At 71.6% G+C, this 49,417-nt stretch carries 35 protein-coding genes and 1 pseudogene; 20 read left to right on the top strand and 16 right to left on the bottom strand.

From position 1 onward, the window contains the following. Positions 1-68: 68 nt before the first annotated feature. Positions 69-956 carry an alkaline phosphatase family protein gene (locus tag KIK05_RS43385; protein WP_214416760.1) on the bottom strand — a complete coding sequence of 296 codons (888 nt, stop codon included), beginning with the start codon at positions 954-956 and terminating at the stop codon, positions 69-71. Positions 957-1,077: 121 nt separating this feature from the next. Between KIK05_RS43385 and KIK05_RS43390 the strand changes: the two genes are divergently transcribed. The 3 genes and pseudogenes from KIK05_RS43390 (at position 1,078) to KIK05_RS47750 (ending at position 3,609) form a co-directional block, all read left to right on the top strand. Then, positions 1,078-1,275, top strand: coding sequence for a hypothetical protein (locus KIK05_RS43390; RefSeq protein WP_214416761.1), 198 nt, complete (start codon positions 1,078-1,080; stop codon positions 1,273-1,275). 154 nt (positions 1,276-1,429) lie between these two features. Beyond that, positions 1,430-3,183: pseudogene (locus tag KIK05_RS43395) on the top strand (polysaccharide lyase 8 family protein); the annotation flags it as partial. Positions 3,184-3,207: 24 nt separating this feature from the next. Next, on the top strand, positions 3,208-3,609 hold the full coding sequence (locus KIK05_RS47750) for a polysaccharide lyase beta-sandwich domain-containing protein (RefSeq protein WP_250564431.1): 402 nt from the start codon (positions 3,208-3,210) through the stop codon (positions 3,607-3,609). 55 nt (positions 3,610-3,664) lie between these two features. Here the strand turns inward: KIK05_RS47750 and KIK05_RS48570 are convergent, their stop codons facing one another. Then, positions 3,665-3,799, bottom strand: a complete 135-nt coding sequence (locus KIK05_RS48570; RefSeq protein ID WP_284681608.1) for a hypothetical protein — start codon at positions 3,797-3,799, stop codon at positions 3,665-3,667. A gap of 392 nt (positions 3,800-4,191) precedes the next feature. On the opposite strand from KIK05_RS48570, the gene KIK05_RS43400 reads away from it, so the two are divergent. Then, a complete protein-coding gene (locus KIK05_RS43400) occupies positions 4,192-4,848 on the top strand; it encodes a DUF2975 domain-containing protein (protein WP_214416762.1) in 657 nt (218 codons plus the stop codon). Continuing rightward, positions 4,849-5,088 carry a helix-turn-helix domain-containing protein gene (locus KIK05_RS43405; RefSeq protein WP_214416763.1) on the top strand — a complete coding sequence of 80 codons (240 nt, stop codon included), beginning with the start codon at positions 4,849-4,851 and terminating at the stop codon, positions 5,086-5,088. A 175-nt stretch (positions 5,089-5,263) separates the two neighbouring features. Here KIK05_RS43405 and KIK05_RS43410 read toward each other — a convergent pair whose 3' ends face one another. Beyond that, positions 5,264-6,214 (bottom strand): PfkB family carbohydrate kinase, encoded by a 951-nt coding sequence (locus KIK05_RS43410; RefSeq protein WP_214416764.1) that lies wholly within the window; start codon positions 6,212-6,214, stop codon positions 5,264-5,266. A 332-nt stretch (positions 6,215-6,546) separates the two neighbouring features. Between KIK05_RS43410 and KIK05_RS43415 the strand changes: the two genes are divergently transcribed. From KIK05_RS43415 to KIK05_RS49300, 6 genes are all read left to right on the top strand, one after another. Continuing rightward, a complete protein-coding gene (locus KIK05_RS43415) occupies positions 6,547-7,449 on the top strand; it encodes an alpha/beta fold hydrolase (RefSeq protein WP_214416765.1) in 903 nt (300 codons plus the stop codon). A gap of 252 nt (positions 7,450-7,701) precedes the next feature. After that, on the top strand, positions 7,702-8,142 hold the full coding sequence (locus KIK05_RS49295) for an Lrp/AsnC family transcriptional regulator (RefSeq protein WP_214416766.1): 441 nt from the start codon (positions 7,702-7,704) through the stop codon (positions 8,140-8,142). Between the two features lie 124 nt (positions 8,143-8,266). Then, positions 8,267-11,242, top strand: a complete 2,976-nt coding sequence (locus KIK05_RS43425) for an aminotransferase (protein ID WP_214416767.1) — start codon at positions 8,267-8,269, stop codon at positions 11,240-11,242. Positions 11,243-11,355: 113 nt separating this feature from the next. Continuing rightward, complete coding sequence (locus tag KIK05_RS43430; protein WP_214416768.1) at positions 11,356-12,048, top strand: hypothetical protein; 693 nt, start codon at positions 11,356-11,358, stop codon at positions 12,046-12,048. Positions 12,049-12,224: 176 nt separating this feature from the next. Then, on the top strand, positions 12,225-12,347 hold the full coding sequence (locus tag KIK05_RS48585; RefSeq protein ID WP_284681609.1) for a hypothetical protein: 123 nt from the start codon (positions 12,225-12,227) through the stop codon (positions 12,345-12,347). A gap of 381 nt (positions 12,348-12,728) precedes the next feature. Further along, entirely contained in the window at positions 12,729-13,307 is a 579-nt protein-coding gene (locus KIK05_RS49300) for an HAD family hydrolase (protein WP_214416769.1), read from the top strand. A gap of 27 nt (positions 13,308-13,334) precedes the next feature. On the opposite strand, the gene KIK05_RS43440 is transcribed toward KIK05_RS49300, so the two are convergent. Then, positions 13,335-14,543, bottom strand: coding sequence for an MFS transporter (locus KIK05_RS43440; protein WP_214416770.1), 1,209 nt, complete (start codon positions 14,541-14,543; stop codon positions 13,335-13,337). 113 nt (positions 14,544-14,656) lie between these two features. Between KIK05_RS43440 and KIK05_RS43445 the strand changes: the two genes are divergently transcribed. Next, positions 14,657-15,706, top strand: a complete 1,050-nt coding sequence (locus KIK05_RS43445; protein WP_214416771.1) for a transcriptional regulator — start codon at positions 14,657-14,659, stop codon at positions 15,704-15,706. Here the strand turns inward: KIK05_RS43445 and KIK05_RS43450 are convergent. The 4 genes from KIK05_RS43450 to KIK05_RS43470 all read right to left on the bottom strand — a co-directional run bounded on the left by KIK05_RS43450 (position 15,672) and on the right by KIK05_RS43470 (position 21,759). Further along, entirely contained in the window at positions 15,672-16,301 is a 630-nt protein-coding gene (locus KIK05_RS43450; RefSeq protein WP_214416772.1) for an alpha-ketoglutarate-dependent dioxygenase AlkB, read from the bottom strand. The genes KIK05_RS43445 and KIK05_RS43450 overlap by 35 nt on opposite strands. A gap of 82 nt (positions 16,302-16,383) precedes the next feature. After that, a complete protein-coding gene (locus KIK05_RS43455) occupies positions 16,384-17,112 on the bottom strand; it encodes a 4'-phosphopantetheinyl transferase family protein (RefSeq protein WP_214416773.1) in 729 nt (242 codons plus the stop codon). A 979-nt stretch (positions 17,113-18,091) separates the two neighbouring features. Next, positions 18,092-18,550 carry an RNA polymerase sigma factor gene (locus KIK05_RS43465; RefSeq protein ID WP_308250385.1) on the bottom strand — a complete coding sequence of 153 codons (459 nt, stop codon included), beginning with the start codon at positions 18,548-18,550 and terminating at the stop codon, positions 18,092-18,094. Between the two features lie 218 nt (positions 18,551-18,768). After that, positions 18,769-21,759, bottom strand: a complete 2,991-nt coding sequence (locus KIK05_RS43470; protein ID WP_214416774.1) for an AfsR/SARP family transcriptional regulator — start codon at positions 21,757-21,759, stop codon at positions 18,769-18,771. Between the two features lie 1,076 nt (positions 21,760-22,835). Here KIK05_RS43470 and metK point away from each other — a divergent pair. The 3 genes from metK to KIK05_RS43485 are packed head-to-tail and all read left to right on the top strand — an operon-like array spanning position 22,836 to position 28,821. Beyond that, positions 22,836-24,017, top strand: coding sequence for a methionine adenosyltransferase (gene metK, locus KIK05_RS43475; RefSeq protein WP_214416775.1), 1,182 nt, complete (start codon positions 22,836-22,838; stop codon positions 24,015-24,017). Positions 24,018-24,027: 10 nt separating this feature from the next. Continuing rightward, on the top strand, positions 24,028-27,483 hold the full coding sequence (metH, locus tag KIK05_RS43480) for a methionine synthase (RefSeq protein WP_308250386.1): 3,456 nt from the start codon (positions 24,028-24,030) through the stop codon (positions 27,481-27,483). 54 nt (positions 27,484-27,537) lie between these two features. Beyond that, the gene (locus tag KIK05_RS43485; protein WP_308250387.1) at positions 27,538-28,821 is read left to right on the top strand and encodes a phosphotransferase; all 1,284 of its coding nucleotides are present in this window, start codon (positions 27,538-27,540) and stop codon (positions 28,819-28,821) included. Between the two features lie 75 nt (positions 28,822-28,896). Here the strand turns inward: KIK05_RS43485 and KIK05_RS48590 are convergent, their stop codons facing one another. The 3 genes from KIK05_RS48590 to KIK05_RS43500 all read right to left on the bottom strand — a co-directional run bounded on the left by KIK05_RS48590 (position 28,897) and on the right by KIK05_RS43500 (position 31,637). Continuing rightward, positions 28,897-29,487, bottom strand: coding sequence for a hypothetical protein (locus tag KIK05_RS48590; RefSeq protein ID WP_214416777.1), 591 nt, complete (start codon positions 29,485-29,487; stop codon positions 28,897-28,899). 163 nt (positions 29,488-29,650) lie between these two features. Then, positions 29,651-30,982 (bottom strand): lipase family protein, encoded by a 1,332-nt coding sequence (locus KIK05_RS49305; RefSeq protein WP_214416778.1) that lies wholly within the window; start codon positions 30,980-30,982, stop codon positions 29,651-29,653. A gap of 160 nt (positions 30,983-31,142) precedes the next feature. After that, positions 31,143-31,637: a MarR family winged helix-turn-helix transcriptional regulator gene (locus KIK05_RS43500; protein ID WP_214416779.1), complete on the bottom strand. Its 495-nt coding sequence runs from the start codon at positions 31,635-31,637 to the stop codon at positions 31,143-31,145. Positions 31,638-31,720: 83 nt separating this feature from the next. Here KIK05_RS43500 and KIK05_RS43505 point away from each other — a divergent pair, with 83 nt between their 5' ends. Continuing rightward, positions 31,721-32,152 carry a DoxX family protein gene (locus tag KIK05_RS43505; protein ID WP_214416780.1) on the top strand — a complete coding sequence of 144 codons (432 nt, stop codon included), beginning with the start codon at positions 31,721-31,723 and terminating at the stop codon, positions 32,150-32,152. A gap of 51 nt (positions 32,153-32,203) precedes the next feature. On the opposite strand, the gene KIK05_RS43510 is transcribed toward KIK05_RS43505, so the two are convergent. From KIK05_RS43510 to KIK05_RS43520, 3 genes are all read right to left on the bottom strand, one after another. Next, complete coding sequence (locus KIK05_RS43510; RefSeq protein WP_214416781.1) at positions 32,204-33,682, bottom strand: sensor histidine kinase; 1,479 nt, start codon at positions 33,680-33,682, stop codon at positions 32,204-32,206. A gap of 369 nt (positions 33,683-34,051) precedes the next feature. Then, positions 34,052-35,419 (bottom strand): sensor histidine kinase, encoded by a 1,368-nt coding sequence (locus KIK05_RS43515; protein ID WP_250564429.1) that lies wholly within the window; start codon positions 35,417-35,419, stop codon positions 34,052-34,054. Between the two features lie 342 nt (positions 35,420-35,761). Continuing rightward, a complete protein-coding gene (locus tag KIK05_RS43520) occupies positions 35,762-36,781 on the bottom strand; it encodes a LacI family DNA-binding transcriptional regulator (protein ID WP_250564430.1) in 1,020 nt (339 codons plus the stop codon). Between the two features lie 157 nt (positions 36,782-36,938). On the opposite strand from KIK05_RS43520, the gene KIK05_RS43525 reads away from it, so the two are divergent. The 4 genes from KIK05_RS43525 to KIK05_RS43540 are packed head-to-tail and all read left to right on the top strand — an operon-like array spanning position 36,939 to position 46,257. Then, the gene (locus KIK05_RS43525) at positions 36,939-38,843 is read left to right on the top strand and encodes a glycoside hydrolase family 127 protein (RefSeq protein ID WP_214416783.1); all 1,905 of its coding nucleotides are present in this window, start codon (positions 36,939-36,941) and stop codon (positions 38,841-38,843) included. 13 nt (positions 38,844-38,856) lie between these two features. Beyond that, complete coding sequence (locus tag KIK05_RS43530; protein WP_214416784.1) at positions 38,857-40,953, top strand: extracellular solute-binding protein; 2,097 nt, start codon at positions 38,857-38,859, stop codon at positions 40,951-40,953. 10 nt (positions 40,954-40,963) lie between these two features. After that, on the top strand, positions 40,964-42,910 hold the full coding sequence (locus KIK05_RS43535; protein ID WP_214416785.1) for an Ig domain-containing protein: 1,947 nt from the start codon (positions 40,964-40,966) through the stop codon (positions 42,908-42,910). Positions 42,911-42,966: 56 nt separating this feature from the next. Then, on the top strand, positions 42,967-46,257 hold the full coding sequence (locus KIK05_RS43540; protein ID WP_214416786.1) for a discoidin domain-containing protein: 3,291 nt from the start codon (positions 42,967-42,969) through the stop codon (positions 46,255-46,257). A gap of 66 nt (positions 46,258-46,323) precedes the next feature. Here the strand turns inward: KIK05_RS43540 and KIK05_RS43545 are convergent, their stop codons facing one another. Continuing rightward, positions 46,324-47,418, bottom strand: a complete 1,095-nt coding sequence (locus KIK05_RS43545) for an NAD(P)/FAD-dependent oxidoreductase (RefSeq protein WP_214416787.1) — start codon at positions 47,416-47,418, stop codon at positions 46,324-46,326. A 202-nt stretch (positions 47,419-47,620) separates the two neighbouring features. Beyond that, positions 47,621-49,417 (bottom strand): flavin monoamine oxidase family protein (locus tag KIK05_RS43550; RefSeq protein ID WP_214416788.1); only part of this gene is annotated, 1,797 nt, incomplete at its 5' end.

Below are 49,417 nucleotides of genomic sequence, written 5' to 3' on the forward strand. Positions count from 1 at the left end.
GCCGCGTCCGGAGGGTCATCGGCCCTCCGGACGGCGGGACGGTCCGGGCGCGCCGGCCTGGTGCGGGCTCAGCTCCAGATCCCGGTGATGTCGGACGCCGAGGCCGCCTTCCCGGCGTGAGTGGTCAGCCCGGCCATGTCCTCCAAGGTGCGCAGCAGGTCGTAGTGGTTGTAGGTGGTGGAGGACGAGCTGCCCGGGGCCACCGGCTGGCCGTACAGGACGGTCGCGATGCGGTTGCCCGCCAGCCGGTTGTCCTCGTCGAAGGTGACGACCAGCAGGCTGTTGTTGGACTTCGCCCAGGTCGCGTAGGCGCCGAGCCTGTTCTTCAGCCACGTGTCACCGGTGGAGACCGAGCAGTCGTGCATGTCGTCGCACAGGTCGGGGATCACGAAGGAGACGGCCGGCAGCCTGGTGAAGTCGGCCGGGAACTGCGCCATGGTGTACGCCTTGGAGGCCGGGACGTTGCTGAACCCGAACCAGGGGTTGTGCTTCTGGGCGTACCGCGTGGCGCTGTTGGTGCAGACCGTGGAGCCCTGGCCGGGCAGGCCCTCGTTGTAGCTGCCCCACGTCTTGCCGGCCGCGATGAGCTCCGAGCCGAGGTTCGCGGCCGAGCTGAAGCCGACGGTGACGCAGGCGTCGCCGGTGATGCCCTGCGTGCCGCCGGAGAACAGGGCGTAGTAGTTCGGCTGGCTCGGGTGGGTCTCGGCGTAGAACTGGGTGAGCTTCGCGCCTCCGGCGGCCAGCGAGTTGATGTACGGCGCGCTGGAACCGCCGATGATCTGCGAGTAGGAGTGGTTCTCCAGGACCACCACCACGACGTGGGCCGGCGCGGGAACGGTGGCGGCCGAGCCGGTCTCGGTCGCGGCCCACACGCCGAGCGCGGTGGTGAGGCCGAAGGCGGATGCGATCGCGAGGAAAGCTCTGCGGGGCCGTCTACTTCCAGCGAACACGACCATGACCGTCCTTCTTCCGAGGATGACAAGCGGCGTCAGAATATGCTCACGCACCGATCTTCTCCGTGACACGGGGTGAATGGCAACCGAACAGTAGCCTTCACCTCTTTCCGGACACGTTCCCGTGCCCGCGTCCGACTCCTCCCTGCCGCCCCCGGCCGTCCCCCGGGAGGAGCAGGCACTCGACCTCATCGCCCAGGCCGCCACCCGCATGGGCGTCAGTCGAGCTGGGCGTCCCGCTGCCGGCGCCGTGACGGACACCGCGAGGGGTGGCGCGAGGTGGGGCGGTACGGCGGTCCCGGTGGCGGAGGGCCGGGCGTAGGGCGCGGCGGGCACGGGCGGGGTGGGCCGCGACGCGCGAGGACCGGGACAACCGCCATAATCCTGGCGTGCGTGGTCATTCCAGGCGGTCGTTCCTGAGACTCAGCGGCATCGCCGTGGCCGGCGGCCCGCTGATCCCCGCGCCCACCGGGCCGATGGAGGACCGTTCGTTCCCCGCCGCGTTCGCCCTGCTGCGCCGCCGGTGGCGGGAGGTGACGGCGGGGGCCGGCTTCGATCCCGGCGCGGAGCCGTACCGCACCCGGCTGGCCGAGCTCGGGACGGCCGCGGCCGCCCACCGGGACGCGATGGCCCCGGCCGCCACGTCGCTCTGGCCCGACCTGCCGTTCCCCTCCTTCGACCGCACCCCGGAGCGGCTGCGGGCCATGGCCCGCGCCTACGCCCTGCCGGGCACCGGCCTGACCGGCGACGCGCGCCTCGCCGCCGCCGTCGCGACCGGCCTCGACCACTACCGCCGGCGCGTGTACGCCGCGGGGGCCGAACCGGCCGGCAACTGGTGGCGCTGGCAGATCGGCGTCCCCAGAACGCTCCTCGACGCGGCGGTGCTGATCGGTGCCCACCTGACGGAACGCCAGAGCCGGGGACTGCGGGACGCGGTGGACCACTTCGTCCCCGAATGCCGCCTGGAGGACTACAGCGGCACCAGCACCGCGGCGAACCGGGTGGACCTGTGCCTGGTGATGCTGCTGCGGGCCATCCTGAGATCCGACGCCCGCAAGGCCGCGCTGGCCGTCGCGGCGCTCGCCCCGGCCTTCCCGTACGTGCACGACGGGGACGGGTTCTACCGGGACGGATCGTTCGTCCAGCACACCTCCGTCCCCTATCAGGGGGGCTACGGCGTGGTGGCCTTGTCGGGGCTCGCGACACTGTTCGCGGTACTGCGCGGCACGCCCTGGGAGATCACCGACCCCGGCCGGCAGGTCGTGTTCGACGCCGTCGAGCGGTCGTTCGCGCCGTTCGTCCACGACGGCTTCTGCATGGACCTGGTCCGGGGCCGCGCCGTCGGCCGCAGGTCGTACGGCGACCACGAGAAGGGACGCGAGATCGCCGCGTCGGTCCTGCTGCTCGGGGAGGCGGCCACCGCGGCCGAACGGAACCGGTGGCGGGGCATGGTGAAGGGATGGGCGGTGCGCGACACGGTCAAGCCCATGCTCGCGGCGGCCGAGAGCAGGGACCTGGCGTTCCACGCCCGCCTGGCCGCGATCCTGCGCGACGGGTCGGTCCCCGCGGCGCCGGAGCCCAGCGGGCACCGGCTGTTCGCGATGAGCGCCCGCGCCGTCCACCGCAGGCCCGGCTGGTGCGCGGCGCTCAGCATGGCGTCGGACCGGATCGGCCACTACGAGCACGGCAACGGCGAGAACCTCCGCGGCTGGCACACCGGCTCGGGATGCTCTACTGGTGGGGCGAGGGCCACGGCGACCAGTACTCCGACTCCTTCTGGCCCACCGTGGATCCCTATCGGCTGCCGGGCACCACCGTCTCCACCCGCAGGCTCGCCGACGGCGCCGGCGAGGGGTGGGGCGACACCCGTCCGCCGGGCCGGTGGGTGGGCGGCGCCACCGACGGCCTGTACGCCACCGTCGGCCAGCACCTGAACGGCTTCCAGAGCACTATGGAGGCCTTCAAGTCGTGGTTCTTCCTCGACGACGCGGTCGTCTGCCTGGGCGCCGGGATCACCGGCCGCGACGGCGTGCCGGTGGAGACCGTCGTGGACAACCGCAGGACCGGCGCGCCGCTCACCGCGGGGACGGGCTGGGCCCACATCCGAGGGCACGGCGGGTACGTCCTGCCCGGCGGCGCGCCACTGCGCACGCTCCGCGAGGAACGCGGCCCCGCGGGCTCGACCAGGAGCTATGTGACCCTGTGGCTCGACCACGGCGTCGACCCCCGTTCGGCCGGCTACGTCTACCTGCTGATGCCCGGCGCGAGCCCGGACGCGACCCGGGCCCGCGCCGCCGACCCCGGCTGGGTGCGCGTCCTCGCCAACACCTCGCGCCAGCAGGGCGTCCACGTCCCGTCGCTCGGGATCACCGCGGTCAACTTCTGGAACGACGGCACCGCCGGCACCCTGGCCGCGTCCGCGCCGTGCGCCGTCCTGGTCCGTGAGCGCGGTGACGGGACGGCCACCCTGACCGTCTCCGACCCGCGCCGCGAGCTGGGCGGGCTGAGCGTGACACGGGACCGGCCGGTGGCCGAGGTGCTCCATGGCCACCCCCTCCTGGCGGACGCCTCGACCGGTGCGCGGCTCGGCCTCGCCTTCGAACCGCTGGCGGACCGGGAGGGCGCCTCGCACACCGTCACCGTGCGGCTCGGCTGAGCGCGCCGCCGCCGGCGAGGTCCTGAGGACCACGCCGGCCGCGGATGCCCCGGTGTCAGGCGCAGACCTTCTGGCCCTTGCTGATCTGGTCGTGGTACCCGGTGGTGCAGCCGAGGTGGTACAGGTGACGCGGCCGCGCGCTCTGCCCGCCGTACACCCCGCCGGCGGCGGTGAGCTTGGCGTTGTACACCAGCGAGAAGTGCAGCCGGACGGTGCCTGCCCGGCGTACTTCACGGTGCCGGCGCCGCCCGGGGCGAGGACGGGTCGCCCTGGTTCATGCCGAGGTCCAGGGCGTAGTACTGGTTCATCTTGCTCGCCGAGTTGCAGTTCACGTGGAAGCCCTCGTTGTAGTAGCTCCCGTTCTGCCAGGCGTACCCCGCGCCGTCAGCGTGGATGACACCATCGGGAGCGTCCCTTCGAAGGTCGGAGGTTGACGCTGCCGACTCTCCGGCTCACCGGCACCCCTGTCACGTCGGCCGATCCCCGTCCCCCGAACGCTCCACGCCCACCGTCTTGCTTTATCGATTTTCGATATGTAGCTTGAGAAGCGTGTTATCGAAGAACGATAAGGGGGCAGATGTCATGAGCATCCCGTCAGGGCAGGATGCCGCGATCCCGCCGGCGGCGTCGGGGGGCCGCTGGTTCGCCCGGCTGCACACGCTGCTCGTCCTCATGCTCGTGCTCGGATGCGTCGGGGCGTCCGCGAAGCTGCTCTCGACCGTCATCATGGGGGTACCGGGGCAGGCCGCCTTCGGCTTCGAGGGCCTGCGGCTGCCTCGGGCGCAGATCGGTCTCGATCACGTCCTGACCAGCGGGACCCGGGTCGTCAGGGTCGCGGTCGAGGCCGAGATCAGGAACTCCGGCCACGCGCCCGTCGTCGCCCTGCTGCACCTGTTCACCTGGCTGCCGGGTGCCCTGACCTTCCTCCTGGCGCTGTTCTGGCTGACCCGGATCACCCTTCCGAGCGCCTGGAGCGACGCCGCTCTGTTCTCCGTCACGACCCTGATCCATCTGCGCCGCATCGGGAAGGTGCTCATCCTGGGCTCCGTCGCGGCGTTCGTGCTCGACCTGGTCGCCAAGAGCATCGCGGCCCGTATCCTGATCGAGGGCGCCTACGTCCTCCCCGGCGACCTGGCCTGGCCGTTCATGCCTGTGCTGACCGGCATCGGGGCCTATGTCCTGGCCGAAGTGGTGCGGCGGGGACATGTCATGTCCGACGAACTGCAAGGAACGATTTGAGTGCCGCCGGGTGAGACGACAGGTGGTATCGACGTACGGCTGGACGAGTTGCTGGCCGAGCGCGGCATGACGCTCACCGAGCTCTCCCATCGCGTCCAGGTCACCATCGCCAACCTTTCGATCCTCAAGACCGGCAAGGGCAAGGCCATCCGGTTCTCCACCCTCGCCCGCCTGTGCGAGGTGCTCGAATGCCAACCGGGCGACCTGCTGCGCTACAGCTCCGAGGAGGGGCGGGGCTGAACATGGCGAAGCGGCGCCCCTCCTCGGCCGGGATGCCGCTGGAGGCCTGCCGCTCCACCCAGATGGCGTAGTGGCCGTTCTCGCTGACGGTGAAGCGGGCCCAGACCGGATCGACCATCCCGCCGTCCTCCGATGCCGTCATGTCGGCCGATGTCCGTAGGCTTCTGTCCATCCCTCACAAGTTCCACATCCGGTGGGTGGCGGCCGGGCGGGACCGGCCCATCCAGGCGCGGGTGCCGAAGGAGCGGCAGGCCGTCGAGGCGATGGGGATCGCGTAGTCGAGCGCGGAGGTGAAGGATTCCCTGGTCAGGGCACGCCCGGGGGCCTCGGCCAGGATGCGGGCGAGGGCGAAGGTCAGTGCCCCGTGCAGCACGTCGCCGGCGCCCAGGGTGTCCACCACGTCGGTGGCCGGGACGGGACGCGCCCGCACCGGGGACGCGCCGCCCGTCACCGCGGGGGACACCTGCCACAGCACCGGTCCGGAGCCGCGGGTGACCGCGGTGAAGGGGACGCCCGCCGCCTGGAGGTGAGCCAGCGCGTGCTCCGGCGTGCCGGTGCCCGGCGGGTGGAAGGCGGCCGACGCCACGGCGACGTCGACGTACGGCAGCAGCGCGGCGGTGCCGGGCTTCCAGCTTCCGCCGTCGAGCACGGTGAGACGTCCCAGCTCGCGGGCCGTGCGCGCCGCGGCGAGGGCGAGCGCGGGGTGATGGCCGTCCAGATGGACGACCCGGCTCGCCGCCACCCGTTCGGCCAGGTCGGGTGGCGGCTGGACGCGCTGGTGCGCGGCGTTGACCGACACCACGGCCCGGTCGCCGCTGCCGCGGGTCACCATGATCGTGGACACCGCGGGAGGCGCCGCGGCCTCGGGCGTGAGGTCGGCCAGCCGTACGCCGTGGTCGGCCAGGTCGGCGCGGATCCCGGCCGCCAGCGGGTGGCGGCCCACGGCGGTGAGCAGCGTCGCGGTCCCGCCGAGGAACGCGAACGTGACGGCCGCGTTGGTCGCGGGCCCGCCCGCGGCCACCTCCTGTGTCAGCGCCGTGACCTTCTCGTCGGCCGCGGGCATCCGCTCGACCGCCTGGACGACGTCGAGCGTGCACAGCCCCACGAACAGCGCGCCTGGAGTCATGCCCCAGCCTACACCGGCACGTGTCACGGGGCCTGGGCGCCGACGGCTCACCGCCGAGGGGTCCCACCGCCTCGCCCTCGCCCTGCTCGACCTCTACTCGCATCCCTGCTCGCGCTGACGGCGATCCTCGTCTGTGGCGGGCTCCTCGCCCTCCGCCGGCGCGACTTCGGATGAGTCCGGCCTGGTGGAGCGGCCGGTTTCCCGGCCCGTCGCGGCCGTGGACGGTGTCCGGGATGCGATCTCCTTATTGCGTAAGCTATTGTCTCTCCCGGCGATACTTTACGGCATAAGGAATTGGTCGCCGATGCGATCAGCACCGGAGAGGAAGACACGTGCCCGAGGCGAAACTGCACGACGGAGCGACGATCGAGCTGGAGATCCACGGCTCCGGCCCGACCGTGCTGCTGCCGGTCGACCCCAAGCCGGTCGAGGGGCCCCAGGCCGACGAGATGCGCAAGTGGGGGGTGGACCCGGCCCTCGGCCGGTCCCTGATCGAGGGCCTGCGGGACGACTTCCGCGTGGTGGCGTTCCACTACGAGGGGCATGTGCTGGCCGACCCCAAGCCGGACACCCTCACGGCGGCCAACGTGGCGGCCGACATGCTCGCCGTGGCGGACGCCGCCGGAGCGGAGCGGTTCGCCTACTACGGATATTCCTGGCTGGCGCTGAGCGGCCTGCAGCTCGCGCTCCGCACCGACCGGCTGTCGGCCCTGGTGATGGGCGGCTACCCGCCCCTCGGAGGGCCGTACGCCGAGATGCTGAAGGTCACCATGGCCACCTACGAGATGTCCGTCTCGCCGGACAAGCCCGCGGAGGAGGCCGGGAAGGCCGGTGACGCGGCAGGCCAGGGGGCGGAGTGGTCCTGGACCGCCTCCGAGGACGGGACGGAGCCGGGCGCGCCGGACTGGGACGCCGTCGAGGTGACCATGAGCGAATCGCAGACCAAGCAGTTCGTCACGCTGTACCGGTCGCTGGAAGGGTTCGACGACCGGGCCGTACAGGACCGGCTGACGTGCCCGCGCCTGTGCTTCGCCGGGTCCGCCGACGAGATCGAGTACAGCGAGCGGTGGGGCGGGGTCACCGTGCGCATCGCCGGGCCGCTCGTCGAGCACCGCGAGGAGCTCGAAGCCCTCGGCTGGGACGTGCGGGTGCTCGACGGCCTCGACCACACCACCGCCATGCAGGCCGCCAACGTCCTGCCCGTCCTGCGTCCCTGGCTCGCCGCCAAGCTGTGACGCGGCGCCTCGCCGTCCGGCCCGCGGACGGCGCTCCGGCCGCCGCCCGCGTCGCCCGATGGCGGCGCGGGCGGCGGGCGGGCCCTCGGCCGGCCTCTGCCATCGCGAGGGCGCCCTGCGCTCTCCATCGGCCCGCCATCAGCGGGGACGCCCGAATCGTTCGGATGATCAATCGATTCGGGCGTATTCCTATACCATTGCGCACGATGCGATCGCATGGTTAGCTGGTCGCGCACCTAGGAGGTGAACGTCGTGGACGACATCGACCGGGCCATCCTGCGGGAGCTGCAGGTGGACGGCCGGATCCCGTACGCCGATCTCGGACCGAAGGTCGGGCTGTCGCCCTCGGCCGCCCGTCAGCGGCTGCAGCGGCTGATCGACGCCAAAGTGGTGCAGGTCGTCGGAGTGACCGACCCGATGGCCATGGGCGGGCAGAGCATGGCCCTGCTCGGTCTGCGCGTGACCGGCGACCCCCGTGCCGTGGCCGACGAACTCTCACGCCACGACGAGGTCGTCTACGCCGTGCTCACCTCCGGCACGTTCGACCTGTTCGCCGAGGTCGTCTGCCGCCGTCCGCATGACCTGCTGGACTTCGTCAACGACGTCGTACGCCCCATCGAGGGCGTCGCGGCGGTGGAGAACTTCCCTTACTTCGGGATACACACCCACCGCTTCCTGTGGGACGTCGACTGAGCGTCCCAGGCTGAGATCACGGAGGACCAGCCGCCTCGCCGGGCACTCCTCCGGTCGCCGCCGCACCCACCGTCCGCCTTCCGGCGGCCCATCCCTCCCCATCCGAGCAGTCGAGGAATCCGGCATGGCGCAGGACCACTTCCCCACCGTCGACTTCTTCACCCACCAGGCCCTGCCCGCCCCGCGGGTGACGGTCGAGCAGGCCTGCCGGATCGCCGCCGAGCACTTCGGGCTCGCGGTCCGGGCCGAGCCGCTCGGCAGTCAGCAGGACGCCAACTTCCTGCTGACCGGCGACGACGGCACCCCCGTGGCCGTCCTCAAGATCGCGAACCCGGCGTTCACCCCGACCGAGATCGACGCCCAGGACGGCGCCGCCGAGCTGATCGCCGGCACACAGCCCGGCCTGCGCGTGGCGACCGTCGTGCGCGACGCCGGCGGCGACCGCCGGACGGCCACTGTGCCCACCGCCGACGGCCCGGTCACCGTCCGCCTGCTGAGGCACCTGCCCGGCGGGACGCTCTCGGGCCCGCGCCACCTCCCGCCCCGGACGGTCGCCGCCATGGGCCGCATCGCCGGCCAGGTCAGCACCGCCCTGCGGTCCTTCGAACACCCGGGGCTGGCACGAGTCCTGCAGTGGGATCCCCGCCACGCCGACCGCGTGGTCGCGCGGCTCCTGGAGCACACCCCGGAAGCGGAGCGCCGCACCGCCGTGCTGGCCGCGACCACGGACGCCTGGGCCGCTGTGGCGAAGATCGCCGGCAGACTCCCGCGCCAGGCCGTGCACCTGGACCTGACCGACGACAACCTGGTCCGCTCACCCGGCGGCCCTCTTCCGCAGCCTGACGGGATCATCGACTTCGGCGACCTGACGGACAGCTGGGCGGTGTGCGAGCTCGCCATCCCGCTGTCCTCGATGCTCCACCACGACGGCATGGAACCGCACCACGTCCTGCCCGCCATCCGCGCCTTCCACGAGGTCCGGCCGCTGTCGGCGGACGAGGTGGCGGCCCTGTGGCCACTGGTCGTGCTCCGCGCCGCCGTCCTGGTGGTCAGCGGACGGCACCAGGCCGCCGTCGACGGCGACAACGTCTACGTGAACACCGCCCTGGACCACGAGTGGCGCATCTTCGAGCAGGCGACCAGCGTACCGGCCGCGGTCATGACCCACCTGATCACCGAGAGCCTCGGCCTGGCCCAGCCGAGGGACACCGTCCCCGTACCCGCGCAGCCCCTGGTCGCCGGACTGGACCCCGCCGGCGTCGCCGTGCTCGACCTGTCCGTCGAGAGCGACACCGTGGACCACGGCGCCTGGCTGGAGGAAGCGGCCGACGACCGTCTCGCGGCCACCCTGCTCGCCGAGGGGGCCGCCGCCGTCGCCACCCGCTACGGACACGTGCGGCTCACCGCGGCCCCCGCCCTGTCCGCCACCTCGCCGGCCACCGTCGCCACCGGGATCGACCTGTGGTTCGACGGGCCCGCCGTCCTGCGGGCGCCCGGCGACGGCGAGGTGCTGGCCGCGGCCCCCGGGCACGCGGCCGTCACCTGCGGCCCTCACCTGCTGCGCCTGACGTTCCCCGGCACCGCCCGCCCCGCCCTGCCCGCGGCCACGCCCCTGCGTGCCGGCGACCACCTGGTCGCCCTGCCCGCGGGCTCCCGCGTCCACGTCTCGCTCCAGCAGCCCGGCGCACCCGCCGTCCCGCCGCTGGTGCGGCCCGAGTACGCCGCCGGCTGGCTCGCGCTCACCGTCGATCCCGCCCCGCTGATCGGCCTGCCCGCCGCCGGTGCCCCCCTCGCGGGCGACCTGCTCGCGCGGCGCGACGCCGCCTTCGCCACCGTCCAGGAGCACTACTACGACGACCCGCCCCGCATCGAACGCGGCTGGCGCCACCACATGGTCTCCACCGAAGGCCGCTCCTACCTGGACATGGTCAACAACGTCACGCCGCTCGGCCACGCCCACCCCCGAGTCGAACAGGCGATCTCGCGGCAACTGCGCAGGCTCAACACCAACTCCCGCTTCCACTACGCCGCCGTCGTGGAGTTCACCGAACGCCTCGCCGCCCTGCTGCCCCACCCCCTGGACACCGTCTTCCTGGTCAACTCCGGCTCCGAAGCGGTCGACCTGGCGATCCGCCTCGCCATCGGCGCCACCGGACAGCACGACGTCGTCGCCCTGCGCGAGGCCTACCACGGCTGGACCTACGCCTCCGACGCCGTCTCCACCTCCCTTCAGGACAACCCCAACGCGCTCGCCACCCGCCCCGCGTGGGTCCACACCGTCGACTCGCCCAACTCCTACCGCGGGAAGTGGCGCGGGCCCGAGGCGCGCAACTACGCCCCCGAAGCCGTCCGCGCCATCGACGACCTGGCCGCCTCCGGCCGCCCCGCGGGCGCCTTCCTCAGCGAGTCCTACTACGGCAACGCCGGCGGGGTCGCCCTGCCCGACGGCTACCTCCGGCAGGTCTACGCGGCGGTCCGCCGCCACGGCGGCCTGGCCATCGCCGACGAGATCCAGGTCGGCTACGGCCGCCTCGGCACCTGGTTCTGGGGCTTCGAACAGCAGCAGGTCGTCCCCGACATCGTCTGCGTCGCCAAGGCCATGGGCAACGGCCACCCCCTGGGCGCCGTCATCACCACCCGCGCCATCGCCGGCCGCTACCGCGACCAGGGCTACTTCTTCTCCTCCACCGGCGGCAGCCCCGTCTCCAGCGTCGCCGGCCTCACCGTCCTCGACACCCTCCGCGACGAGGACCTCCAGGGCAACGCCGTCCGGACCGGCGCCCGCCTCAAGACCGCCCTGCAGGCCCTCGCCGGACACCACCCGCTCATCGGCGCCGTCCACGGCTGCGGCCTCTATCTCGGCCTCGAACTCGTCCGCGACCACAGCACCCTGGAACCCGCCACCGAGGAGACCGCCGAGATCTGCGACCGCATGCTCGACCTCGGCGTCATCGTCCAGCCCACCGGCGACCACCTCAACATCCTCAAGATCAAGCCTCCGTTGTGCATCGACGCCGCCGCCGTCGACTTCTTCGCCCACACCCTCGACCGCGTCCTCACCGAACTCGGCCACCACGGCGCGGGTGAGCGCACCCACTGAGCGACGACCGCTCCTCGCCTCTCTCGGGGCGGCGGCCGTGACCTGCGGAGAGTTGGAGCGGCGGGTGGCGTGGACGCTTGGAAGGCCGGGGGCGCGTGCAGGACAGTGGGATCGTGATGCGTCGAGTCGCCCCGCTCGTGGCCCTCGGCGGCGCCTGCCTCACCGGCTGCGGCGCCGGCGCCGCGCTGAACCCGGCGCGGCTCGACGACCTGCGCTCCCAGGGGGTCGCCTCCGACCTGGTCTACGTCGTCGACCTCCCCGGCTACCGGCTGGCCGAGGACACCGCGAGCCTGTACGACGAGGTGGGCTTCCAGGCGTACTACGTCTCGCCGCGCGGGCGCCTGGTGTGGCTGGCGGCCGACCGGGGTGCGTTCGGGGACGGTCTGTGCGCCGAGACGCCGGTCCTGGATGCCGGCATCTCCGGCTGGGAGGGTGCCGGCGGGCCGGTGCAGGAGGCCGATGACGTGCCCGGGGCTCCGCCGTCCTCGGTCGCCTGTGAGCGTGATGATGTCGGGTGGTATCGCAGGAGCGGCCGCCGTCATGAGTATGTCGTCCTGGACGGCGACCGTGTGATCCGGCTGGGTGGCCGCCGGGTGGATGTCGATCGGGCGGCGCTGAAGGAGGCCATGTCCGGCCTGCGCCCGGTGACCGGGGGCGGCACCGGGATGGGGGATCCGCGGTACCGGCCCCGGCCGCGTTCGACCGGGCCGGCGGGTGGAGGGGTGATGCCGGTCGCGGCCCCCGCGCCGCGCTGGGAGGACGGCCCGGACGCACACCCTGGGGTGATCTCCCCTCGAGGGTTTTGACCTGCGTGGACGTCCTTGCGGGGCGGTGCGGGGGGCGGGCTTGCTCGTGGGTGGCAGGAAGTGGTCAGGGGCGGGCAGCTTGCTGCCGCCTATTTGTCTGGTTCGAGGGCTTTGGGTGCCGCACAGTTGATTGTGCAAGGACGAATTGAAAAGCCCTCAAGAAAAGAGACGAAGAAATGACGAACACCACTATCTCCCCGGTTTCCGCCACCCGTTCCGCCGGCACCACCTGGGACTCGTTCTCCCGCACCGCGGGCACCACCTGGGACGGCCGCTCCCGCGCCGCCGGCACCACCTAGGACTGACATAACCCCTACCAGCAGCCCCGGCCCGACTCCAGCCCCCTATGATCGCCAACCACCACCAGACCCGCATCGCGGCCGCCGGCCGACCGGCCGCCCCGGCGAAGGACCACGCCCTCACCCCCTGACGGAAAAGCATCGAAACCGCGAAAACCCCCGACATCCCAAACGCCGGAAAACCAGGTCGCACAATTACCGGCGACACAATGTCGAAGCCGAAATTCCGGCACAAATCCCGGCCCCCGCCAATTCCACCGCAGGGCCGGCTTAGGACCGGCACGCAACGACCCTGACCAGCACCGACCGCCCCTTCCCTCACCACGACCAAGCCACCCGGCATGCCCGGTACACCCGGACGGCGCGGCACAATGGGCGGCTGTGAACTCCTTCGACGCGGTGCTCTGCGATTTCGACGGCGTGCTCCGCCACTACGACCACACCGCCCAGGCCGACATCGAGGCCCGCTACGGCCTGCCGCTGACGCGGACCGCCTTCGACCCCGCCCTCATCGGTCCCGCCACGCTCGGTCACGTCACCGAGCGGGAGTGGGCCGAGTCCATCGCCGTCGCGCTGGGCGGCGGCGAGCGGGCCAGGCAGGCCGTCGCCGAGTTCATGGAGGTGCCGTTCTGGGTGGACGAGGAGGTCAGGGCGCTGCTGGCGAAGGCACAGGAGCGGATGCCCGTGGTGCTGGTCACCAATGCCACCGACACCTTGGAGGAGCACCTCGACCGGCTCGGGCTCACCTACTTCGCCGACCACGTGGTCAGCAGCGCCCGGGTCGGGGTGGCCAAGCCCGACCCCCGTATCTACCGGATCGCCGTGGACTTGGCCGAGGTGACGCCCGAGCGCTGCCTGTTCGTCGACGACCGCCTGGAGAACGTCGAGGCCGCCAGGGCACTGGGCATGACAGGCCTTCACTTCCGCGCGGCCGCGGACCTCGCCGAGGCGCTGGGCTGACCTCCGCAGGGGCCCGGGCGCCCGCGCCTAGGGAACCTCGGCGACGGGAAGGCCCACGCCGGGAGGGCTGGGCCTGCGACGGCGGGGCCGTAGCCCGGGGGCCAGGGCGAGGGTGACGGCCACCGAGGCGGTGGCCAGCAGCACCATGCCGGTCGAAGGCGAGGTCCACTGGGCCGCCAGCCCGGCCAGGACGGCGCCGACGCCCTGCATGGCCACCATGCCGGAGGAGTGCAGTCCGAGCGCCTGCCCGCTGAGCCGCCGTGGAGTCAGCGACATCAGCCGTTCCTGGAACAGCAGACTGCCCGAATACCCCGCCGAGGCGAGGGTGACGGCGGCGACGGCGACGGGCGCGGACGGGTGCAGCGCGAAGACCAGGTAGGGGACGGCGAGCAGCAGATACAGCGGGACGCCCAGCCGATCTCGCCACTGGGGCGAGGTGAACCGGGCCGCGGCGAGATCACCGGCGAGCATGCCGAACGCGGCGCAGGCGAACAGCAGCCCCGCGTGCCGGGGAGCGTAGGGGACGTAGAGGGATTCGCAGCCGACGACCAGCCCGTTGGGCAGCCACAGGGCCAGGTAGGTGTGGCGGCGGGGCCGGGAGGACCACAGGCGCGCGTTGTCGCGCCACGTGGCGGCGGCGGACGGCCGTCCGGCGGCGCGCGGGACGCGACGGGTCAGCCCCCAGCGGGCCGTGGCCGCCGCCGCGAGGTAGGCGGCGGCGCCGGTCAGCAGCGCCCCGCGCGGTGTGAGGAACGACAGGAGCAGGCCGCCGGTCGCGAACCCGCAGACCTGCATGACGCCAGTGGACATGTTGAGCGCCGAACGGCCCAGCAGGTAGCCCTCCTTCGCCAGGATCTCGGTGAGGAGCCCGTACCGGACGCCTCCGCCCAGGGACGCGAACAGCCCTTGGCCGAGAAGGACGGCGAACCCGGCCCACAGGGGCAGCCCGGGAAGGGCCTGCACGGCGGTTCCGGCGGCGAACAGCAGCGCCAGGGCGGCCAGCGCGGTGCGGGGCGGGAGCCGGTCGGCCGCCGACAGCAGGGTCGCCGCGCCGACCAGTTGGGCCAGGCTGGGGCCGAACATGGCCAGGGCGGACAGCAAGGCGGAGCCGGTCCTGGTGTAGACGAGGGTGCCCAGGGCCAGACCGCTCACCGTCTGGGCCGCCACCTGGAGGGAGGCGGTCAGGAAGAGGGGAGTGAACTCCGGCGTGCGGAACAGTTCCCGGTAGGTGCGCATGGCGGGAGTGTCCGAGGAGGCCTCAGGCAGGCGTTATTGTTTCGCGGGCAGGCGAAACGTGGCGCGGCCGCGGGCCCGTCCTCGAAGCGGTCCACCGACGGGAGCACACGGACATGGGATGGTGGCAGGTCAGCGCGGACACGCTGGCGGGCAGCCGATTCGTCGTCTCCCCCCTGGCCGAGGCCATCGCCGCCCTGAAGACCCTGGAACGCGGCACGGCGGCCCACCCCGGCGAGCGGGCATGGCTCGCGGCCCACCTGCCCGCCTACCGCGAGCGGCAGGCCGGTGACCCGGTGACCGCGCTGCTCATCCGGGCGGCGCTGGGACGCTACTGGAACGCCGACTTCATCACCCCCACACCCACCGGCGAGGGCGAGCCGTCGTTCGCCGAGGAACTGGCGCGGATCAGTGAGACCCCGCCGGAGAGCGCCCGCGCCCACCTGACGGTGTCGCTCGGCGGCCCCCTCCCGGCCGTCCTGCACCGCGACGACCTGCCGGAGCGTGCGGCCGGGTGGGTCCGGTGGGTGTGGACGGAGTCGGTCCTGCCCTACTGGCCGCGGCGGCGGCGCGTCCTGGAGGCCGACGTGATCGCCCGGACGGCGCGGCTGAGCCAGGGCGGCTGGGCGGCGGCGCTGGGCGACATGCGGCCGGGGATGCGCTGGCTGGGGGCCAGCCGGCTGCAGGTCAACACGCGGGACTATCCGCCCAGGGAGCTGTCGGGGGCCCGGTTGATGTTCGTCCCGATCACGCCGAGGCAGGGCTGGGTCTCGTGGGACGCCTGCCACCGGTACGCGGTGGTCTATCCATGTTCGGGGGCGCTGGCGGAGCCGGGCCGCGCGGCGGTGCCGGAGGCGCTGGGGCGGCTGCTCGGCCCGGGGCGTGCGGCGGTGCTCATGCTTCTCGACACGCCAAAGAGCACCACACAGCTGGTGGCCCTGACCGGGCAGGGCCTGGGTTCGGTGGGCCGCCACCTGAAGGTCCTGCTGGACGCCCGCCTGGCGGCGCGGCGGCGTGCGGGCCGGTCGGTGCTCTACTACCGGACCGATGCCGGCGACGTACTGGTCCACGCCCAGGCCGACGGCGACGCGCGGGTCCACGCCCAGGCCGATGGCGACGCGCGGGTTCCGGTCAGCGGACGCCGTGGGGACGGAACTGGATGCTGATGCGCGGGCCCGTGGGGCGGGCGGTCTTGGGGATGGCGTGCTCCCAGGTGCGCTGGCAGCTGCCGCCCATCACGATCAGGTCGCCGTGCCCCAGGTCGTGGCGCAGCGCGTGGCCGCCGCCGCGCGGGCGCAGCAGGAGGCTGCGCGGCGTGCCGACCGAGACGATGGCCACCATGGTGTCCTCGGTGCTGCCGCGCCCGATGCGGTCGCCGTGCCAGGCGACGCTGTCGCGGCCGTCGCGGTACAGGCAGAGCCCGGCGGTGCGGAAGGGCTCGCCGAGCTCCTCGATGTAGTGGTCGTCGAGCGCCTGCCTGGCCTGGACGAGGACCGGGTCGGGGAGCTCCTCGTCCTCCTCGTAGAACTTCAGCAGCCGGGGGACGTCGACCGTGCGGTCGTACATCTTGCGCCGCTCGGCGTGCCACGGGACGACGCGCATCAGCCGCTCGAACAGCTCGTCGGCGCCGGCGATCCAGCCCGGCCGCACGTCGATCCATGCCCCCTGGCCGAGGATGGTGCGCTTCACCGTGGAGCCGAGCGGCCCCGGGCCTGTCTCCTCGCACAGATCGAGCAATGAGCCCTGGAATGGAGCGGTCATATGCCCAGTTTATGCGAGCCATTCGTACAAAGATTCGATCAAGGGGACGGTGTCGTCCCCTTGATCGGAACCGGGGCGGACGCTAGCGGCGGACAGGGGTGGCCGGGCGGGCGCCCTGGCGGGGGGCGGCCGGCCTGACCGGCGCGGAGCGGCGCGGCACCGGGACGACGATCGCGGTGAGGATCAGCCCCGCGTCGACCATCCAGCGTCCGGAGAAGGCGGTGAGCCGCTGACCGCGCACCCTCGGCCCGGTCACCCTCAGCCAGGCCGAGAACTGGCCGTTCGACGGGTCGATGTTCACCAGGATGTCCTCGAAGTCGATCCAGCGCTTGGTCAGCGGGAACCACGCCTTGTACACCGACTCCTTGGCGCTGAAGAGCAGGCGGTCCCAGTGGACGCGGGGGTGCCTGGCGGCGAGCCTGCTCAGGCTCTCGCGCTCCTCGGGCAGGGAGATGGCGTCGAGGACGCCGTGGACGAGGGGGTCGTTCGGCTCGGCGTCGATGCCGATGGTGGTCACCTTGGAGGAGACGCCGAGGACGGCTCCCCGGTAGCCGGCGCAGTGGGTGATGCTGCCGACGACGCCCGGCGGCCACTGCGGCTCCCCGCGCAGGCCCGGGAGCACCGGGCCCGGCCGCATGCCGAGCTTGCGGAGCGCGTCGTGGGCGCAGGCGCGGGTCGTGCTGAACTCCTGACGCCGCTTCTCGTCGGCGTGGCTGATCGCCGACTCCTCTTCCGGGAAGAGGGTGGTCTCGGGTGGATCGGTGAAGACGTCGACGGCCACCACGAACTCGGGCAGAATGGTTTTGATCACGGCCGCTCGATCTCCAGGCCGGAAGCGGCGGAATTCCCGAGGCGCGCTTCCAGGTGCCTTTCGTTGCTCTGTCGCGTGGCGGTCACGTCCCCAGCGTATCGACGGCACTGTTCGACCGTGAGTCAACGCGGATCTTTCTCGGGACCGGCCCCCGCCGGGCTAGGGCGAAGCCCCCGTGCGAGTAAGGGTGCCCGCAGGGGAGGAGAGCGATATCCAAGGCTATCCGGAAGATGCGATGTCATCGCTTTCACGGTATTTCCACGTTACCCAAAGCATGGGCATTCAGCTAACGGGACATTATGCCCAGTAACTCCAATAACTCGCAGAAACCCCGACTAGTCCGTCGTCTGGACGTACAGGCGTGCCCCAGTACGGCGACGTCGTCCTCGCCGCCCCGGTGCAGGAGGGGCGGCAGGGTGAGCGAGGAGAGTGACCAGGCCGAGGGGCGGGTTGTCCGATCCGCGCCCCGGTCCACCGCCGGGCGGGGCGGTCGTCCCGGCGGTGGGGGGTCCAGGCGCGGCGGCCGAGGCCACGTACCGTGATGAGGGTGCCGGCGAGGTCGAAGTAGGCGTTGATCACCTTGATGTGGCGTTCGCGGCAGCGCGCGAGGCGCCTCGACACCGTCGCCGTCGAAACCCGTCGCCAGAGCACGCGAGACGCTCGACCGGGACGGACCGGCCGAGCGCCTCGCCATGGTTCACGGAGCGAATCCGGGCCATCGCAGATCTATGATCATTCGGTCGCCACGAGTGGCGTGCTGACGTTATGGACGCTCGCCGGCTGGTGTACGCCTGCGAAGGACTGCCGGGTGGGCCTGACCGCTGGGCTTCCTTGACATAGATGAACTGATCATCGCGTGCGACGGGATCGGGCCTGGTGCGTGCCGCGTCGGCGGCCCTGTCAAGGACGGTGGCCGCCGCGATGGCGGCTGACCGCTGAGGGGCTTCCCCCGATACGTTCACGGCGATCACCGTGGCGGTCAGTGCGACGGCCAGCGTGCCGGTGGCGGCGACACGAGGCCACAGGCGACGTGCTCTCGTGGCGTCGGTGCCTGTGACGGTGGCGAGCACTCTGGCACGACCCGCGGCCAGCGCACGAGGAGAGGCGGGTGCCACGTCGGCGTACATGCGATCGCCCGGAAGAATCGCACCTCCGCCCGCCGATGTTTGCCGATCAGGTTCGTCGCGATGCCGTACAGCCAGGGGCGTGCGTCGTCACAAGTCAGGTCGTAGCGGTCACGGCGGCGAAAAGCGGCGACGAAAACCTCTGCGGTGATGTCGTCCGCCGCTTGGGGCCCCAGCCGGCGTGCGGCATAGCGGTGTATCTCCATGGCATGCCGGTCGTACAGGGCAGCGAACCGGGCAGGATCGGGATGAGACCGCTCGATGATGACGGCATCGGAAATGCGCTCGACTTCCGTCTCATATCGTGACTTCACCTGGGGTCCTGCTCATTCATACGCTTCTCCTCGGGGGACTGCGGGATAGGCCTCACCTCTGTCTCACCCGTTCGCCCGATCACGTTCCCGGCCGCTCCAGCAGGATTGGAGGTCGCGCGGTCAGGTGACGTAGAACGCGCCGGCGGCAGGACGGGCACACGATCTCGCACGCGGCGGCGGGGAGGCCGTCCTCGTGCAGGCTTGCGGCGGGAGGGAGGTCAGCCCACCAGTTCGCCGGACTCGCCCATGCGGCCGTCGCCGGCGAGCATGGTCTGGGCCTCCGTCAGCATGACGAACGCGCGGGCCTCGTACGTCGGGGTGCTCATCGACTGGAACAGGTTGAGCGCCTGTTCGAAGTGGACGGCGGCGTGTTCCGGATCGCCGCAGGCCACCGCCAGCTCGCCGAACCCGAGGAGGGAGCGCGCCTCGGCGAGCCGGTCCTCGGTGGCCCGCGAGAGCCGCAGGGCCTGGCGCAGGCTCTCCTGGGCGCCGGGCCTGTCGCCCACGCGCAGCCGCGCGAGGCCGAGCCCGCTGAGGATGTACGCCTCGCCGACGGGGTCGCCGAGATCGCGGACCAGCTCCAGGGCCGTCTCGAAGATCTCGGCCGCGAGGGAGGGCTCGTCCCACGCCAGGTAGGTGTCACCCATCCGGTGGAGCACCTGCGACTCCACCCGCCTGCTGCCCCCTTCGCGGCTGAGCGCCAGCGCGTCCGACAGCAGCCCGCTCGCGCCCTCGGGGTCGCCGTTCTCCAGCCTGAGCTGGGCGAGGTTGTGCAGGACGTGCGCGGCGGCCACCTGGTCGCCCATCCGCGTGAAGATCTCCAGGGCGCGTTCGTAGCTGGTGGCCGACTCCTCGGCGCGGCCGCTCATCCTGTCCAGGAAGGCGATGCTGCGCAGCACCAGCGCCATGCCCTGGTCGTCCCCCACGCGGGCGAACAGCTCGAGCGCCTCGTCGAAGTCGCGTCGTGCCTCCGGGAACCGCTTCTCGGTGATGTGCAGGGTACCCCGCGACTCGAGCATCGCGGCCTGCCCCCGGATGTCGCCCGCCTGGCGGGTGGCGGTCAGCGCCGTCTCGTGGGTCTCACGCCAGTCGTCGAGATACGCCCGTGTCTCGTAGAGCGTCACGGCACTGATCGCCAGGTCCCACGACAGCTCGACGAAACCGGCCTGCGCCGCCTGCCGGATCCCCGACAGCAACAGCGGCCGCGCCCGCTCGTACCAGGACATCGGGTCGGCGACCAGGCGCGCCGTCAGCTTGTCGGGAAGCGGCCTGCGGGTGGCACCGCTGTGGATCTGCACGTAGTCGCCGCCGTACTCACGCCGGTGCGCGGCCTCGGCGAGGAACAGCAGGCCGCCGAGCACGCTCTCCAGCGCCGCCTTGCGCTCGGCCGGGCTCTCCTCGGCCGCCAGGCACTCGCGGGCGAACACCCGGATGAGGTCGTGGAAGCGGTACATGCTGTGCAGGCCGTTCCCGCCGTCCGCCTCGATGAGGTGGGCGTCGGCCAGCTCGTCGAGCAGATCGCCGGCGTCGGCGAAGGGAATGTCGAGCAGGGCCGCCCCCACCCAGGCCGAGAAGTGGCCGGCGTCGAGGATCGCCAGCCGCCGGAACAGGCGCCTGGCGTCCTCGCCCACGCTCTCGTACGTCAGCGAGATGCTGGCCCTGATGCCCATGTCGCCGTGGTTGAGCTCGTCGAGACGGCGGGCCTCGTCCAGCAGGCGGCTGACCAGTTGTTCGACCTGCCAGTGGGGGCGGGCCGACAGGCGCGCGCCGGCGATGCGCAGCGCCAGCGGCAGCTGCCCGCACAGCTCCGCCAGCTGCTTGGCGGCCTCCGGCTCGGCCCGCACCCGGGCGCTCCCGGCGATGCGCCCCAGCAACTCGATCGACTGGTCGAGGTCGAAGGTGTCCATGTCGATGTGGACGGCGCCGGCGAGCCCGGCCAGGCGGCTGCGGCTGGTGATGATGACCGCCGACATGCGCGTGCCGGGCAGCAGCGGCATCACCTGGCTCTCGGTCGCGGCGTCGTCGAGCACCACCAGCACCCTGCGGTCGGCGAGCAGCGCGCGGTACATCTCCGCGCGTTCCTCGAGCCCTTCGGGCATGGCCTGGCCCGGCACGCCGAGGGCCCTCAGGAACCGCTCCAGCACCTGCATCGGGCTGACCTGCCGGGACGCCCCGCCGTGCAGGTCGGCGTAGAGCTGGCCGTCGGGGAACCGGGAGGCGACCGAGTGGGCGGTGTGCACGGCGACGGTGGTCTTGCCGATGCCGCCCTTGCCGGCCACGATGACGAGCGGCACGGCGAAGCGCACCGGGTCCTCGGCGGCGAGGGCGAGCTCGCGCTCGATGGCGTCCACCTGCTTGGTGCGGCCGGTGAAGTCGGCGATCGCGCTCGGCAGCAGGAACGGCACGACGGCGGGCGCGGGCTGCTCGGCGGGGACGCTGGTGGTCTTGGCGGCGGGCCCCTCGAGGCTGTCGTCGGCGGTGAGGATGGCGCGTTCGAGGCGCTGGAGCCGCTCGTTCGGCTCGATGCCCAGTTCCTCGATCATGGTCTCGCGGGCGAGCCGGTACACCTGGAGGGCCTCGGCCCTGCGGCCGCAGCGGTAGAGCGCCAGCATGAGCTGCCCGCGTAAGCGCTCGCGCAGCGGATACTCCTCGACCAGGCGGGTCAGCTCGCCGACCAGCTTGTCGGGACGGCCGAGGTCGAGCTCCAGCTGCACGCAGTCCTCGTTGGTGGTGATCCGCTCCTCGGTCAGCCTGGCCGCCGCCGACTGGACGAGCCTGCTGTCGATGCCCTCCAGGGCCTCGAGCCCCCGCCACAGCGCCAGGGCCTCGCGGTAGCCCTTGACGGCCTGCTCCAGGTCGCCGGAGTCGCGCACGCGGCGTGCCCGCGCGGCGAGCGTCTCGAACCGCTGGGCGTCGAGCGCGCCCTCGGGGACGCGGATGATGTAGCCGTGGGAATGGGTGGCGATGAGATCGGCGTGGCCGTGCGCGGCGAACAGCCGTCGCAGCGAGGAGATGCAGATCTGGACCTGGGCGCGCGCGGTGGGAGGCAGCTCCTCGCCGTACACGGCCTCGGCGAGGCGCTCGACGGTGACCACCCGGTTGGGATCCAGCAGGAGCATGGCAAGAGTGGTGCGCTGCCGCGTTCCCCCGATGTCCAGCCGCTCGGTGCCCACCGTCACCTCAAGCGGTCCTAGAATGCGGAACTCCACCCGTTACTCCTTGCCAGAAAACCCGCGAACCTGCTCGAAGTCTTTCGCCCAGACGTCTGAGCCAAGTATCAGGTACGCCACCTCAGGCGAGTCGGGTTCCGGCCCACGGCGATGGTTCGCCTGGTGAGACGCGCAGCGAGCGAAGCGATAGCGGTGCTGATCGTCCTCTCCCTGTGCCCCTCTTACCGCTTTCCCGGTATGGTACAACCGCATGGCTACCGAGGCCAGATGATTATTTACGTGGCGAAAAGTCTGTTGTGTGATCCATTATAGCCCGGAAAATCATCACCCTAGGTCATGAAATAGGGGGATTAGGGGGTCCTTAGCCGCCGGGATCTCCTCGCCACAGCCCGGCGCCGTAGGGGCAGGTCACCGGTGCGCCACGGGACCCCGCCGGTGAGGCGGCCGCGGGGCCGGGCGGTGGCCCACCGTGACGAAGCCGATCACGCTCGGGGTACGCGGAGCGGGAATCCCCGGTCCGAGTGACCCGGCCGTCGCCGCGTCCCCGCCCCGCCGAGGTGCGACCGGGGGCCGATTCCCGGCGGGGAAACGGTCAGGGGAATGGCGTCCTCGCGCCACTATTTCCCCGGCTATCGCCGGCCCGGGGCAACGCGCACGCCCTGGCCCGGCGCGCCGCACGACAGATAACCACGCAATTCAAACGCCTCCGGCTGTAGGGGTTCCGCTGGGGTTTCTGGCCGATTCCGCGCCGGTCTAGCATCGAATCAGTCGAGCTTGCAACGGTTTTTGAACGGCAAGATGAGGTGGTGTCTCTGGTCGGTGGTTTCCTTCGCTGTAAGTCCCCACGCGGGCAAGGGCCGTCGTGTGAGCGTCACTCGCACGATGGCCCTTGCTTTTCACGGCGCCTGACCGGTTCTCCACCAGAATTCCGGCCGGTTCCGAGCCCGTGAGGCAAGCATCCGGAAGAGACGGGACGACGCGTGGATCGGCGGGAGGTGTCGCGGCCCTGTCGCGTCTCCGGCCGATCCGTGAGCGTGGTCACCCGCAGCCGCCCGCCGCCCGAAGCCCCCGACGCGAGGATCGACGCTCGCCCCCCACGAATCCGAGGAGTCTAGATGTCCCGCCGCCTGTTCACCTCCGAGTCGGTCACCGAGGGCCACCCGGACAAGATCGCCGATCAGATCAGCGACGCCATCCTCGACGCCATGCTCAAGGGCGACCCGAAGAGCCGGGTGGCCGTCGAGACGATGATCACCACAGGTCAGGTACACGTCGCCGGCGAGGTGACGACGGAGACCTACGTCGACATCCCCGGCCTCATCCGCGACAAGATTCTCGAGATCGGTTACGACGCCTCCCACAAGGGCTTCGACGGCGCCTCCTGCGGCGTGTCGGTGTCCATCGGCGCGCAGTCGCCCGACATCGCCCAGGGCGTCGACGACGCCTACGAGCACCGCGAGGAGGACGCCGGCGACGAGCTCGACCGTCAGGGCGCAGGCGACCAGGGCCTGATGTTCGGGTACGCCTGCAGCGAGACCCCCGAGCTGATGCCGCTGCCGATCACGCTGGCCCACCGGATGGCGCAGCGCCTGGCGGAGGTGCGCAAGAACGGGAGCGTCGCCTACCTCCGTCCCGACGGCAAGACCCAGGTCACCATCGAGTACGACGGCGACCGTCCGGTCCGCCTCGACACCGTGGTGGTCTCCACCCAGCACGCCGCGGGCATCGACCTGGGCGACATGCTGACTCCCGACATCAAGGAGCAGGTGGTCGAGCCCGTGCTCGCCGGCCTCGGCATCGAGACCGAGGGCTACCGGCTGCTGGTCAACCCGACCGGGCGGTTCGAGATCGGCGGCCCGATGGGCGACGCGGGCCTGACCGGCCGCAAGATCATCGTGGACACCTACGGCGGCATGGCCCGCCACGGCGGCGGCGCGTTCTCCGGCAAGGACCCCTCCAAGGTCGACCGGTCGGCGGCGTACGCCATGCGGTGGGTCGCCAAGAACGTCGTGGCCGCGGGGCTGGCCGACCGCGCCGAGGTGCAGGTGGCGTACGCCATCGGCAAGGCGCAGCCGGTGGGTGTGTTCGTGGAGACCTTCGGCACCGAGAAGGTCGAGGTGAGCCGGATCCAGGAGGCGATCCTGCGGGTGTTCGACCTGCGCCCGGCCGCGATCATCCGCGACCTCGACCTGCTGCGCCCGATCTACTCGCCGACGGCCGCCTACGGCCACTTCGGCCGTGAAGGCTTCCCCTGGGAGTCCACCGACCGGGCCGACGCCCTGCGCCGCGCCGTCTAGGAGAGACGCCGTGACCACCTTCCGTGAGCTTCTGGGCCGGCGCGTCCTGGTCGCCGACGGGGCGATGGGCACCATGCTGCAGGCCTGCCAGCCGACGCTGGACGACTTCGAGAACCACGAGGGCTGCAACGAGGTGCTCAATGTCAGCCGCCCCGACATCGTGCGGAGCGTGCACGACGCCTACTTCGAGGTGGGGGTCGACTGCGTCGAGACCAACACCTTCGGCGCCAACCTCGCCGCCCTCGGCGAGTACGACATCGCCGATCGGGTCTACGAGTACTCGGAGGCCGGCGCGCGGCTGGCGAGGGAGACGGCGGACCGGTGGTCCACACCCGAACGCCCCCGTTTCGTGCTCGGCTCCATGGGACCGGGCACGAAACTGCCCACGCTCGGCCACCGGTCGTACGCCTCGCTCCGCGACGGCTACCGCGACAACGCGGCGGGCTTGATCGCGGGCGGCGCGGACGCGCTGATCATCGAGACGTGCCAGGACCTGTTGCAGGTGAAGGCCGCGGTGGTCGGGGCGCGGCGGGCGATCGAGGCCGCCGGGCGCGACGTGCCGGTGATCGCCCAGGTGACGATCGAGACCAACGGGGCGATGCTGCTGGGCTCGGAGATCGGCGCGGCGCTGACGGCGATCGAGCCCCTCGGGGTCGACGTGATCGGGCTCAACTGCGCGACCGGCCCCGCCGAGATGAGCGAGCACCTGCGGTATCTCGCCCGGCACTGCCGGCTGCCGTTGTCGTGCATGCCCAACGCGGGCCTGCCGGAGCTGACGGCCGACGGGGCGCGCTACCCGCTGACCCCTGGGGAACTGGCCGACGCCCACGAGCTGTTCACCCGCGAGTACGGGCTGGCGCTGGTGGGCGGATGCTGCGGCACGACGCCCGAGCATCTGCGGCACGTGGTGGAGCGGGTGGGCGGCCGGCCGGTCGCGGCGCGGCGGGTACGCCCGGAGGCCGGCGCCTCGTCGCTGTACCAGCACGTGCCGTTCCGGCAGGACACCTCGTATCTGGCGGTGGGGGAGCGGACCAACGCCAACGGCTCCAAGGCCTTCCGCGAGGCGATGCTGGCGGGCGACTGGGAGGAGTGCGTCGACATCGCGCGCGCCCAGTCCCGCGACGGCGCCCACATGCTCGATCTGTGCGTGGACTACGTCGGGCGCGACGGGGTCGCGGACATGCGGGAGCTGGCGTTCCGGTTCGCCACCGCCTCCACCCTGCCGATCATGCTGGACTCCACCGAGCCCGAGGTGCTGGCGGCGGGCCTGGAGATGCTGGGCGGACGGGCGATCGTCAACTCGGTGAACTACGAGGACGGCGACGGCCCGGACTCCCGCTTCCAGAAGATCATGCGCCTGGTCGCCGAGCACGGCGCGGCCGTGGTGGCGCTGACGATCGACGAGGAGGGGCAGGCCCGCACGGCCGAGTGGAAGGTACGGGTGGCCTCGCGGCTGATCGAGGACCTGACCGCCAACTGGGGGATGCGGGTCGAGGACGTCATCGTCGACTGCCTGACCTTCCCGATCGCCACCGGCCAGGAGGAGACCCGCCGCGACGGCATCGAGACGATCGAGGCCATCCGGGAGCTGAAGCGGCGGTACCCCACGGTGCAGACCACGCTCGGCCTGTCGAACATCAGCTTCGGGTTGAACCCGGCCGCGCGGATGGTGCTCAACTCGGTCTTCCTGCACGAGTGCGTCGACGCGGGGCTGGACTCGGCGATCGTGCACGCGTCCAAGATCCTCCCCATGGCGCGGATCCCCGACGAGCAGCGCCAGGTCGCCCTCGACCTGGTCCACGACCGCCGCCGCGACGACTACGACCCCCTGCAGCGGTTCATGGAGCTGTTCGAGGGGGTGGACGCCGCCTCCCTGCGCGCCGGCAAGGCCGCCGAACTGGCCGCCCTGCCGTTGTGGGAGCGGCTGAAGGCGCGCATCGTCGACGGCGAGCGCAAGGGCCTGGAAGCCGACCTCGACGACGCCCTCGGCCGGCGGCCGGCGTTGGAGATCATCAACGACGTGCTGCTGGAGGGGATGAAGAAGGTCGGGGAGCTGTTCGGGTCGGGAGAGATGCAGCTGCCGTTCGTGCTCCAGTCCGCCGAGGTGATGAAGGCCGCGGTGGCCTACCTCGAGCCCCACATGGAGAAGGTCGAGGGGGCGGCCAAGGGGCGGATCGTGCTGGCCACGGTCAAGGGCGACGTGCACGACATCGGCAAGAACCTGGTGGACATCATCCTGTCGAACAACGGCTACGAAGTGATCAACCTGGGGATCAAGCAGCCGGTGTCGACGATCCTCGAGGCGGCCCAGGAGAAGGGCGCCGACGTGATCGGCATGTCGGGGCTGCTGGTCAAGTCCACGGTGGTGATGAAGGAGAACCTGGAGGAGATGAACGCCCGCGGCCTCTCCTCCCGCTACCCGGTCCTGCTCGGCGGAGCGGCCCTGACCAGGGCTTATGTGGAGCAGGATCTGGCCGGGCTGTTCGACGGCGAGGTCCGCTACGCCCGCGACGCCTTCGAGGGGCTGCGGCTCATGGACGCCTTCATGGCCGTCAAGCGCGGCGTGGACGGCGCCGCGCTGCCGCCGCTGCGGCAGCGCAAGGTCACCACCGGCGCCACCTTGGTCCGGACTCCGCGGGAGGAGTTGCCCGCCCGTTCCGACGTCGCCGCCGACAACCCCGTCCCCGCCCCGCCGTTCCTCGGCGAGCGGCTGGTCAAGGGGATCCCGCTGGCCGAGTACGCGGCGTTCCTCGACGAGCGGGCCACGTTCATGGGGCAGTGGGGGCTGAAGGCCGGCCGCGGCGAGCAGGGGCCCTCGTACGAGGAGCTGGTGGAGAGCGAGGGGCGGCCGCGGCTGCGGATGTGGCTGGAGCGGTTGCAGACCGAGAACCTGCTGCGGGCGGCGGTGGTCTACGGCTACTTCCCGTGCGTGTCGGAGGGGGACGATCTGGTCATCCTGGACGAGCACGGCGCCGAGCGGACCCGGTTCACCTTTCCCCGGCAGCGGCGGGACCGGCACCTGTGCCTTTCGGACTTCTTCCGCCCCCGATCCTCCGGCGAGGTCGACGTGGTGGGGTTGCAGGTGGTCACGATGGGGTCCAGGATCGCCGAGGCGACCGGGGAGTTGTTCGCCAAGGACGCCTACCGCGACTATCTGGAGCTGCACGGGCTGTCGGTGCAGCTCACCGAGGCGCTGGCGGAGTACTGGCACGCGCGGGTGCGCTCGGAGCTGGGGATCGGCGGGGACGAGTCGCTGGCGCAGATGTTGAAGGTGGACATCACCGGGTGCCGGTACTCGTTCGGATACCCGGCCTGCCCCCATCTGGAGGATCAGCGGCAGTTGTTCGAATTGTTGCGGCCCGAGCGGATCGGGGTGCGGCTGTCGGAGGAGTTCCAGCTGCACCCCGAGCAGTCGACCTCGGCGTTGATCGCCCACCACCCCGAGGCCAAGTACTTCAACGTCTGAGGCCGGGCTAAAACCAGTGGCGGGCGGGCTTGCGGCGCCGGGAGACTTCCGGGTGTGGACGAACCCGTGGGACGGCTGGTCGAGGCCGTCGTGACCCTGGACGGCGAGCGTCTCGGCACCGTCGGGCCCTTCCCGGTCCAGAGCCCCCACTGGGCGCAGGTGGAGCCGGTCGTGTCACGGATCGAGGCGCTGCTGGACGTGCCGGTGATGGTGCTGCGGCTGCTCGGCGTGGAGGGCGGCGAGGGCGGCAGGGACGGGCGGGTCACCTACCACGTCGAAGCCTCCACCCGCCCCGACCCGGCCCTGCTGGCGGCCGCCGTCCACGGCTCCGGCCGATCGCCGGAGAGTATTCCCGGCTCGGCCTCGACGGGACTTCCCGACGCCGCCCTTCAGGGGCCGGCGGCGCGGCGGGCCGCGTGGGCGACGGCCGGTGGGCTGCGGGAGGCCTTCGCCTGGGCCGAAGCCGAGCTGCGTGCGGCGGGAAGGCCGCCGGCCGGGCGTGTCCAGCAGGTGAAGACGTGGAACCTGGCCGGGCTCTTCCGGCTGCCCACCTCCACGGGGGTGGCGTGGCTGAAGACCACCCCGCCGTTCGCGGTCTGCGAGGCCGTCGTGATCGAGGCGTTCGGCCGGGCCGACCCCGGCCTCGTCCCCGCCGTCATCGCCGCCGACCCCGCCCACGGCAGGGTGCTGCTCGAGGAGATCCCCGGCGTCGACTGCTGGGGCGCCTCGGAGGAGGTCATCGCCGTCGCCGTGAGCCGGACGGCCACCGCGCAGGCGGCGCTCGCCGGTGGTGCGGCGGTTCCCGGGGTGCCCGAGCGGACGCCGCGGGTGCTGATCGGCCAGGTCGAGGAACTGCTGGACGGCGAGACGGCCGGCGACCTGAGCCATGAGGAGCTCTCCCGCGCGCGCCGTCTCGCCGAGCGGCTGCCGGAGCTGGTGACCGAGCTGGAGGGCTGCGGGCTGCCGAACACCCTCGTGCACGGCGACTTCCACCCCGGCAACTGGAGGTCCGACGGGCGGGACACCGTGGTGCTCGACTTCGCCGACGCCTTCCACGGGAACCCCGTCGCCGACGGCCTGCGGCCCCGCGACTTCCTCCCGGACCACAAGTGGGCGCGTGCCCGGCAGGTCTGGGTGGAGACATGGTCACGGCTGGTGCCCGGCTCCGATCCGGCCCGGGCGCTCGAGATCGCCGCGCCTCTCGTGCATCTGATGTACGCGGTGCGGTACCAGGAGTTCCTCGACGGCATCGAACGGAGCGAGCGCGTCTACCACGAGGGCGACCCCGCCACCGAGGTGCGCGCGGCCCTGGACGCCTGGGCGGTCCCCGCCTCGTGACGAACGGCAGGGGCCGGGGACCACGCGCCGTCGGTGAAGGGTGACGCGTGGCCCGGCCGGTGCGGGAGGGCGCGGTCAGGGGGCTTCGACCCGGATGCTCTGGGCGCCGGTGAGGATGCGCTCCACGCCGGTCCCCGGGGGCACGCGCGTCGGCGAGTGCAGGATGCCGGGCTTGCAGCCCAGTCCGAAGTACATGATGACGCCGGTGTTGGTGCCGTTGGTCACGGTCACCCGGTCCAGGAGCGGGAACGGCGCGAGCGCGTAGCAGCCCGGCGCCGGGTCCACCAGGCGGGTGCGCGGAGATTTCTCCCCCTGGATCACGAGCGTTCCCGTGACGCCCCGAGCGGCGGGTGTCCCGGTGGTGCTCTTGGTGGCGGGGTTCCCCGTCACGTCCGCGGTCGCCGAGGTCCCGGTGACGTCCACGGTCACGGGCTGTGGCTGGCGGGGGTCCGTGGCGGTGCCGGCGGTCACGGGCTGTGGCTGGCGGGGGTCCGTGGCGGTGCCGGCGGTCACGGGCTGTGGCTCGCGGGGGTCCGTGGCGGGGCCGGCGGTGACGGGCTGTGGCGGGCGGGGGTCCGTGGCGGCGTCGGCGGGGCAGGATGTGGTCATCAGCGTCAGCGGCGCACTGGCGAGCAGGGCGCTGAGGGCGGACAGAGCTCGTCGCAAGGCATTCTCCTCACCTGTCGATCTTTGTCGGCAATCATCGTAACTGAGAGTGACGATCTGATCGCTGAGGTGAGCAGGCTCGGAGCCGTACCGAGGTCGGGCCTTTACCGCTACGGGACGGCGCGCGGCCGGGCCCGCCGGCCCCGCCGCGCGCCGAGCTGGCTCAGTCGCCGAACTCGCTCTGCACCCCGGGCGGGGTGAGGGCGGTGATGTAGTGCTGCGGAAGGTGGTCGTCGATCGAGTAGGTGGCGGGCAGCGAGCGGGTCGCCTCGAACTTCCGGGCGACGAACGCCAGCGCCGCGAGCGGCAGGCCGAGCAGGCCGCTCATCTGTCCGGCCGGACGCCGCCTGGGCTCCCAGCGGCCCCTCCTCGACTGCGATCCCTGCCGGAAAGGCGAAATGATCGCCAGCGCGCTGTTGCGCAGGTGGGGGACGCTGTAGTGGTACTCGCGGCCGAAGTGCTGGAAGTGGCCCGACGAGGTCGACGGGAGGTGCGGGACGACGTCGCTGTCGTAGACGTAGCGGATGACGTTCTCGCGCAGGAACGGGTCGCTCTCGCAGGCGGCGGCGAAGGCGGGGTCACCGATCATCGGCTGGCCGAAGGTGTAGACGGCCTTGAGCCGGTCACCGAACGCCTCCCGGTACTTGCGCTCGTGCCGCATCATCACGCTCATGAGCGCGGCCATCGCCCCGCCCTGGCTGTGCCCGACGATGTAGAGCGCCTCCAGCTCGCTCTCCACCTGCCCAGGCTCGGAGGCGAGGCCGTCGCCGCGCTGGGCGTCCGGCCGGTCGGTCTGGACCGCCATGACGGACCTGCGGGCGCACGCCTGCCGCAGGGCGTTCATGACCTCGTAGCGGGTGGCCCGCACGTTGCGGTACAGGCCCGCATGCACGGTCGCGCACGGGTCGCCGACCTGGTAGCCGATCCGCTCGGGCTCGATGTCGACGGTGCTGAGCCAGTTGATGAAGTTCACCGGTTCGGTGCCCCGGTAACACAGGATCCCGACCCGGCCGCTCTTGCTCTGGATGAGGAAGGCCGTCGAACAGATCAGCATGGCGTCGACCGACGACTGGATCATGCGGCACCGATTGTCCTCCAGCCCCATCCTCGCCATGATCATGGAGAGGGTCTTCGGGTCGGAGTAGGCGTATCCCGCGCAGGTCGCCATGACGTGCGCGATTTCCGGGTCCGGATGTTCGGTGGCGTTCAGCAGCCGCTTTTCGAGGTCCTTGTAGACGGGGAATCCCGCCGTTTCACGCTCGCCGTACGGGCGGAGCTCGTCGTAGGTCGGGGCCGTGGCGTCGCGCTTCCATACGCCGCCGATTTCGAGGACGTCGCGAAGCTTCTTCTCCACCTCTCCGGTGAGAGCGCCTCCCGCGGCCGCGTCGGGCCGCCTGGCCCCGCTCACCGACTTTCCGGCGCCGGTCGTACCCACCTGGGCCGCTATCGTTTTCTCGGACTGGCGATTGTTCCTGGTCGTATCCACGCTTGCCACGCCGTACACCTTCCGCTCAGCGAGGGTGCTTTCGTTGATTCGCGTCTCCGTGACGAGCGGGACGGCATTGCCGCCGGCATTCGACGCCCCCCGGATCCGCCTGACCTTGACAATTTCCGGGGTGTGCGGGAGCGAATCCCATGGGGGCGCAAACTCATCGCTAGGAGGGGCGGCGCCAGGGGCCGTCGCCGGCCTGGTCGGGCCGTTGCAGGGCGCGGCGCACCTTGCCGAGGGCCTGCGCGATCGCGTCGAGTTCCCCGGGCTCCAGGAGGTCGATCAGGGTCTCGCGCACGACGTGCACGTGGCCGGGGGCCGCGTCCTCCAGGCAGCGCATGCCCTGGTCGGTGAGGACGGCGAGGATGCCGCGCTCGTCGGAGGGGCACGGCCGGCGCTCCACCAGCCCGCGCTTCTCCAGTTGCCCGATCTGGTAGGTCAGGCCGCTCTTGGTGACCACCAGGCGCCGGGCCAGCTGGGTCATGCGGATCTGCCGGTCGGGGGCGCCGGCGAGGTGGACCAGGATCTCGTACTGGGCGTGGGTGAGACCCGAGGCGTCCTTGAGCTGTTCTTCGATGTGCCGCTCGACCAGGTGGGCGGCCACGAGGAACTCCCGCCAGGCGGCCATCTCCCTTTCGTCCAGCCAGCGTGCGTCCGTCACGTCGCCAGCATATTTGTTCGAAGCTGAAGCACCACGCTAGGCTGGCGCCACTTGGTTCAAATTCGAACGACAGGGGAGTCTCCGTGATCGAGAAGGCACGGCCAATCGCGCTGCTGCTCGCCCGCGTCGCCGTGGGGGTGATCTTCATCGCGCACGGCTGGCAGAAGTTCGCCACGATGGGCATCGGCGGCACCACCAAGTTCTTCGAGTCGATCGGCGCGCCCCTGCCCGGGATCACCGCGCCGCTGGTCGCGGCGCTCGAGCTCGCCGGCGGCGTCGCGCTGGTCCTCGGGCTGCTCCTGCCGGTGTTCGGCACGCTCCTCGCGCTCGACATGATCGGCGCGATCGCGCTGGTCCACGGCGCCAACGGACTCTTCGCCGACAAGGGCGGCTTCGAGCTCGTCCTGGCCCTCGCGGCGCTCGCGCTGGCCGTCGGTTTCAGCGGCGGCGGCCTGCTCGCGGCTGACGCCCTGTGGCGGCGCCGCTCGCCGGAGTCCCTCGCCGAAGCCCGCTGACGGCGTCGCGCCGCCGCCCCGGCGGGGGCGGCGGCGCGAAGAGGCGGGACGTCAGCGGGCGGAGAAGGACGCCAGGGCCAGGCGCCCGCGCGGAGCCGGGGACTCCTCCGCCGCGTCGTCGGCGAGGGGGAGCCGCAGCGAGAACCTCGCGCCGCCCCACTCCGAGCTGCCCACCCCGATGGTGCCGCGGTGGGCGTGGGCGATGTCGCGGACGATGGCGAGGCCGAGGCCCGTGCCTCCCCGGTCCCGGCAGCGGGAGGCGTCCAGCCGGGTGAAGCGCTCGAAGATGCGCTCCCTGTCGGCCTCGGCGATCCCGTCGCCGTCGTCCGACACGATCAGCTCCGCCGCGTCCCCGTCGCGGCGCACCTCCACCAGCACCGTGCTCTTGGCGTGCCGCTGGGCGTTGTCCAGCAGGTTGGTCAGGACCCGGGTGATCTGCGTCTCCACGGCGTTCACGACCACCCCCGGGGCCAGGTGCAGCCGTACGGGCAGGCGGTCGATCCGCCGGGAGACCTCCGCGCGGGCCGCCTCGGCGAGGTCGACCTTCTTCAGCTTGGTGGGCGCGCCGCCGTCGAGCCGGGCGAGGAGGAGCAGGTCGGTGATGATGTTCTGGAGCCGGTCGACGTCGGCGAGCGTCCTGTCGAGAAGGACGTCCTGGTCGATCTCCTCCGGATACATGCGGGCCTCTTCCAGCTTCGCGCGCAGCCCCGCGATCGGGGTGCGCAGCTCGTGGGAGGCGTCGGAGGCGAACTGCCGCTGCTGCGCGAGCACCCGCTCCATCCGCTCCTTGGCGTTCTCCAGGCGTTCGAGCGTGCTGTTCACCGTGCGGGCCAGCCGGGCGACCTCGTCGTCGCCCGGCGGCTCGGGGACGCGGCTGCTGAGGTCGTTGACGTTGGTCGCGGCGAGTTCGGCGCGGATGGCGTCCACCGGGCGCAGAGTGCGGCCCGTGACCTGCCACGCCGCCCAGACGGCCAGGGAGACCAGGACCACCACCTGGACCGCGAAGAGCGCGTCGAACGCACTCGGGGAGATCGTCCGCGGCGCCTGCCCGCCCGCGTAGACGATGTCGGAGTCCGGCGAGGAGCTCACCCGGTAGGCCGCGATCCGCAGGCAGCCGAGGCCCAGGATGGAGCAGTTCTGCACGTCCTGCTGCCGATCCTTGGCCGACGGCACCACCGTGGCGAGCGGCGCCAGGCCCTCGGCCTTGAAGGAGGACGCCACGACCCGGCGGTCGGGGCCCACGATCTGGACCAGGTCGACACCGGGGACGCTGCTGGTCAGCAGCGGGCTCTCCAGCCGCCCGGCCCGCGCCTCGGCCGCGACGAGGGCGGCCGCGTGCCGTGCGTCCATCCAGCCGGCGTTGGTCAGTTGCTGACGTGCGAGCATCCCGGCGAGCACGCCCGAGGGGACGAGCAGCAGCACCGCCAGCAGGGCGACCAGGGCGGTGACCCGCCCGCGGATCGACCGGGGACGGAGCAGCGCGACGGCACGCCTCAGCAGCGGGGGAGGGGTCGGGAGTCTGTTGCGCACGCGGGGTCCTCCTGGTGGCGTGATCATTCGCGGGCTGATCACAAGGGCTTCGGGCCGGGAGCGGAGCCACGCGGTGTGGTGGACGGCCGGTGCGGTCACCCGCGGGTGGACCGGTACCTCCACCGGAACCGGGAGCTCGGAGCGTCCCTCACCCATGGCGGCGGCGTCCGTCCGGGCACGAGTGCCCGGCGGAGCCGGAGGGGAGGTACGGCGCGCGGCCGGACGTGCTCCTGCCGCCGTCGGCAATGGGATCCATGACCTGTGGCGGACTTCTACTACGCAGCGAACATACCAAACGACCCCAAAAGGGTGCAAATCAGACAAAACAGTAGTGGGGTCAGGTAACGGAGAGGTCAAGAGCGGGAAGCGTCAGGGAGACGATGGGGCCAACGGAAGGCGCACGACGAAGCGCGCGCCGCCGCAGGGCGAGCCGTTCGCCTCGATCGTCCCCCCGTGCGCGAGGACGATGTCCCTGGCGATGGCCAGCCCGAGGCCCGTCCCTCCCCGGTCGCGGCTGCGGGCCGAGTCCAGCCGGGTGAAGCGCTCGAAGACGCGTTCCCGGTCGGCCGGGGCGATGCCGTCACCGTCGTCGTCCACGACCAGCTCGGCCTCGCGCCCGTTGCGGCGCACCTCGACGAGCACCTTCTGCCGCGCGTGCCGCTCGGCGTTGTCCAGCAGGTTGGTCACCACCCGGTTCATCTGGGTGTGGATCGCGTAGACCGTCACGCCGGAGGCCAGCCGGAGCCGGATCCTGTCCGGGTCGGGACGCTGGGCGACCTCCGCCCGGACGATCGCGGCCAGGTCGTCCTTCTGCCCGGGCTGCGGGGCGATCCCCCGGACCCGCTCCAGGAGGAGCAGGTCGGTGATGATCGCCTGCAGCCGGTCGACGTCCCGCAGGGTGTGGTCGAGGAGCTCCTTCAGGTCGGTCTGGTCGGGATGCAACTGGGCCTCCTCCAGCTGCGCGCGCAGCCCCGCGACGGGTGTGCGCAGCTCGTGGGAGGCGTCGGCGGCGAACTGCCGCTGCTGGTCCAGCGCCCGCTCCATCGCGTCCTTGGCGTGCTCCAGCCGGGCCAGCGTGGCGTTGATGGTGCGGGCGAGACCGGCGATCTCGTCGTCGCCCGGCGGTTCGGGAACCCGGCTGCCCAGCTCGTTGACGTTGATCGCGGCCAGCTCCGAGCGGATCGCCTCGACGGGCCGCAGTGTGCGCCCGGTGATCCGCCAGGTCGCCGCGACCGCGAGCAGGATCAGCACGACGCCCTGGGCGGCGAAGATGGAGTCGAGGAGGCCGGTGGCGCTCTGCCTGGGGGCGCGGGTGCCGGCGTAGACCACGGGCGAGTCCGGCGTCGTGTCGACGCGAAGGGCGGAGATGTGGACGCAGCCGAGCCGTGGCTGGGCGCAGGTCTGCACGTCCTCCTGGGGATCCTGCGGTGAGGGCCGCGCCGTGCTCAGCGCCGGCAGGCCTCTCACGGCCTCGGACGAGGCGATCACGTGGCCGTCGTGCGCCACGACCTGGATCAGGTCGATCCCCGGGGTGCCCGGCTTGACCGGGTCGCCCAGGTGACCGAGGCGATAGGCGGCGGCGACCTTGGTCGCCTCCCCCCGGGCCTCGAGCCAGGTGGAGTTGGTCACGCTCTGGTGCGCGACCATGCTGGCCACCACACCGGTGGGCACCAGGAGCAGCATCGCGAGGAGGGTGACCAGGGCGGTCACCTGTCCGCGGATGGATCGCGGGTGCATCCGCTCAAGTGGGCGGCGCCAGCTCGAGATTCGTTCCTCCTTGAACATCACTCATCTTCCCGGGCGCGACGTGAGCGGGGCGCGATGAAACGACGGTTGCGTCGCCGCGCGGGCTCGCGGCGGATCGTGCCGCGAGTGAAGCCAGGCGTGTTGCCTGCAAGCGAAGCTATCCCCCTGAGCTGGGACAATTCAAGATCATCAGGAAGGTCTTTGGGCAAAGCTAACCGGATGCAGACGTCCGCCGTGAGTGGCGGGGCGTTCGCGTGGGTATGGCGGGACATCCGCTTCCATTACGCCCCGCGCTGGGTGGACCTGCGTCCCCGCGGCGGCGCGCGTGGGCCGTCAGAGCGGGTTCGCCCGGGTGGACTCGCGCAGGACGAGCCGGCAGGGGACGGTCAGTACGCCCCGGGCCGGGGGAGCGCCGCCGATGGCGGCCAGCAGGTGCTCGGCGGCGACCCGCCCGATCTCGCCGAGGTTCATGTCGACCGTGGTCAGCGGCGGCCTGCACCCGCGCGCCATCGGTTCCCAGTTGTCGAACCCCACCAGCGCCACGTCGTCGGGGATCACCTTGCCGCGCTCCCGGAGCGTCTCGGCGACCCCCCGCGCGATCTGGTCGCTGCCGCAGAAGACCGCCTCGACGTCTGGGTGGGCGCGGAGAAGGATGTCGGCCCCCTGGCGGCCCCACTCCTCGGTCCACTCGCCGAACAGCGGCTCGCCGGTCGTGCGCAGCCCCGCCTCGGCCAGCGCGTCGGTCAGGCCGCGCGCCCGCCGCCGGGCCGCCTCGAAGCGCTGGGGGCCCGTCACATGCCCTATGCGGGAGCGCCCGGTGGCGAGCAGGTGCCGCGCCGCCAGCGCACCGCCTCCCACGTCGTCGGGGATGACGGAGAAGTCGGACTCGTCGGTCGACTGGGTCATGGCGTAGACCACGGGGACCGGCAGGCCGGTGCCGATGCTCTGCCTCGGCTCGGTGCGTCGGCCGGTGACGATGATGCCCTCGACCCGGCGCGCGAGCAGCCGCTCGATGTAGTGCCGCTCGCGGATCGGGTCGTCGCGGGTGTCGCACATGAAGACGGAGATCTGGCCGGCCCCCAGCGCGTCCTCGGCGCCGAGCATCACCGGGATGCTGAACCGGCCGAAGCTGTCGCAGGTCACCAGCCCGACCGTGTACGTGCGCCCCGCCAGCAGGCCCTGCGCCAGGGTGTTGGGCCGGAACCCCAGCCGTTCCGCCGCCGCCGTCACCCGCGCCCTGGTCTCATCGCGCAGCTTGCCCCGGCCGTTCAGCGCCTTGGAGGCGGTGCCGATGGAGACGCCGGCGGCCGCGGCCACCTCGCGGATCGTGACGGCTCGCGACGGATCAGACAAAGCTTTTCCCTCCCTGTGGCCCGGTGAGCCTCGCAGGCCGTCGCTCCGGCGCTGCGCCCCTTTCCGATGCTAGCCCCTCACCCCTTGACGCTGATCGCGGTGCGATCTAGCTTCGAGCGAGGAAAACCTATTCCTTATTTGCCTCGAGGGTGGCCCCATGACGGAATCCCCGCAGGTCGTCGGCCCCGCAGTCCCCACAGAGAAGTCCAAGGCCGTCCGGCGCCCGCTCGGCGTCCCCGACGTCGAGATCACCGGCGGGCCGCTCGGCCGCTGGCAGCGGATCAACCGGGAGGCCAGCCTCCCCCTCGCGTTCGCCCAGATGGAACGGTCGGGCAGCGTGCCCAACCTGCGGATCGCCGCGGGCGAGGCCGAAGGCGTCTTCCAGGGGTACCGCTTCCAGGACTCCGACCTGTACAAGACCCTGGAGGCCGTCGCCTGGGAGCACGCCCGCCGCCCGGCCGGCGAGTACCTCGGCTACATCCGCGACCACGCCGGGCTGCTCGCCCGCGCCCAGCGCCCGGACGGCTACCTCAACTCGCACTACCAGGTCGTCAAGCCGGACAGGATCTACACCGAGCTGGAGTACAGCCACGAGATGTACTGCGCCGGCCACCTGTTCCAGGCCGCGGTGGCGGGCGCCCGCGCCGGCGGTGACCCCGAACTGCTCGCCGTCGCGCGCCGGTTCGCCGACCACCTGGCCGAGGTGTTCCTCGACGGCGGCGACGACGGCATCGACGGGCACGCCGAGGTGGAGACCGCGCTGGTCGAGCTCCACCGCCTGACCGGGGGGCGGCCCTACCTCGACCTGGCGAAGAAGCTGATCGACAACCGCGGCAAGGGCCTGATCCGCGACAGCGGCATGGGCCCCCTCTACGCCCAGGACCACCTGCCCGTCAGGGACGCCGCCACCCCCGTCGGGCACGCCGTGCGCCAGCTGTACCTCGAGGCCGGGATCGTCGACGTCTACCTCGAGACCGGCGACGAGTCGCTGCTGGAGTGCTCGGTACGCCGCTGGGAGGACATGGTCGCCACCAAGATGTACCTCACGGGCGGCCTCGGCTCCCGGCACGACGGCGAGGCGTTCGGCGAACGGTACGAGCTGCCGCCCGACCGCGCCTACAACGAGAGCTGCGCGGCGATCGCGAGCATCCACTGGAACTGGCGGCTGCTGCTGGCCACCGGAGAGGCGCGCTACGCCGACCTGATCGAGCGCACGCTCTACAACGCCTTCGCCGCCTCGACCTCCGCCGACGGGACCCGCTTCTTCTACGTCAACCCCCTCCAGCGCAGGGACGACCACGCCGAGGACGCCTGCTTCGAGCGGCGCCGCGAGTGGTTCGCCTGCGCCTGCTGCCCGCCCAACATCATGCGGACCGTCGCCTCCCTCGGCCACTACGTCGCCACCGCCGGCGAGCGCCGCCTCGACGTCCACCAGTACGCTCCCGGCACGATCAGGTCGGGCGAGCTGGACCTCGCCGTCGCCACCGGCTTCCCCTGGGACGGGAAGGTCGCCCTCAGCGTCGAGCGGGCGCCGGAGGGCCCGTGGGCGCTGGCGCTGCGCGTCCCCGCCTGGAGCGCCGCCACGACGGTGACCGTCGGGGGCGAGCGGGCGCCCGCGGTCCCCGGGGAGAACGGCTACCTCGTCCTGGAGCGGGTCTGGCGGCAGGGCGACACCGTCGTGCTCGACCTCGACATGACCCCCCGCGTCGTCCACCCCCATCCCAGGATCGACGCCGTGCGGGGCTGCGCCGCCGTCGAGCGCGGCCCCCTCGTCTACTGCTTCGAGCAGGCCGACCAGACCGCCGACCTGGACGACCTGCTGCTCGACCCGGCGGCCGGACCCCGGGTGCTTCCCCTGGAGGACCTCGAGGGCGTCGGCCCGACCGTCCTGATCGAGGCCGGAGCCCTGGCCGTCCGGCGGCCCCGGGACGGCATGCCGTACACCACGACCCCCACGGCCGGATCCGCGACCGGCACCCGCGTCACCGCCACGGCGATCCCGTACTTCCAGTGGGACAACCGTGAGGGCGGGGCCATGCGGGTCTGGCTCCCCCTGGCGTGAAGGACGGAGCGCGATGAACGGTGCACCACTCGGACGGCGCGCCCTGATCTGCATGGGCGGGCTGGCCGCCCTCGGAGCGGCCGCGGCGGCCTGCGGCGGCTCCGGCGCGGAGACGGGCACGCGGCTGCAGTTCATGTACTGGGGCTCGACGTTCGAGCGGCAGGCCGTGGAGAGGATGCTCAAGTCCTTCGAGGCCGGGCACCGCGGGGTCCAGGTCCGCCCGCTCTACACCCCCGACGAGTACGACGCGAAGCTCAACACGCTCGTCGCCGGAGGCCGGACGCCGGACGTCGGCTACGTGCCCATGACGATGTCGTTCCGCCTGGCCGAACAGGGCAGGCTGGTCGACCTCTTCCCGTACCTGAAGAAGTATCCGCAGCTGGCGGGCTATCTCCCGGACGCCTACCTGTGGTACGGCAGGGACCGCCTGCACGGGGTGGCGACGGCCAACGAGGTGATGCTGCTCTGGTACAGCAGGCCGGCGGCCGCCGAGGCCGGCGTGACCCCACCCGCCACGGCCGAGCAGGCGTGGACCTGGGACCGGCTGGTCGAGAACGCCTACAAGCTCACCGTCGACCAGAACGGCAGGCATCCCGACGAGTCCGGCTTCGACCCCAAGAGGGTCAGGCAGTTCGGGATCTCCTGCAGCTTCACCTACGGCGCCGCCTGGTACGGCTTCCTGCGCGGCAACGGCGCGGACTTCGTCGACGAGAAGGGGACCCGGTGCCTGCTCGACACCCCCGAGGCGATCGAGGTCTTCCAGAACCTCCAGGACCTCGTCCACAAGCACCGCGTCGCCCCCGGGCCCGGGCAGCTCGCCGCCACCGGGCAGGACGTGCCCGGCACCGACATCCTGCTGAAGACCAAGCGGGTCGCCATGGTCGTCGACGGCCACTGGAGCCTGCTCGACATGAACGAGAGCAAGGTCGACTACGGCATCGCGGTGCTGCCGAAGTACCAGGAGCCGTACACGACCACGCAGGTCGCGGGCGCCTCTTCCGTCTTCGCCGCCTCCGAGCACGTCGAGGAGGCGGTGGAGCTGCTCGCCTTCCACAACGACCCCCGGTACGTGGACCTGTTCAAGCAGGGGCTGTGGATGCCGCAGGAGAAGAAGTACTACGAGGACCCGGCCGCCGTGGACTCCTGGACGAAGAACCCGCTCCACCCGCCGGAGTTCCGGACCGCCGTGGTCGACTACGCCCGCGACCACGGCGTCCCCGACCTGCGCAACCGGGTGCCCCACGGCGGCGTCGCCCCGGCGGCCCCGGCGCGGCCCCGCGGGCCCTGGCGCAAGGCGCTGGTCTACCTGGCCCTGACCGCGGGCGCCCTGCCCACCCTGCTGCCGTTCGTGTGGCTGGTGCGCAGCGCCCTGATGCGCGACGACCAGATGTTCCTCGCGCCCCCCGAATGGATCCCCCGGTCGTTCGCGTGGGACAACTTCAGCGGCGCGCTCACCGCCCAGCCGTTCGGCCTGTACTTCGCCAACACCGTGATCATCGCCGTGATCACGGTCATCGGCACCGTGCTCACCTGCTCGATCGCGGCGTTCAGCTTCTCGCGGCTGCGCTGGCGCGGCCGCGACGTGGTCTTCGCGCTCCTGCTGAGCGGCGTCATGCTGCCCTACGCGGTGACGATCATCCCGACGTTCGTCATGTGGCAGAAGCTCGGTGCCCTGGACACCTTCGTCCCGCTCACCGTCCCCGCGTGGTTCGCCGGCGCCGGCGGGGGAGTGTTCAACGTCTTCCTGCTCAGGCAGTTCTTCCTCACCATCCCCTTCGAGCTCGACGAGGCCGCCTACATCGACGGCGCGTCACCCTGGCGGGTGTACTGGACGATCGTCATGCCGCTGTCGAAACCGGCGATCATCGTGGTCACGATCTTCACGTTCATCGGCAGCTGGAACGACTTCCTCGGCCCGCTGCTCTACCTCCAGGACCAGGACAGATACACCCTGTCCCTCGGCCTGGCGTCCTTCCAGAGCGTCTTCATCACCCAGTGGGGCTACCTGATGGCGGCGTCGGCGGCCGTCATCGCCCCCATCGTCGCGCTGTTCTTCGTCCTCCAGCGCTACTTCATCGAGGGTGTCACCCTCACCGGTATCAAGAACTGAGGCCACAGCCATGAAACGAGCGGTCATCCCCTTATCAGCCACCCTCGCCGCCGTCGCCGCGTCCACGCTGGTCGCCGCGCCGGCGGCGCACGCCGCCCCCGCCGTCCAGGTCGTCGACATGTTCGGCCGCACGGTCAACGACTACGGCGTCAAGCTGGTCGACTGGCAGGGGTACATCGCCAACCCCTACGTCGAGCTCACCGTGCGGCCGCCGCAGGGCGTTCCGTACCCGGTCACCGTGGACCTGAAGGCCGAGGGCACCTCCCGGCTGATGATGGACCTGCCCAGCCGGCTCACCGCCACCGGCGCCACCAAGACCCTCACCTTCGCAAGCGCCTCCGACCAGAAGACGTTCAAGCTCGCCATCCACTCCAAGCGCGGGCCGGGCGCCGACGAGCAGTACACCCTGAGGCTCACCACCAGGGCCGCCGACAACTCCTCCTCCCAGCAGACCATGCCGATCCGCGTCCAGCAGGACGAGAAGACCGCGATCGAGCCGAGCATCCCGATCACCTTCGACTACCGCTACGACACCGTCACCGGCTACTTCTCCGACCCGGCCTTCCGGACGGCCGCCGAGGAGGCCGTCAAGGACTGGTTCAGGTTCTTCGACATGCAGCCGTTCGACACCGTGGCGGCCGGGGCGGAGACCGACCACCTGCCGGGCAACGACTGGCAGAACGAGATCACCGTCACCAACAACACGGCCTACAACGGCATGTACGTGTTCTTCCGCGGCATCCAGAGCCCGTACTCCACCGGCTACCCGTCCGCCAACGGCAAGTACCACACCAGGAACGGTCAGCAGGTCCCCGGCCCGATCCACCGCTCCACCGCCATGATCTTCGAGTACGACGAGGCCAACAAGAAGCTGTTCACCTCCCTGGCGGACGAGGACTGGTACAAGACCGACATCCAGGGCTCGGTGCTCGACGTCTACGGCCTGGTCATGCACGAGTACGGCCACGCCGTCGCCTACCACAGCGACTGGGCCGGGATGAACAAGTACGTGAGCACGGGCGGGGCCGACGACCAGGAGGTCATCGACTACCAGGGCCGCGCCGTCCCGCTGGACGGCAGCTATCACATCCCGGGCGACCAGCCGTACTGGGACCGCATCAGCGGCCAGAACGGCGGCTGGACGCACGTGTTCCCCACCCGCAGGTGGATGCCGACCAAGCTCAGCCTGCTGATCGCCGAGAACGCCGGCTGGAAGCTGAACCGCGATCTCACCCCGTTCCTGAAGCCCGCGATCGTCACCACGAGCCTGCCGCAGGCCACCGCCGGGCAGGCCTACCAGCAGACGCTGGCGGCCAAGGGCGGTGTCCCGTTCTACGACTGGCGCGTCACCGGCGGCGCGCTCCCCGCGGGGCTCACCCTCGACAGGTTCACCGGCACGATCGGCGGCACCCCCACCGCCGCCGCCGGCACCTACTCCTTCACCGTCGAACTGCGCGACTACGACAAGACGAGCACCCCGGTGACCAGGACGTTCCAGCTCACCGTCGGTGGCGGGACACCGGCGCCCGGCAACCTGGCCCGATCGGCGACCGCGTCGGCGTCCTACACCTCCTCATGGGAGAGCGTCGCGGCGGTGAACGACGGCGTCGAGCCGCCGTCGTCCGACGACACGGTGAACCCGCGCTGGGGCTGCTGGCCGCAGACCGGGCAGCAGTGGGTGGACCTGACCTGGCCCTCGGCGCAGACGCTGAGCAAGGCCGAGGTGTACTTCTTCGACGACGACCAGGGCATCGACATGCCCGCGTCGTGGAAGCTGCAGTACTGGAACGGCAGCGCCTACGTGGACGTGCCCGGCGCGGGCGCGTACACGCTGAACAAGGACCAGTACAACAGCGTCGCCTTCACTCCCACCGGCACCACCAGGCTGCGGGTGCTGCTCACCGGCAACGGGAGCAGTTCGGTCGGCCTGCTGGAGGTCAAGGCCTACGGCTCCTGACGGCAGGCCGCCCGAGACCTCCTCCGCCCCCCACCTCTGATCGGAAACGCCCTGTCATGAGAAGAATCGTCATGGCCCTGCTGCTCGTCGCGGGGTTACTCGTCGCCGGTGCTCCGGCGCAGGCCGCCCAGACCATCGGCTTCCCGACGTTCACCGGCCCCGCGGTCCCCGCGGCCCCGGTGTCCTACACCACCGGCGACATGATGAAGGCGATCTACGACGCCGAGAGCGGCGGCACCGACTTCTGGATGGACCGGCTGCTCGCCCGCTCCGGCGACGACCCCGCCGGCACCTGGCTCATGTCGCGCGGCCGGGCGCTGTTCATGAAGACCCACGACCCGGCCAAGCTCGGCTTCGGCGGTCACGTGGCCTACTGGGAGAGCATCAGCGACAAGGACGCCTACACCGTCGCGATCTCCCCGGGCACCTTCACCGAGCAGGTGGCCTCCCGCTGGCAGGCGCCGAGCCACTACAAGAGCGTGCACACCAGCGGCTCGATCACGGTGAACCAGACCAAGTTCATCACCGGCAGCAACGTCGCCGTCACCAACCTGGCGATCAAGAACGGCGGGAGCTCCTCCACCACGCTGCAGCTGCGGGTCACCTCGCCGTACGCGACCTCCGGCAGCGGCAGCGAGCTCACCGGGCAGGTCAACGCCTACAACAACCTCACCACGATCTACCCCCGGCTCACAGGTGACGGCTTCACGGTGTCCAGCGGCGGCCTCAACAGGTCGGTGACGATCGCCGCCGGGGCCACGGTGACGGTCAAGGTCGTGATGGGCTTCGTCACCAACGAGATCCCCGAGTCGCTGACCGAGTACAACGCCTACGCCGGCTACTCGGCCGCGACCGCGTTCGCCACGCACGTCAAGGCGTACAACCTGTGGTGGGCGCAGAACGTGCCCTACATCGACGTGCCCGAGCCGGCGATCAAGAAGAACATCTACTACCGCTGGTGGCTGATGCGCTTCAACAACCTCGACGCCGACATCCCCGGGCAGACCTTCCAGTTCCCGACCTCCGTCGAGGGCGCGCTCGGCTACAACAACGCCATCGCGCTCACCCAGCCCATGCACATCGACGACCTGAAGTACCTGCGCAACCCGATGTACGCCTACGGCGACTGGCTGAGCGTCGGCCAGGTGTCCAAGGGCGGTCGTTTCGTGGACAATCCGGGCGACCCGGAGAACTGGTCCAACAGCTACACGCAGTACATCGCCGAGGCCGCGTGGAAGAGCTACCAGATCCACGGTGGCCAGCCCGGCATCGCCGCCAACCTCGCCCACTACGCCGAGGGCGACGTGAAGGGCCAGCTCGCCTACTACGACCACGACGACAACAAGCTGATCGAGTACGACTGGGGCGCCCTGACCGGCAACGACGCCGACGCCGTCTCCTTCCACTGGAAGAGCGGCAACATGGACCGCACCGAGTCGGCCTACCAGTACAGCGGCGCGCTGGCCGCCGCGCAGGCCTACGAGGCGATCGGGAACACCGCCAAGGCCACCGAGATGCGCAACCTGGCCTCCCACATCCAGAGCGCCATCGTCAACGTGCTGTGGAACCCCGGCCACCAGCTGTTCGAGCACCGGCTGAAGTCGACCAACGAGTGGGTGCCCTGGAAGGAGATCAACAACTACTACCCGTTCTCCGTGGGCGCCGTGCCGAACACCTCGACCTACAAGCAGGCCCTGCGCCTGTTCGACGACCCGGCCGAGTACCCGATCTTCCCGTTCTACACCGCCAACCAGGTGGACAAGGCGGCCGCGGCCGCGGCGGGCTCGCCGGGCTCCAACAACTTCTCCACCATCAACTCCACCGTCCAGTTCCGGCTCTACTCCTCGGTGCTGCGCAACTACCCCAACTCCTGGATGACCGCCACCGACTACAAGAAGCTGCTGTACTGGAACGCCTGGGCGCAGTACGTCAACGGCAACACCCAGTGGCCCGACGCCAACGAGTTCTGGGCCGACTGGAACGGCTCGTCGATCACCTACCGGTCCTGGATCCACCACAACATCCTCGGCAGCAGCAACTGGACCGTGATCGAGGACGTCGCCGGCCTGCGCCCGCGCAACGACGCCAAGATCGAGCTGTCGCCGATCGACATCGGCTGGCCCAACTTCACCGTCAACAACCTGCGCTACCGCAACGCCGACCTGACCATCGTCTGGGACGACCCGGCGGACGGCGTGGTGCGCTACCCGGGCGTGCCCGAAGGGTACTCGATCTTCGTCAACGGCAGCCGGGTCGCCACCGTCGGCTCGCTGGTGCCGTTCACCTATGACCCGGCCACCGGCACCGTCACCACCAGCGGCACGGTCACCTACAGCAAGGCGGCCCCCGGGCTGCAGGCGCCGGCCCAGGTCGTGCAGAGCGACCCGCGCATGGTCGACATGCTGGCCAAGGCGGGTGTGGACCTGACCGCCGACCTGACGAACCTCGCCTCCGGCGCGAGCGTCTCGGCGTCCTACACCGCCTCCGGCGCCACCGCCGCCGGCGCCGTGGACGGCTACCCGACCAACGAGCCGTTCTGGGGCGCCGCGGGGTCGCCCAACGGCCAGGACTGGTACGAGGTGAACTTCGGCGCTGCCCGGACGCTCAACGAGGTACGCCTCTACTTCAAGGACAGCCGCCCGGCCGACGGCACCTACCGGGCGCCGTCGGCGTACGACATCCAGTACTACAACGGCACCTCGTGGGTCGGCGTCCCCGGCCAGGCCAAGACCCCGTCCGCGCCGAGGGCCAACTACAACCTGGTGACGTTCCCGTCGATCAGCGCGCAGCGGGTGCGGGTGCTCGCCACCAACGCCTCCGGCGCCAAGACCGGCCTCACCGAGATCAAGATCTTCAACCGGGGCGGCACCCAGCAGCCCCCGAGCACCAACCTGGCGCGGTCGGCGACCGCGTCGGCGTCGTACACCTCCGACTGGGAGAGCGTCGCGGCGGTGAACGACGGCGTCGAGCCGCCGTCGTCCGACGACACGGTGAACCCGCGCTGGGGCTGCTGGCCGCAGACCGGGCAGCAGTGGGTGGACCTGACCTGGCCCTCGGCGCAGACGCTGAGCAAGGCCGAGGTGTACTTCTTCGACGACGACCAGGGCATCGACATGCCCGCGTCGTGGAAGCTGCAGTACTGGAACGGCAGCGCCTACGTGGACGTGCCCGGCGCGGGCGCGTACACGCTGAACAAGGACCAGTACAACAGCGTCGCCTTCACTCCCACCGGCACCACCAGGCTGCGGGTGCTGCTCACCGGCAACGGGAGCAGTTCGGTCGGCCTGCTGGAGGTCAAGGCCTACGGCCCGTCATCCGTCACGGCGAAGGCCACGAAGCACGCGTAGCGGCGCCGTGAACCGGGTTGCGGGACGTACGGCCTCGCCGCACACCGTCCCGCAACCCGGTAGCGGTCAGAAACGCCCGGGGGAGAAGGGGGTGACGTCGAGGGGCGGGGTTCCGCCCGTCACCAGGCAGGCGGCGAGGTGGCCGGCGTACGGGCCGGCGGTCAGGCCGTAGGCGCTCAGGCCCGTCGCCACCACGACGCCGTCCCCGAGCCGGCCGAGCAGGGGACGGCCGTCGGCGGTGGCCGGGCGCAGGCCCACGCGGGTCTCGACGACGGTCGCGGCGCCGAGGCCCGGCGCGAGCCGCACGGCCCCGGACAGCACCTCGGCGAGGCCCGCCGTGGTCACCCGGGGATCGAACCCGGCCTCCTCCCGGGTCGCGCCGAAGACGACGCGCGAGCCGGGGAAGCCCAGCAGGTACGGGCCGCGCCGGGGCAGCACGAGCGGCCAGCCGGCGGTCTCCACCCCCGGGAGCACGGCGTGGGCGATCTGCCCGCGCAGCGGCCGCACGGGCAGGTCGGCGCCGAGCGGCCGGCACACCTCGCCGGTCCAGGCGCCGGCGGCCACCACCACGGCGTCCGCCTCCAGAGGAGAGCCGTCCAGCAGGGCCGTGCCGGAGGAGGTGAGGGCGGCCGTGCCGGTGAGCAGGCGCGCGCCGCGACGGACGGCGGCCCGTAGCAGCACGTCGCGGACGACCTGCCCGTCGACGCGGGCCGCGCCGGCGAGGTACAGCGCGGCGAGGTCCGGGGCGAGCGGCGGGAACAGCCCGGCCGGCCGGTCGGCCACGCTGATCTCGCCCATCTCGGGGGCCTCCGGCCGCCTGCCGCGCAGCAGGGCCTCGTCGGGCACCAGTTCGGCCGGGCTGTCGCCCACCAGCAGCGCTCCCACCCGGGCGTGGCTGGTCTCCGGCTCGCCGTCCTCCGCCAGCAGCTCGGCGAGGTGGTCGTAGTAGAGGGCGCCCTCGCGGGCCAGGGCGTACCAGGCGTCGTCGCCTTCGTGGTCGACCCAGGGGCAGACGATGCCGGCGCCCGCGTCGGTCGCCTGTCCCGCGTCGTGCCGGTCGACAACGGTCACCGCGACCCCCTGCCGGCTCAGGTGATACGCCGTACTTGCCCCGACTATCCCGTTTCCGATGACTACAACCCGATTTGCCTGATTCGCCATGTCTGAATGATCGCAAAAAGCCCGGCGAAACCCCAGGCCGGCTCTCATCCGGAGGTGACCCGGACGGCGGGGCGGACGCCGCCGGGGCCGCCCCGCCGTCCATGGGCTCAGTGGCGGGGCCGCGAGGGGCTCGTCTCCGCCGGAGGACCCGTGACCGGCGTTCTGCTCGCGGACGGCGGCCGGACGGCCGGGGACGTCACGCTCAGCCGTTGACCTCCAGGGCCGCGCGGACGGCGGACTCCAGCGAGCCCTCGATCCAGGCGTGCTTCAGCGAGGTGTGCTCCCCGGCGAAGTGCAGCGGACCCTCGGGAACCGCGATGGCGGGGTGGATCTCGGTCATCTGCCCGGGGGTGAAGACGGCCGCCTCCCCGAACGCGTAGCGGTTGCGCAGCCAGCTCTGCGTCTGGCCGTGACCGGTGTAGAACTCGGCGATCCGGTCGCCGTGCACCTCCTGCAGGCCGCGCAGCGCGTACCCGTACCGCTCCCGGTCGTCCATGGAGTCCCAGCGGGAGGCGTCGTCGGCCCACACGTAGCTGGCCAGCACCACCCCGCCCTCGCTTCCCGGCACCCGGTGGGAGGGGTAGTACATGAACCGGTTGGCGTTGTCGGCCACCGAGCCGCCGCCGGTGACGTGGGTCGGCGTGCCCGGACGGTAGCGCCCGCCGAGCTCGCGCCTCCAGTCGTCCTCGTCGAACTCCCACCAGCGACGGCGGAACTCCAGCAGGACCTTGGTCGCCGAGTCGTAGTGCAGCTCCATGATCGCCCGCCGCTTGCGGTAGGACAGGGCCGGAGTGATCTCCACGTGCCGCAGCGCCGGGAACGGGATCGTGATGATCGCGACGTCGCCCTCGAAGGTCTCGGCGGGCCGCTGCGGGGCGGAGGAGGAGTCGTCGCTGCCCTTCTCGCTCACCGTCTCGATGCGGACGTGCCCTCGCGAGGTGTCGATGCGAAGGGCTCGGCGGTCCATGCGGATCTCCTCGCGCAGGCCCGCCTCCAGCTTGTACGGAAGCTGCCTGCTGCCCCCGGTCATCTCCCAGTAGGTGGCGGCCGGGTTCACCAGGCTCCGGGTGAGGAAGGTGTGCATGAACGCCAGCGGCAGCCGCGAGGTGAGGTTCTCCAGGGTGCCGATGGCGTCGATCGCCGCGTCGCTCAGCTTGGCGTGCTCGGTCAGGAAGCGGTTCATGGAGTAGCCGTCGAACTCGTACAGCACCCGCGCCCAGCCCTTGATCAGCTCGGGCAGCGGCTTGTCCACCCGGGTGGAGCCGTGGCGCACGGAGATCAGGTCACGCACCGGGTCGAGCGCCTCGTCGAGGATCCGCGCGGCAGTTCGGCGGTCGTGCAGCCCGAACGAGGCGTTGATCCTCCGCGGGTCGGCGGCGTACTCGTCGCGGCGCTGGGAGATCCCGTTGACGTGGATCCAGGTGTGGTCGAGCCGCGCCGGGGCCTCGTACTTCCCCCGGGGCGGGGCGGAGCGCCACACCTTGCCGTGCCGGGAGGTGTAGACGACCGGGGGGATCGGCCCGCTCGGCTCCGCGCCCGGCCGCACGTCGACGTTGTAGAACGGGCGGCGCGGGATGCCGAGCCTGTCGACCAGCGCCAGCGTGAGCGGGTGGAAGTCGGGCAGGCGCATCGCGCCCGCCTCGGCGTACTGCAGGGGGTCGGCGAAGCCGGTCTGGAAGGTCTTGATCCGGCCGCCGACGCGGTTGCCGTTGGCCTCGATCACCGTGACCTTGTGGCCCGCCCGCTTCAGCAGCGTGGCCGCCGCCAGCCCCGCGATGCCCGCGCCGACGATCAGCACCCGCTTGGGGGAGCGGGCCTTCGGCAGGCCGTTGTCGATGAGCACCCGGAGGTACTCCAGCTTGAGATCGGCGTCGTCCTCGCCGACGAGCAGCAGGTCGCGGGCCACCCGCACGCAGGTGTTCCAGCGGCCCGCGTCGTGCGGCGCGCCGGCGGGCCGCGCCGGGGCCGCGGTGGCCGGGACGGCGGGGGCCGCCGCCAC

The organism is Sphaerisporangium fuscum, from assembly GCF_018531465.1.
Taxonomy (GTDB): Bacteria; Actinomycetota; Actinomycetes; order Streptosporangiales; family Streptosporangiaceae; genus Sphaerisporangium; species Sphaerisporangium fuscum.

Bases quoted from the DNA above. Each gene is read 5' to 3' on its own strand.
- KIK05_RS43530 (WP_214416784.1), top strand. From the start codon at position 38,857: ATGAACGGTGCACCACTCGGACGGCGCGCCCTGATCTGCATGGGCGGG.
- KIK05_RS43515 (WP_250564429.1), bottom strand. From the start codon at position 35,419: ATGCACCCGCGATCCATCCGCGGACAGGTGACCGCCCTGGTCACCCTC.
- KIK05_RS43440 (WP_214416770.1), bottom strand. From the start codon at position 14,543: ATGCGCACCTACCGGGAACTGTTCCGCACGCCGGAGTTCACTCCCCTC.
- KIK05_RS43525 (WP_214416783.1), top strand. From the start codon at position 36,939: ATGACGGAATCCCCGCAGGTCGTCGGCCCCGCAGTCCCCACAGAGAAG.
- KIK05_RS43545 (WP_214416787.1), bottom strand. From the start codon at position 47,418: ATGGCGAATCAGGCAAATCGGGTTGTAGTCATCGGAAACGGGATAGTC.
- KIK05_RS48585 (WP_284681609.1), top strand. From the start codon at position 12,225: ATGACGAACACCACTATCTCCCCGGTTTCCGCCACCCGTTCCGCCGGC.
- KIK05_RS47750 (WP_250564431.1), top strand. From the start codon at position 3,208: ATGCCCGGCGCGAGCCCGGACGCGACCCGGGCCCGCGCCGCCGACCCC.
- KIK05_RS43400 (WP_214416762.1), top strand. From the start codon at position 4,192: ATGAGCATCCCGTCAGGGCAGGATGCCGCGATCCCGCCGGCGGCGTCG.
- KIK05_RS43445 (WP_214416771.1), top strand. From the start codon at position 14,657: ATGGGATGGTGGCAGGTCAGCGCGGACACGCTGGCGGGCAGCCGATTC.
- KIK05_RS43385 (WP_214416760.1), bottom strand. From the start codon at position 956: ATGGTCGTGTTCGCTGGAAGTAGACGGCCCCGCAGAGCTTTCCTCGCG.
- KIK05_RS43450 (WP_214416772.1), bottom strand. From the start codon at position 16,301: ATGACCGCTCCATTCCAGGGCTCATTGCTCGATCTGTGCGAGGAGACA.
- KIK05_RS43425 (WP_214416767.1), top strand. From the start codon at position 8,267: ATGGCGCAGGACCACTTCCCCACCGTCGACTTCTTCACCCACCAGGCC.
- KIK05_RS43410 (WP_214416764.1), bottom strand. From the start codon at position 6,214: ATGACTCCAGGCGCGCTGTTCGTGGGGCTGTGCACGCTCGACGTCGTC.
- KIK05_RS43535 (WP_214416785.1), top strand. From the start codon at position 40,964: ATGAAACGAGCGGTCATCCCCTTATCAGCCACCCTCGCCGCCGTCGCC.
- KIK05_RS43540 (WP_214416786.1), top strand. From the start codon at position 42,967: ATGAGAAGAATCGTCATGGCCCTGCTGCTCGTCGCGGGGTTACTCGTC.
- metK (WP_214416775.1), top strand. From the start codon at position 22,836: ATGTCCCGCCGCCTGTTCACCTCCGAGTCGGTCACCGAGGGCCACCCG.